Origin of the sequence: Oceanicella actignis, assembly GCF_900111545.1 — a bacterium.
Classification (GTDB): Bacteria; Pseudomonadota; Alphaproteobacteria; order Rhodobacterales; family Rhodobacteraceae; genus Oceanicella; species Oceanicella actignis.
The window spans coordinates 110,348-164,924 of sequence record NZ_FOHL01000001.1 but is presented as its reverse complement, the minus strand read 5'-3'; the positions used below and the strand labels follow the sequence as shown (position 1 = coordinate 164,924).

53 protein-coding genes (1 of these 53 only partly in view) are annotated in these 54,577 nt (G+C 72.8%); 33 read left to right on the top strand and 20 right to left on the bottom strand.

Features of this window, described 5'->3' with window-relative positions; all coding sequences use genetic code 11:
• Positions 1-495: 495 nt before the first annotated feature.
• On the bottom strand, positions 496-1,503 hold the full coding sequence (locus BMW67_RS00790; RefSeq protein WP_072746743.1) for an L-threonylcarbamoyladenylate synthase: 1,008 nt from the start codon (positions 1,501-1,503) through the stop codon (positions 496-498).
• A 166-nt stretch (positions 1,504-1,669) separates the two neighbouring features.
• Between BMW67_RS00790 and BMW67_RS00785 the strand changes: the two genes are divergently transcribed.
• The 4 genes from BMW67_RS00785 (at position 1,670) to BMW67_RS00770 (ending at position 5,605) form a co-directional block, all read left to right on the top strand.
• Complete coding sequence (locus BMW67_RS00785) at positions 1,670-3,376, top strand: acyl-CoA dehydrogenase (protein WP_072746742.1); 1,707 nt, start codon at positions 1,670-1,672, stop codon at positions 3,374-3,376.
• On the top strand, positions 3,373-4,464 hold the full coding sequence (locus BMW67_RS00780) for an MBL fold metallo-hydrolase (RefSeq protein WP_083581203.1): 1,092 nt from the start codon (positions 3,373-3,375) through the stop codon (positions 4,462-4,464). The genes BMW67_RS00785 and BMW67_RS00780 overlap by 4 nt, the downstream gene beginning before the upstream one ends.
• Positions 4,465-4,500: 36 nt before the next feature.
• On the top strand, positions 4,501-5,379 hold the full coding sequence (locus BMW67_RS00775) for an SDR family oxidoreductase (protein WP_072746741.1): 879 nt from the start codon (positions 4,501-4,503) through the stop codon (positions 5,377-5,379).
• 91 nt (positions 5,380-5,470) lie between these two features.
• Positions 5,471-5,605 carry an aa3-type cytochrome c oxidase subunit IV gene (locus tag BMW67_RS00770; protein ID WP_083581202.1) on the top strand — a complete coding sequence of 45 codons (135 nt, stop codon included), beginning with the start codon at positions 5,471-5,473 and terminating at the stop codon, positions 5,603-5,605.
• A 57-nt stretch (positions 5,606-5,662) separates the two neighbouring features.
• Here the strand turns inward: BMW67_RS00770 and BMW67_RS00765 are convergent, their stop codons facing one another.
• Positions 5,663-6,538 (bottom strand): M48 family metalloprotease, encoded by an 876-nt coding sequence (locus BMW67_RS00765; protein WP_072746740.1) that lies wholly within the window; start codon positions 6,536-6,538, stop codon positions 5,663-5,665.
• A 170-nt stretch (positions 6,539-6,708) separates the two neighbouring features.
• Positions 6,709-6,915 carry a 30S ribosomal protein S21 gene (gene rpsU / locus BMW67_RS00760; RefSeq protein WP_072746739.1) on the bottom strand — a complete coding sequence of 69 codons (207 nt, stop codon included), beginning with the start codon at positions 6,913-6,915 and terminating at the stop codon, positions 6,709-6,711.
• A 137-nt stretch (positions 6,916-7,052) separates the two neighbouring features.
• Between rpsU and BMW67_RS00755 the strand changes: the two genes are divergently transcribed.
• Both BMW67_RS00755 and BMW67_RS00750 read left to right on the top strand, forming a co-directional pair.
• Positions 7,053-7,913, top strand: coding sequence for a COQ9 family protein (locus BMW67_RS00755; RefSeq protein ID WP_072746738.1), 861 nt, complete (start codon positions 7,053-7,055; stop codon positions 7,911-7,913).
• Positions 7,910-9,109: a DUF3095 domain-containing protein gene (locus BMW67_RS00750; protein ID WP_072746948.1), complete on the top strand. Its 1,200-nt coding sequence runs from the start codon at positions 7,910-7,912 to the stop codon at positions 9,107-9,109. Before BMW67_RS00755 ends, BMW67_RS00750 begins: the two co-directional genes overlap by 4 nt.
• Here the strand turns inward: BMW67_RS00750 and BMW67_RS00745 are convergent.
• The 3 genes from BMW67_RS00745 to BMW67_RS00735 form a co-directional block, all read right to left on the bottom strand.
• Positions 9,078-10,166: a 5-(carboxyamino)imidazole ribonucleotide synthase gene (locus tag BMW67_RS00745; RefSeq protein ID WP_072746737.1), complete on the bottom strand. Its 1,089-nt coding sequence runs from the start codon at positions 10,164-10,166 to the stop codon at positions 9,078-9,080. The genes BMW67_RS00750 and BMW67_RS00745 overlap by 32 nt on opposite strands.
• The gene (purE, locus tag BMW67_RS00740; protein ID WP_072746736.1) at positions 10,159-10,647 is read right to left on the bottom strand and encodes a 5-(carboxyamino)imidazole ribonucleotide mutase; all 489 of its coding nucleotides are present in this window, start codon (positions 10,645-10,647) and stop codon (positions 10,159-10,161) included. Before purE ends, BMW67_RS00745 begins: the two co-directional genes overlap by 8 nt.
• A 123-nt stretch (positions 10,648-10,770) precedes the next feature.
• A complete protein-coding gene (locus BMW67_RS00735; RefSeq protein WP_072746735.1) occupies positions 10,771-10,971 on the bottom strand; it encodes a YdcH family protein in 201 nt (66 codons plus the stop codon).
• A 963-nt stretch (positions 10,972-11,934) separates the two neighbouring features.
• Here BMW67_RS00735 and BMW67_RS00730 point away from each other — a divergent pair.
• From BMW67_RS00730 to phoB, 12 genes are all read left to right on the top strand, one after another.
• The gene (locus BMW67_RS00730) at positions 11,935-12,771 is read left to right on the top strand and encodes a S49 family peptidase (protein WP_072746947.1); all 837 of its coding nucleotides are present in this window, start codon (positions 11,935-11,937) and stop codon (positions 12,769-12,771) included.
• A gap of 3 nt (positions 12,772-12,774) precedes the next feature.
• The gene (locus tag BMW67_RS00725; protein ID WP_072746734.1) at positions 12,775-12,966 is read left to right on the top strand and encodes a hypothetical protein; all 192 of its coding nucleotides are present in this window, start codon (positions 12,775-12,777) and stop codon (positions 12,964-12,966) included.
• A 34-nt stretch (positions 12,967-13,000) separates the two neighbouring features.
• Positions 13,001-13,963 carry a calcium/sodium antiporter gene (locus BMW67_RS00720; RefSeq protein WP_072746733.1) on the top strand — a complete coding sequence of 321 codons (963 nt, stop codon included), beginning with the start codon at positions 13,001-13,003 and terminating at the stop codon, positions 13,961-13,963.
• Positions 13,964-13,975: 12 nt separating this feature from the next.
• On the top strand, positions 13,976-14,770 hold the full coding sequence (locus tag BMW67_RS00715) for an SDR family oxidoreductase (RefSeq protein WP_072746732.1): 795 nt from the start codon (positions 13,976-13,978) through the stop codon (positions 14,768-14,770).
• Between the two features lie 329 nt (positions 14,771-15,099).
• Positions 15,100-17,139, top strand: a complete 2,040-nt coding sequence (gene uvrC / locus BMW67_RS00710) for an excinuclease ABC subunit UvrC (RefSeq protein WP_083581200.1) — start codon at positions 15,100-15,102, stop codon at positions 17,137-17,139.
• 76 nt (positions 17,140-17,215) lie between these two features.
• Positions 17,216-18,637: a mannose-1-phosphate guanylyltransferase/mannose-6-phosphate isomerase gene (locus tag BMW67_RS00705; RefSeq protein ID WP_072746731.1), complete on the top strand. Its 1,422-nt coding sequence runs from the start codon at positions 17,216-17,218 to the stop codon at positions 18,635-18,637.
• 173 nt (positions 18,638-18,810) lie between these two features.
• Positions 18,811-19,872, top strand: coding sequence for a PstS family phosphate ABC transporter substrate-binding protein (locus BMW67_RS00700; RefSeq protein ID WP_245728418.1), 1,062 nt, complete (start codon positions 18,811-18,813; stop codon positions 19,870-19,872).
• A 96-nt stretch (positions 19,873-19,968) separates the two neighbouring features.
• Entirely contained in the window at positions 19,969-21,345 is a 1,377-nt protein-coding gene (gene pstC, locus BMW67_RS00695; protein WP_072746730.1) for a phosphate ABC transporter permease subunit PstC, read from the top strand.
• On the top strand, positions 21,338-22,624 hold the full coding sequence (pstA, locus tag BMW67_RS00690) for a phosphate ABC transporter permease PstA (protein ID WP_072746729.1): 1,287 nt from the start codon (positions 21,338-21,340) through the stop codon (positions 22,622-22,624). The genes pstC and pstA overlap by 8 nt, the downstream gene beginning before the upstream one ends.
• A 52-nt stretch (positions 22,625-22,676) precedes the next feature.
• Positions 22,677-23,471, top strand: coding sequence for a phosphate ABC transporter ATP-binding protein PstB (pstB, locus tag BMW67_RS00685; protein WP_072746728.1), 795 nt, complete (start codon positions 22,677-22,679; stop codon positions 23,469-23,471).
• A 24-nt stretch (positions 23,472-23,495) separates the two neighbouring features.
• Positions 23,496-24,212, top strand: coding sequence for a phosphate signaling complex protein PhoU (gene phoU / locus BMW67_RS00680; RefSeq protein WP_072746727.1), 717 nt, complete (start codon positions 23,496-23,498; stop codon positions 24,210-24,212).
• Between the two features lie 31 nt (positions 24,213-24,243).
• Positions 24,244-24,939: a phosphate regulon transcriptional regulator PhoB gene (gene phoB / locus BMW67_RS00675; RefSeq protein WP_072746726.1), complete on the top strand. Its 696-nt coding sequence runs from the start codon at positions 24,244-24,246 to the stop codon at positions 24,937-24,939.
• A gap of 561 nt (positions 24,940-25,500) precedes the next feature.
• On the opposite strand, the gene ccmB is transcribed toward phoB, so the two are convergent.
• Positions 25,501-26,166, bottom strand: coding sequence for a heme exporter protein CcmB (gene ccmB, locus BMW67_RS00670; protein ID WP_072746725.1), 666 nt, complete (start codon positions 26,164-26,166; stop codon positions 25,501-25,503).
• Positions 26,163-26,891, bottom strand: coding sequence for a heme ABC exporter ATP-binding protein CcmA (gene ccmA, locus BMW67_RS00665; RefSeq protein WP_072746724.1), 729 nt, complete (start codon positions 26,889-26,891; stop codon positions 26,163-26,165). Before ccmA ends, ccmB begins: the two co-directional genes overlap by 4 nt.
• A gap of 714 nt (positions 26,892-27,605) precedes the next feature.
• Between ccmA and acnA the strand changes: the two genes are divergently transcribed.
• The 3 genes from acnA (at position 27,606) to BMW67_RS00650 (ending at position 31,913) form a co-directional block, all read left to right on the top strand.
• Positions 27,606-30,365 (top strand): aconitate hydratase AcnA, encoded by a 2,760-nt coding sequence (acnA, locus tag BMW67_RS00660; RefSeq protein WP_072746723.1) that lies wholly within the window; start codon positions 27,606-27,608, stop codon positions 30,363-30,365.
• Between the two features lie 226 nt (positions 30,366-30,591).
• The gene (locus tag BMW67_RS00655) at positions 30,592-30,867 is read left to right on the top strand and encodes an usg protein (protein ID WP_072746722.1); all 276 of its coding nucleotides are present in this window, start codon (positions 30,592-30,594) and stop codon (positions 30,865-30,867) included.
• Positions 30,868-31,190: 323 nt separating this feature from the next.
• Entirely contained in the window at positions 31,191-31,913 is a 723-nt protein-coding gene (locus BMW67_RS00650; protein ID WP_072746721.1) for a DUF1223 domain-containing protein, read from the top strand.
• A gap of 4 nt (positions 31,914-31,917) precedes the next feature.
• Here BMW67_RS00650 and BMW67_RS00645 read toward each other — a convergent pair whose 3' ends face one another.
• From BMW67_RS00645 to infC, 6 genes are all read right to left on the bottom strand, one after another.
• Positions 31,918-32,856, bottom strand: a complete 939-nt coding sequence (locus BMW67_RS00645) for a lysophospholipid acyltransferase family protein (protein WP_170258817.1) — start codon at positions 32,854-32,856, stop codon at positions 31,918-31,920.
• Between the two features lie 29 nt (positions 32,857-32,885).
• Complete coding sequence (locus BMW67_RS00640) at positions 32,886-33,764, bottom strand: DMT family transporter (protein WP_245728417.1); 879 nt, start codon at positions 33,762-33,764, stop codon at positions 32,886-32,888.
• Positions 33,761-34,402 carry a nitrile hydratase subunit alpha gene (gene nthA / locus BMW67_RS00635; RefSeq protein WP_072746719.1) on the bottom strand — a complete coding sequence of 214 codons (642 nt, stop codon included), beginning with the start codon at positions 34,400-34,402 and terminating at the stop codon, positions 33,761-33,763. The genes BMW67_RS00640 and nthA overlap by 4 nt, the downstream gene beginning before the upstream one ends.
• Positions 34,392-34,670: an SH3-like domain-containing protein gene (locus tag BMW67_RS16215; RefSeq protein WP_072746718.1), complete on the bottom strand. Its 279-nt coding sequence runs from the start codon at positions 34,668-34,670 to the stop codon at positions 34,392-34,394. Before BMW67_RS16215 ends, nthA begins: the two co-directional genes overlap by 11 nt.
• A complete protein-coding gene (locus BMW67_RS16210; RefSeq protein ID WP_072746943.1) occupies positions 34,663-35,034 on the bottom strand; it encodes an SH3-like domain-containing protein in 372 nt (123 codons plus the stop codon). Before BMW67_RS16210 ends, BMW67_RS16215 begins: the two co-directional genes overlap by 8 nt.
• 97 nt (positions 35,035-35,131) lie before the next feature.
• The gene (gene infC, locus BMW67_RS00620) at positions 35,132-35,626 is read right to left on the bottom strand and encodes a translation initiation factor IF-3 (protein WP_245728416.1); all 495 of its coding nucleotides are present in this window, start codon (positions 35,624-35,626) and stop codon (positions 35,132-35,134) included.
• A gap of 201 nt (positions 35,627-35,827) precedes the next feature.
• Between infC and recJ the strand changes: the two genes are divergently transcribed.
• On the top strand, positions 35,828-37,585 hold the full coding sequence (recJ, locus tag BMW67_RS00615; RefSeq protein WP_072746716.1) for a single-stranded-DNA-specific exonuclease RecJ: 1,758 nt from the start codon (positions 35,828-35,830) through the stop codon (positions 37,583-37,585).
• A gap of 238 nt (positions 37,586-37,823) precedes the next feature.
• Here recJ and BMW67_RS00610 read toward each other — a convergent pair whose 3' ends face one another.
• From BMW67_RS00610 to BMW67_RS00595, 4 genes are all read right to left on the bottom strand, one after another.
• A complete protein-coding gene (locus BMW67_RS00610; RefSeq protein ID WP_072746715.1) occupies positions 37,824-38,825 on the bottom strand; it encodes a YfdX family protein in 1,002 nt (333 codons plus the stop codon).
• 29 nt (positions 38,826-38,854) lie between these two features.
• The gene (locus BMW67_RS00605) at positions 38,855-39,358 is read right to left on the bottom strand and encodes an Hsp20/alpha crystallin family protein (protein ID WP_072746714.1); all 504 of its coding nucleotides are present in this window, start codon (positions 39,356-39,358) and stop codon (positions 38,855-38,857) included.
• Between the two features lie 86 nt (positions 39,359-39,444).
• Positions 39,445-39,837 carry an Hsp20/alpha crystallin family protein gene (locus tag BMW67_RS00600; protein WP_072746713.1) on the bottom strand — a complete coding sequence of 131 codons (393 nt, stop codon included), beginning with the start codon at positions 39,835-39,837 and terminating at the stop codon, positions 39,445-39,447.
• Positions 39,838-39,853: 16 nt separating this feature from the next.
• Positions 39,854-40,288 carry an Hsp20/alpha crystallin family protein gene (locus tag BMW67_RS00595; RefSeq protein ID WP_245728415.1) on the bottom strand — a complete coding sequence of 145 codons (435 nt, stop codon included), beginning with the start codon at positions 40,286-40,288 and terminating at the stop codon, positions 39,854-39,856.
• 418 nt (positions 40,289-40,706) lie between these two features.
• On the opposite strand from BMW67_RS00595, the gene ftsH reads away from it, so the two are divergent.
• The 6 genes from ftsH to BMW67_RS00570 all read left to right on the top strand — a co-directional run bounded on the left by ftsH (position 40,707) and on the right by BMW67_RS00570 (position 49,698).
• Complete coding sequence (gene ftsH / locus BMW67_RS00590; RefSeq protein WP_072746712.1) at positions 40,707-42,551, top strand: ATP-dependent zinc metalloprotease FtsH; 1,845 nt, start codon at positions 40,707-40,709, stop codon at positions 42,549-42,551.
• Positions 42,552-42,717: 166 nt separating this feature from the next.
• A complete protein-coding gene (locus tag BMW67_RS00585) occupies positions 42,718-45,549 on the top strand; it encodes an ATP-dependent Clp protease ATP-binding subunit (protein WP_072746711.1) in 2,832 nt (943 codons plus the stop codon).
• 526 nt (positions 45,550-46,075) lie between these two features.
• Entirely contained in the window at positions 46,076-46,372 is a 297-nt protein-coding gene (locus tag BMW67_RS15310; RefSeq protein ID WP_125458998.1) for an NADH dehydrogenase ubiquinone Fe-S protein 4, read from the top strand.
• Positions 46,373-46,743: 371 nt separating this feature from the next.
• The gene (gene recG / locus BMW67_RS00575; RefSeq protein ID WP_083581198.1) at positions 46,744-48,954 is read left to right on the top strand and encodes an ATP-dependent DNA helicase RecG; all 2,211 of its coding nucleotides are present in this window, start codon (positions 46,744-46,746) and stop codon (positions 48,952-48,954) included.
• Positions 48,955-49,062: 108 nt separating this feature from the next.
• The gene (locus BMW67_RS16120; protein WP_256598367.1) at positions 49,063-49,191 is read left to right on the top strand and encodes a hypothetical protein; all 129 of its coding nucleotides are present in this window, start codon (positions 49,063-49,065) and stop codon (positions 49,189-49,191) included.
• 75 nt (positions 49,192-49,266) lie between these two features.
• Positions 49,267-49,698 carry a DUF1810 domain-containing protein gene (locus BMW67_RS00570; RefSeq protein ID WP_072746709.1) on the top strand — a complete coding sequence of 144 codons (432 nt, stop codon included), beginning with the start codon at positions 49,267-49,269 and terminating at the stop codon, positions 49,696-49,698.
• Between the two features lie 10 nt (positions 49,699-49,708).
• Here the strand turns inward: BMW67_RS00570 and BMW67_RS00565 are convergent, their stop codons facing one another.
• A complete protein-coding gene (locus tag BMW67_RS00565; RefSeq protein ID WP_072746708.1) occupies positions 49,709-50,182 on the bottom strand; it encodes an iron-sulfur cluster assembly scaffold protein in 474 nt (157 codons plus the stop codon).
• A gap of 83 nt (positions 50,183-50,265) precedes the next feature.
• Here BMW67_RS00565 and hisI point away from each other — a divergent pair, with 83 nt between their 5' ends.
• Both hisI and BMW67_RS00555 read left to right on the top strand, forming a co-directional pair.
• Positions 50,266-50,634, top strand: coding sequence for a phosphoribosyl-AMP cyclohydrolase (gene hisI / locus BMW67_RS00560; protein WP_072746707.1), 369 nt, complete (start codon positions 50,266-50,268; stop codon positions 50,632-50,634).
• Entirely contained in the window at positions 50,631-51,800 is a 1,170-nt protein-coding gene (locus BMW67_RS00555) for an AbrB family transcriptional regulator (protein WP_072746706.1), read from the top strand. Before hisI ends, BMW67_RS00555 begins: the two co-directional genes overlap by 4 nt.
• Here BMW67_RS00555 and gluQRS read toward each other — a convergent pair.
• Entirely contained in the window at positions 51,736-52,665 is a 930-nt protein-coding gene (gene gluQRS, locus BMW67_RS00550) for a tRNA glutamyl-Q(34) synthetase GluQRS (RefSeq protein WP_072746705.1), read from the bottom strand. The two genes, BMW67_RS00555 and gluQRS, sit on opposite strands and share 65 nt — an antisense overlap.
• A gap of 137 nt (positions 52,666-52,802) precedes the next feature.
• Between gluQRS and BMW67_RS00545 the strand changes: the two genes are divergently transcribed.
• The 3 genes from BMW67_RS00545 to BMW67_RS00535 form a co-directional block, all read left to right on the top strand.
• Positions 52,803-53,432: a DNA-3-methyladenine glycosylase family protein gene (locus tag BMW67_RS00545; RefSeq protein ID WP_072746704.1), complete on the top strand. Its 630-nt coding sequence runs from the start codon at positions 52,803-52,805 to the stop codon at positions 53,430-53,432.
• A 1-nt stretch (position 53,433) separates the two neighbouring features.
• The gene (locus BMW67_RS00540; RefSeq protein WP_072746703.1) at positions 53,434-54,090 is read left to right on the top strand and encodes an alpha/beta hydrolase; all 657 of its coding nucleotides are present in this window, start codon (positions 53,434-53,436) and stop codon (positions 54,088-54,090) included.
• Positions 54,091-54,315: 225 nt separating this feature from the next.
• Positions 54,316-54,577: the 5' end (the start) of an HNH endonuclease gene (locus BMW67_RS00535; RefSeq protein ID WP_072746702.1), read on the top strand. 326 nt of this gene lie beyond the right edge of the window; only the first 262 of its 588 coding nucleotides appear in the window; the start codon lies at positions 54,316-54,318; its stop codon lies off the right edge, out of view.

Here is a 54,577-nt window from a genome sequence, read left to right as displayed (position 1 = left end):
CGTCCCGTCGGGTTCTTCCGGTCCGTTTCGGTTGTCGCGAGGCAGCCGTGACGCGCGGCCTCTGCCGGCGCCGCCTGCGCCCGTCCGGCGCGGGCGCCGAGCCGCCGTCGAGGCCACCGGCGCCGCGCGCTTCCTGCGCGGCGGTCCGGCGGGTTCTTCCACCCCGCGTCGGCGGCTGCGAGGTCGCCGTGAGGCGCCGCCTCCGCCGGCGCCGCCCGCGCCGGTCGGGCGCCGCAGACGCCATTCCATCGCCGGGCGATCCCGCATCGTTCGGCGCCCTTGCGGCGGCCCGGCGCGTTCTTCCGGCCCGTTTCGGCCGGTGCGGCCCAGCCTTGCGGCGCCGCATCCGCCGGCGCCGCCTGCGCCCGCCCGGCCCGGGCGCCGCGCCCCTGTCGGGGCGGCGCCGCGCGCCTGCCCCGCCTTGGCGGCGGTCCGGGCCGTTCCGGCGCCGCGCGCGGGCCTTCGCGCGGGCGGGCGGGGCGGTCAACGGGCGGGTCAAGGGGCAAGGCGGACGTCTCCTCGCGGGGCGGCGGCGCGGCGCAGGCGGTCGTTGATCGCCATGCCCAACCCGCGCTCGGGCACCGGGGCGACGGCGATGGTCCCGCCGCCGGCCAGTTCGCGATCCAGTGCGCGCAGCATGGCGAAAAGGTTGGCGGCGGCCTCGTCCAGATCGCCCGCGGGCGAAAGGTTGCGCGCCGGGCCGCGCACGCCCTCGGGATCGGGGCCGAAGCCCAGCCACGCTTCGCCGGGCGCGGGGGCGGCGGCGTTCAGCCGCAGCGTTGCGCGCGGCGCGTAGTGCGAGGCCAGCTGACCCGGCGCGTCCGGGCGGCCGGCGCGGGCCTCGCCGGCGGTGCGCGCGCGCGCCAGCGGCCGGCCAAGCGCGGCCTCGAGCGCCTCGAGCGGCACGCCGCCCGGCCGCAGCAGCACCGGCGCGTCGTCCTCGAAGCCGACGATGGCGCTTTCAAGCCCCACGGGGCAGGGGCCGCCGTCGAGGATGGCGTCGATGCGCCCCTCCAGCTCCTGCGCCACATGCGCCGCGGCGGTCGGGCTGACCGCCCCCGAGCGGTTGGCCGAGGGCGCCGCCGTCGGCACGCCCGCGGCGCGCAGCAGCGCCTGCGCCGTCGGATGGGCGGGGCAGCGCAGCGCCACCGTGGGCAGACCGGCCGAGACGGCCGGCGCGATTCCCGCCTCGGGGCGCAGGGGCAGCACCAGCGACAGCGGCCCGGGCCAGAACGCCCGCGCCAGCGCCAGCGCCGCGGCGTTGGGCGCGGCCAGGCGCCAGGCGGCGTCGGGGTCGGCGACATGGACGATCAGCGGGTTGAAGCCCGGCCGCCCCTTGGCCGCAAAGATCGCCTGCGCCGCGCGCTGGTCGCGCGCGTCGGCGCCCAGGCCGTAGACGGTCTCGGTCGGGAAGGCCACCAGCGCGCCCGCGCGCAGCAGCTCGGCCGCGCGCGCGATGCCGGCGGGGTCGGCGGAAAGGATCTGCGTGCGGCGCCCGGTCATGCGTCCTCGCTTGGCGCGCGGGGCGCGCCCTCTTGTTCCTCTTGCGCTGCGGCGCGGCGCAACCTAACGTTCGCGTCAACCGCGGCCGGCCCCGCCGCCGCATCCGACAGATAACCTTTCCGCGCGCGCCGGGAAACCGCCGGCGCCGCCGCATGGGAGACCGAGCATGACCTACACCGCCCCCGTCCGCGAGATCGCCTTCTGCCTCGACCACGTGGTCGGCGCCGGGCGCCTTGCGCGCACCGACCGCTACGCCGACGCCACGGATGACGCGCGCGACGCCATCCTGACCGAGGCCGCGCGGCTGTGCGAGCAGGTGCTGGCGCCGCTCAACATCGTCTCGGACCGCCAGGGCGCGGTGCTGGAGAACGGCGTCGTGCGCACCACGCCCGGCTTTCGCGAGGCCTACAAGGCCATCGCCGAAGGCGGCTGGGTGGGCATCTCGGCCGATCCCGAGTTCGGCGGCATGGGGCTGCCCATGACCTTCACCACCGCGGTGAACGAGATGATGTCCTCGGCCTGCCTGTCGCTGGGGCTGTGCCCGCTGCTGAGCCAGGGGCAGATCGAGGCGCTCGAGAATCACGCCTCGGACGAGATCAAGGCGCTGTATCTGCCGCGGCTGATCTCGGGCGAGTGGACCGGCACCATGAACCTGACCGAGCCCTCGGCCGGCTCGGACGTGGGCGCGCTGCGCTCGCGCGCCGAGCCCGACGGCCAGGGGACCTGGCGCGTCACCGGGCAGAAGATCTTCATCTCGTGGGGCGATCACGACGTGGCCGAGAACGTGGTGCACCTGGTTCTTGCGCGACTGCCCGGCGCGCCGGCGGGGACCAAGGGCATCTCGCTCTTCCTCGTGCCCAAGTTCATCCCCGACGAGAACGGCGCCCCCGGCCAGGCCAATTCGCTGCGCGTGGTCAGCCTCGAGCACAAGATGGGCCTGCACGGCTCGCCCACCGCTGTGATGGAGTTCGACGGCGCGCGCGGCTGGATGATCGGTCCCGAGAACGGCGGCATGGCCTGCATGTTCACCATGATGAACAACGCCCGCCTCGGCGTGGGCGTTCAGGGGCTGGGCGTGGCCGAAGCCGCCTATCAGAAGGCGCTGGCCTATGCGCGCGAGCGGCGCCAGGGCCGCACGCCGATCGGCGACGGCAACGGCGCCATCGTCGACCACGCCGATGTGCGGCGGATGCTGCTGCGCATGAAGACGCTGACCGAGGCGGCGCGCGCCATCTGCCTCGACACCGCCTTCAGCACCGACATGGCGCGCGCGCTGAGCGGCGACGAGGCCGCGGCCTGGAAGGCCCGCGCCGCCTTCCTGACGCCCATCGCCAAGGCCTTCGGCACCGATGTCGGCAACGAGGTCGCCTACGAGGGCGTGCAGGTCCATGGCGGCATGGGCTACATCGAAGAGACCGGCGCCGCCCAGTTCAGCCGCGACGTGCGCGTGACGGCGATCTACGAGGGCACGAACGGCATCCAGGCCATGGACCTGACCGGGCGCAAGATGATGGACGGCGGCGCCGCCGCGCGCGCCCTGCTGGCCGAGCTGCGCGCGGTGGACGAGCCCACCGGGCGCCTTGGCCGCGCTGTCGATGCGCTTGCGCGCGCGACGGACTGGATGCTGGACAACCAGCCCAACGACCGCTTCGCCGGCGCCGTGCCCTATCTGCGCATGTGGGGCCTGACCCTGGGCGCGGCGGCGCTGGTCAAGGGGGCGGCCGCCGCCTCGGGCGACGACGCGCGCCGCCGCGCCGCGCTGGCGGACTGGTTCCTGCGCGCCGAGCTGTCGGCGGTGCCCGGCCTGGCCGAGGCCGCCTGCACCGGGGCCGCGCCGCTTTATGCGCTGTCGGCCGACGATCTCGCGGCATGAGGGACGAAGAGAGCGCCGAACTGGCCGACGCCGGGCTCGAGCCCGAAACGGGCTCGGCCCCGGGCGTGCGCCATCCCTTCGAGACCCCGCCCGCGCCGGGCGAGGTCATCGAGGTCGCGCCGGGCGTGCTGTGGGCGCGCATGCCGCTGCCCATGCGGCTCGACCATGTCAACGTCTATGCGCTGGACGACGGCGACGGCTGGACGGTGGTCGACGCCGGCTTTCGCGGCGCCGTCGCGCGCGAGGCGTGGAGCGCGCTGCTGGACGGCCCCCTGGCCGGGCGTCCGCTGCGGCGCGTGGTCGTCACCCATCACCACCCGGACCACATCGGCATGGCTGGCTGGCTGATGCGCCGCACGGGGGCCGAGCTGTGGACCACGCGCACCGCCTATCTTTACGCGCGGATGCTGCAGCTCGACCATCACGACCTGCCCCCGCCCGAGAACGTGCGCCACATGATCCGCTGCGGCGCGCCGGCCGAGGTGCTCGAGCGTTACCGCAGCGCGCCGCCCTTCAACTTCTCGCGCACGGTCGAGCCGCTGCCCATCGGCTTTCGCCGCATCCAGGACGGCGAGCGCGTGGCCATGGGCGGGCGGCGCTGGATCGTGCGCGTGGGCGCGGGCCATGCGCCCGAGCACGCCACCTTCTGGTCCGAGGACGACGCGCTGGTCCTGACCGGGGATCAGATCATTCCGGGCATTTCCTCGAACCTGTCGGTCTTCGCCATGGAGCCCGACGCCGACCCGGTGGGCGAATGGCTGGAAAGCTGCGAGCGGCTGCGCCGGCACGCGCGCGAAGAGCATTTCGGCCTGCCGGGGCACAAGCTGCCCTTCACCGGCCTGCCGGCGCGGCTGGGGCAGCTGATCGACAACCACCACGCCGCGCTCGAGCGGCTGCGGCCGCATCTGGCGCGCCCGCGCGCGGCGGCCGAATGCTTCATGCCGATCTTCCGGCGCGAGATCGAACCCGAGGTCTACGGCCTGGCGCTGTCCGAGGCGCTGGCCCACCTCAACCACCTCTGGCGCATCGGCGAGGCCGAGCGCGTCGAGGGGGCCGACGGCGTCTGGCGCTATCGGCTGAAAACCTGATCCGCCGCGGGCGGAGCGAAACGAAAGGATGCGACAATGGGCGCGCTGAGCGGAAGAACCGTCTTCATGTCGGGGGGCAGCCGCGGCATCGGTCTGGCCATCGCCAAGGCCTGCGCCGCGCAGGGGGCGAACGTGGCCATCGCCGCCAAGACGGCCGAGCCGAACCCCAAGCTGCCGGGCACGGTCTACACCGCGGCCGAAGAGATCGAGGCCGCCGGCGGCAAGGCGCTGCCGCTGATCTGCGACATCCGCGACGAGGCGCAGGTGCTGGACGCGGTCGAGAAGACCGCCAGCGCCTTCGGCGGCATCGACATCGTGGTCAACAACGCCTCGGCCATCCAGCTGACCAACACCGAGATGACCGAGGTCAAGCGCTATGACCTGATGACCGGCATCAACAGCCGCGGAACCTTCGTGGTCACGCGCAGCTGCCTGCCGCATCTGAAGAAGTCGGATCACGCGCGCATCCTGACCCTGTCGCCGCCGCTGGACTTCAACCCGATCTGGTTCCGCGGCCATGCCGCCTACTCGCTGGCCAAATACGGCATGTCGATCCTGACCATGGCCTGGTCCGAAGAGTTCAAGGGCCGCATCGCCGCCAACTGCCTGTGGCCCCGCACCACCATCGACACCGCCGCGGTGCGCAACCTGCTGGGCGGAGAAAAGATGGCCAGCGAATCGCGCACGCCGCAGATCATGGGCGACGCGGCCGCGGCCATGCTGGCCAAGCCGGTGGACTTCACCGGCTGGTGTTGCCTTGACGATCTGGTGCTGGCCGCCGAGGGCGTGACCGATTTCGACAAATACGCCGTCACGCCGGGCGCCAAGCTGCAGCTGGACTTCTTCTTCCCCCACGATGCGCCCGCCCCGCACGAGGCGAACGGCATGGTCGGCTGGCGCTGGCCGCATCTGTGAGGTCAGAAAACCGTTGCAACCGCCCGCGCCCCGCGGCTAGGCAATGTCACGAGCCTCTGGCGGCCGCGAAATCGAAGAGGGATGAACGCAGATGAGCGAGCAAGACACCGGCATTGTGGACATTCGCGAGCGCGAAGAAACCTTCCAGGCCTTCGTGCGCATGAGCGCGCGGGTCGCGGGGCTGGCGATCCTGGTGCTGATCTTCATCGCGCTCGTCAACGCCTGAACGCCGGGCGAGGATGACGTTCCGACGCGCGCGGCCCCGGCCGCGCGCGTCTTGCGTTCAGCGCATCCGCCGCAGGTTGCGGCGCAGCTGCGCCGCCTCGCGGGCGCGGCCCTTGGCTTCGTAATAGCGCAGAACCTGGCGGCGCAGCTTGGCCGTGCGGCGCAGATACTCGGCCTCGGCCACGCGGCCGCCGGCCGCGCCCATGCGCCGGGCCGCGGCGATCAGCCTGGCTTCGCGCTCGGAGCTGCGCGGGTGCGAGGACAGGAAGAAATTCGCCAGGTCCGATTGCTCGCCATAGATGCGGCGCAGAACCTCGAACGAGCGCGCGCCCTCGACCACGTCATACCCCGCCGCGGCGGCGTAGCGCAGGCCGACCAGGTCGGCGTCCTCTTCCTGCGTGCGCGAGAAAGCGTTGTAGGCGACGCTCTGCACGCCGCCGGCGGCAAGGCGGGTCAGCTCGGCCGGCGCGCCCAGCGCGCCCGCCAGAATCGCGCCGCCCGCCGCGGCCAGCCCGATGGCGGCGCCCGCGCGCTGGCCCGCGATCACATGGCCGCGGTCGATATGGGCGGCCTCGTGCGCCAGAACCATGGCCAGCTGGGCTTCGTTCTCCATCGCCGCGATCATGCCGGCGTTCACGAACACATGCCCGCCGCCGGGGGTGAAGGCGTTCACATCCGCGTCCTTGACGATATGCACCGTCAGCGGAACCGCGCCGGGCGGGCGGACGGCGGCGATGCGCGCGGCGATGGCGCGCACATAGCGGTTCAGCGCCGCGTCCTCGACCAGCTTGCCCTCGCGGCGCAGCTCGGCGGCGAGGCGCTCGGAAACCTCGGCCTGCTGGGCCAGCGCGGCGCGGCTGTTGGGCGCCGTGGGCGCGCAGGCGGCGTTGAATGACATGGCCGCGACAAGCAGGGCGGCGAAAAGGCGGCGCATCGGGCGGCTCCTGCGGCTGATTCGGTTTCGGACGGGCCGTGCGCTCATCCGATCAGGCCCGCGCGGCGAAAAAAAGGGCGCGCGGAAATGAAAACCCCCGACGGCGGCGCCCTCGGGGGTTTGACGAGTCGTCAGATACGGTCGCCGCAATGCGGTCGGGCCGGATCGGGTCAGAGAAGACCTTCGCGCTGCGCCTTCTTGCGCGCGAGCTTGCGAGCGCGCCGAATCGCCTCGGCCTTCTCGCGCGCGCGCTTCACGGAGGGCTTCTCATAGTGCTGCCGGAGCTTCATCTCACGGAACACGCCCTCGCGCTGCAGCTTCTTCTTCAGGGCCCGAAGCGCCTGATCGACATTGTTGTCGCGAACCATCACCTGCACTGACTTCACCACCTTTCAAGCTGTTGGGATCGCAGGAGCGCGCTATATATCAATCTCTGCGCGGCCTGTCCACATGCCGCGCGCGCCCGCCGCGCGCGCTGGGCGGCGGGTCGGCAAGCGATCGATGGGAGGATGCGATGACCGTGCACGACATGCAAGCCGGAGCCGAAGCCGGGCCGAGCCGGGCGGACGAGCATGCCCAGGGCGCCGGTCACGCGCCGGCGGATGCGGCCGCGCAGACCGCCGACGAGGCGCTGCGCGAGCGGCTGGTCGAGGCGATGCTGACCCATGTGCCCTTCGACGGCTGGAGCCGCGCGGCCATCGACGCCGCCGCGGCCGAGCTGGGCGTGGACCCCGCGCAGGCGCGGCGCCTGTTCCCGCGCGGCGGCGTCGATGCGGCGCTGGCCTTTCACCGGCGCGGCGACCGGCTGATGGCCGAGCGCCTGGCCCATGCGCCGCTGGGCTCGATGCGCGTGCGTGATCGCATCGCATTCGCCATCCGCGCCCGCATCGAGGCCGTCGCCCCCCATCGCGAGGCCGTGCGCCGCGCCGCCGCCCTGCTGGCGCTGCCGATTCACGCCCCGGACGCGGCGCGCGCGCTGTGGGGCACGGCGGACGCCATATGGCGCGCGGTGGGCGACGATTCGCAGGATGTGAACTGGTATACCAAGCGCGCCACCCTGGCGGCGGTCTACTCGGCGGCGGTGCTCTACTGGCTGGCGGATGAAAGCCCGGGATGGGTCGAGACCTGGAACTTCATCGACCGGCGCATCGAGGATGTGATGCGCATCGAGCGCGCCAAGGCCGCCTTCCGCGCCAATCCGCTGGGGCGGGCGTTCCTGCGCGGGCCGGGACGGCTGCTCGAGGCGGTGCGCGCGCCCGGCGCCGGCGGGCCGCCGCATGGGGCGCCCGATCCCTCGGGCCCGGCGCCCGCCGGCGCCGATGCGGCCGGGTCTGCGCCCGCCGGCCCCGGACCGCGGCGGGGCTCGGGCGGCTGACCCGCGCGCAGGCCAGCCCGCCCGACCCCGACGGGCCGGGCTTTTACGCCGCGCTGCCCGCGGCCGACCGCTTCGATCGCCTGGCGGACCCGGCCGCCTACCGTCCGCTGCCCGAGGGCTGGGTCGTGGGCGTGGCCGACGTGGTCGGCTCGACCGAGCTGATCGCGCGCGGACGCTACAAGGCCGTCAACATGGTCGGCGCCGCCGTGATCGCGGCCATGAGCAACGCGCTTGGCCGCCGGCCCTTTCCCTATGTCTTCGGCGGCGACGGCGCCGGCTTCGCCGTCTGGCCCGAGGCCGCCGACGCCGCGCGCCGCGCGCTGACCGGGGCGCGGCGCTGGGCGCGCGAGGAATTCGGGATCGAGCTGCGCGTGGCGCTCGTTCCCGCGGCGCAGATCCGCGCCGCCGGGCGCGATGTGCTGGTTGCGCGGCACAGGGCGTCCGAGGCGGTGGACTACGCCATGTTCTCGGGCGGCGGCCTGGCCTGGGCCGAGGCGCAGATGAAGGCGGGCCGCTTTCTCTTGCCCGAGCCGGCCCCGGAGGCGAGCCCCGACGCGCCGCCCGACCTGTCGGGGCTGTCCTGCCGCTGGGCGCATCTGCCCGCGCGCAACGGCGCGGTGGTCTCGCTGGTGCTGGTTCCGCGCCCCGAGGCCGACCCCGCTTCCGTGGCGCGCGTGATGCGCGCCGTGATCGCGCTGGCCCGGAGGCTCGAGAACGGCGGCAACCCGGCGCCGCCCGAGGGGCCCGCCCTGGCCTGGCCGCCGGCGGGGCTGGCGCTTGAGGTGCGGGCGCGCGGGCGGCGGGGCGCCCGGCTGGCCGCCTGGCTCGGCGCCTTGTCCGAGAGCCTGCTGGTGTGGCTGCTGCTGCGCACGGGGCTGACGCTGGGCCGGTTCGACGCCCGCCGCTACCGGCGCGAGATCGCCCGCAACGCCGATTTCCGCAAGATCGACGACGGGTTGAAGATGACCATCGACTGCGATCCGCGCACCGAGGCGCGCCTGACGCGGCTGCTGGAGCGGGCCGAGCGCGCGGGGCTGATCCGCTACGGCCTGTCGCGCCAGAGCGAGGCGATGATCACCTGCATCGTGCCCTCGGCCATGACGGCGGACCATGTGCACTTCATCGACGGCGCCGGGGGCGGCTACGCCAGGGCGGCGTCGCGCATCAAGGCCGCGCGCGCGGGCCCAGACGGGTGACGTGCCCCATCTTGCGCCCCGGCCGCGCCGCGCCCTTGCCGTAAAGGTGCAGCCCGGCGCGCGGATCGGCGGCGATCTCGCGCCATTCGTCGGCTTCCGCGCCGATGAGGTTGCGCATCTCGGCGTCGGAATGGCGCGCGCCGTCGCCGATGGGCCAGCCGCAGATCGCGCGGATGTGCTGCTGGAACTGGTCGATGACGCAGGCCTCGATGGTCCAGTGGCCGGTGTTGTGCACGCGCGGGGCGAATTCGTTGACCACCAGGCCCTGATCGGTCTCGAACAGCTCGACCCCGATCACGCCGACATAGTCCAGCGCGTTCAGCAGCCGCCCCGTCGCCAGCACGGCCTCGGCGCGGGCGGCCGGCGGAATGTCGCCGGGCACGCGGGTGCGGCGCAGGATGCCGTCGCGGTGCTCGTTCTCGCCGGGATCGAAGCAGGCCACCGCCCCGTCCAGCCCGCGCGCGCCGATCACGCTCAGCTCGCGGCGGAAGGGCGCCACGGCTTCGAGGATGGCCGGCGCGCCCTCGAGCGCGGCCAGCGCCGCCTCGGCATCGGCGGGGTCCGAGATGCGCACTTGTCCCTTGCCGTCATAGCCGAAGCGCCGGGTCTTGAGGATGGCGGGCGCGCCGATGCGCGCCAGCGCCTCGTGCAGCTCGGCGGCCGAGGAGACGGCCGCGAAGGGCACGGTGCGCAGGCCGATCTGGTTGAGGAAGCGCTTTTCCTCGAGCCGGTCCTGCGAGACCTCGAGCGCGCGCGCCCCCGGGCGCACCGGCGCGTGCGGCGCGATGGCGCGCAGGGCGGCGGCGGGCACGTTCTCGAACTCGTAGGTGACCACGTCGACCGCGCGCGCGAAGGCGGCCAGGGCCTCGGCGTCGTCATAGGCGGCGCGGGTGCGCTCGGCGGCGACTTCGGCGGCGGGGGCGTGCTCTTCGGGGGCGAAGATGTGCACGCGCATCCCCAGCCGGGCGGCGGCGATGGCCAGCATGCGGCCCAGCTGGCCGCCGCCCAGGATGCCGATGCGCGATCCGGGGGGCAGGGGCGCGGCGGGCTCAGTCATCGGCGGGGTCCTCGGGCACGTCGGCGGCCATGCGCGCGCGCATGGCGTCCAGCCGCGCGGCCAGCTCGGGATCGGTCCCGGCCAGGATGGCCGCGGCCAGCAGCCCCGCATTGCGCGCCCCCGCCTCGCCGATGGCCAGCGTGCCGACGGGGATGCCGGCGGGCATCTGCACGATCGACAACAGGCTGTCCATGCCCGACAGCGCCTGGCTGCGCACGGGCACGCCCAGCACCGGCACGCGGGTCTTGGCCGCCAGCATGCCGGGCAGATGCGCCGCCCCGCCGGCGCCGGCGATGATGACGCGAAGGCCGCGCGCGGCGGCCTCTTCGGCGTAGCGGAACAGGCGGTCGGGGGTGCGATGAGCCGAGACCACGCGCGCCTCGTGCGCAACGCCCAGCTCTTCAAGCGCCTCGACGGCGCGCTTCATGGTGGGCCAGTCGCTTCGGCTGCCCATGACGACGCCCACAAGCGGCTGCGTCATTGCGTCTCCTCCGGCTTTGGGCGGGGCGCGGGGCCCGCCCGAGGCGCGGGGCCGGCGGCTCCGGTCCCGGTCGGCACGCACTATACCGGCGCGGCGCGCGCCGTAAAGGCGCCGCGCGGGCGCTCAGGCGATGATGTCGGGGGTGAGCAGGTCCTCGATGCGGGCGATCTCGTCGCGCAGGGCCAGCTTGCGCTTCTTGAGCCGCCGGATCGCCAGCATGTCGGGCGCGGGGCGCGCGTGCATGGCCTCGATGGCGGCGTCCAGGTCGCGATGCTCGGCGCGCAGATGCGCCAGCTTGAGACGCAGGGTCTCTTCGGGGGTCATCACATGCACGCTTGCGGACCTGCCTTCATGTGGAGCGCGGCCCGCGCGGGACCGCCGTAAGCGAACGGTCCGGGGGCCAGGCCCCGTTCCGCCTTCGATCCTATCCGATCTCGCGCGCCCCGCAACCCCGCCCCTGAACCCCGCCTCTGAACCTCGCCCGCGGTCCCGCCGCGCGGGGCGGCGAATGGCGGGCAGGGCCGGCGCCCCGCGGCGTCCGCCCTGCGCGCGCCCCGAACGCCGCGCCCCGAACGCCGCGCCCCGAACGCCGCGCCCCGAACGCCGCGCGCCGTCCGCGCGGGCATTTTGCCGGCCCCGTCCCGCGCGCGGGGGCATGCTGTGGGGGCGCGGGCTGGTGGCGCGGGCCGACCCCCGTCTCGCGCGCGCGGGGGGGCATGATGACGCGCTCCGACTTTCGGCATGTCGTGCAGCCCCCATTCCCGCGCGCGGGGGCATGATGCGGGCCACGCCGCGACCATCGCGCCCCAATGGCCCGTGCTGCGCGCGCGGGGGGATGATCGCCTCGTTAGCGCCCAGCGCCTCATGCGCAGTTGCCGCCGCTTGCGCGCGGGCGATCGTCCAGCGCCGTCACGCTGTCGATGACAAGCGTCCCCGCCCCCTTGCGCGCGCGGGCGATCGGATGCGGCGCGCGGTCCGGCGGGGGTGCAGGCGCCCGCCCCCTTGCGCGGGCGATCGCCAGCCCGGCGACCATCGCGCGGATCGCATCCCCGCCGCCTCGCGCGCGGCGAAGGCCGCGTCGGCGCGCGCCGCCCGTTGGGGTCCGAGGCCGAACGCGCCCGCGCTCATGCGCCGGGCGGCCGCCCAGCCGTGCAGGCGATCGGCCGCCGGCATGGCCGCCGCGCGCGCCGCCGCCGCGCAGCGCGCGCGCGCAACACCTGGCGGCCTTCTGCGCCGCAAGCGCGGCCGGCGGTTGCCCCCCGGCCCGGCGGCCACTATGTGAGCGCCATGAAACAGGCCCTGACCGACCTTCGCCGCAAGCTGCGCCGCCGCCCGTTGGCGGCGGTTGTGCGTCTGAGCGGGCCCATCGGCCCCTCGGGGCGCCTGGGGCGCGCGCTCAGCGACCAGAGCGTCGCGCCGGCCATCGAGGCTGCCTTCGCCGCCCGTCCCGACGCGGTTGCGCTGGCGATCAACTCGCCCGGCGGCGCGGCGGCGCAGTCGGCCATGATCGCGGCGCGCATCCGCCGGCTCGCCGACCGGCACGAGGTTCCCGTCCTTGCGTTCTGCGAGGACGTCGCCGCCTCGGGCGGATACTGGATCGCCTGCGCCGCCGACGAGATCTACGCCGACGCCGCGTCGATCGTGGGCTCGATCGGCGTCATCTGGGCCGGCTTCGGCCTGCACGAACTGATCGCCCGCCATGGCGTCGAGCGCCGCGTTCATGCGGCGGGCGAGCGCAAGGCGATGCTGGACATGTTCCGCCCCGAGGATCCCGAGGACGTCGCCCGTCTGCGCCGTATGCAGGACGCCATCCACGCCGCCTTCATCGAGCATGTGCGCGCGCGCCGCGGCGCGCGGCTGACCGAGCGCGCGCGCTTCGACGGTTCGGTCTGGGTGGGCGCCGAGGCTATCGGAACCGGTCTGATCGACGGTCTCGGCCATCTTGAGCCGGTGCTGCGCGCGCGCCTGGGCGACAGTGTGCGCTTCGTCGAGTTCGGTGCGCGCAAGGGGCTGGCCGCGCGCCTCATGGGCGCCGGCGCGGGGGCGGCGCTGGGGTCGGATCTGGCGCAGGGCGTGGCCGAGGGCGCCGAGGCGCGCGCGCTCTGGGCGCAATGGGGGATCTAGGCGATGTTGCCCAAGCTGGCGGTTCTTTTCCTGGTGGGCATGGCGATCGCCGCCCTGTTCCTGGCCTCGCCGCGGCGCGGTCGGGGCAAGAAGGGCGGCGGGGACCGGATCAAGGCCGCCGCGCGCTGCCCCGAATGCGGGGCGTGGATCGTCGAGGGCGCCCGCTGCCCCTGCGGCGGCAAGGACAAGGGCTGAGCGTCGGCGCCGGGCGCCGCGCAGGAGGAATTCGATGATCGATCTCGTCTTGGTGTTCGCCGGCTTGGCGCTGCTGATGGGCGCGGGCGACGCGCTGGTGCGGGGCGCGGTGGCGCTGTCGCTGCGGCTGGGGGTGCCGGCGCTGCTGATCGGGCTGACCGTGATCGCCTTCGGCACCTCGGCGCCCGAGCTGCTGGTCTCGATCGAGGCGGCGCTGGCCGGGGCGCCGGGCATCGCGCTGGGCAACGTGGTGGGCTCGAACATCGCCAACGTGCTGCTGGTGCTGGGCGCGCCGGCGTTGATCTCGACGGTGGACGGGCGCGACTGCAAGGGCGGCCGCAGCTACTGGCAGATGATCGCGGCGTCGGTGCTCTTCATCGCGCTGTGCCTGATCGGGCCGCTGGGCTGGGCGCATGGCGCGGCGCTGCTGGCGCTGCTGGGCTACGTTCTGTTCGACGGCTACCGCGCGGCGCGCGCGGCGCGCGCGGGCGATGGGTGCGACCCGTTGCTCGAGGAGCTGGAAGAGCTCGAGGACGTGGACCCCTCGATGGCGGGGTGGAAGATCGCCGCGCTTCTGGCCGTCGGGCTGATCGGGCTGCCCGTGGGCGCGCATCTGCTGATCGACGGCGCGCGCGCGCTGGCGCGCGAGGCGGGCGTGTCCGAGGCGGCCATCGGGCTGACGCTGGTGGCGGCGGGCACCTCGCTGCCCGAACTGGCGACCACCGTCGCCGCCGCGCTGCGCCGGCAGGCGGACGTGGCCATCGGGAACGTGGTCGGCTCGAACATCTTCAACCTGGCGGCCATCATGGGCATCGCCAGCTTCTTCGGGCCGCTCGACGTGCCGGGGCAGATGCTGCGCGTGGATCTGTGGATCATGCTGGGCTGCGCGGCGGCGCTGGCGCCCTTCGTGCTGGGGCCGTTCCGCATGACGCGGCCCGTTGGCGCGGCGCTGCTGGCGGCCTATGTCGCCTATGCGTGGCTGGTCCTGAAGGTGTGAGGGGGGCGAAGCATGGGCGTTGGCGCGGGAGCGGCGCTGGTCACCGGCGCGGCGCGCAGGTTGGGCCGGGCGATGGCGATGGACCTGGCGCGTCAGGGCTGGTCGGTGGCGATCCACTACGCCACGGCCGAGGACGAGGCCCGCGACGCCGTGAACGAGGCGCTGCGCCTGGGCGCCCCGCGCGCCGCCGCGCTGCAGGCCGATCTGTGCGACGAGGCCCAGACCGCCGGTCTTGTCGCCCGCGCCGCGCAGGCGCTGGGCGCGCCGCTGTCGCTGCTGGTCAACAACGCCTCGATCTTCGAATATGACCGCCTCGAGACCGCCGACCGGCGCAGCTGGGATCGGCACATGGAATCGAACCTGCGCGCGCCTTTCCGGCTGACGCAGGACTTCGCCGCCCAGGCCCCGGAACCGGAGCGCGACGAGGAAGGGCGCCCCCGCGCCGCCGCCTACGTGGTCAACATGATCGACCAGCGCGTGTGGAAGCCGACGCCCGAGTTCATCACCTACTCGATCGCCAAGCACGGGCTGTGGGCGGCGACGCGGATGCTGGCGCAGGCGCTGGCGCCGCGGATCCGCGTCAACGCCATAGGACCGGGCCCCACCCTGCGCGGCGCGCGCCAGTCGCAAGAGCATTTCGACCGCCAGCGCGACGCCGTGCCGCTGGGGCGCGGCGCCTCGCCGGGCGAGATCTGCGCCGCCCTGCGCTACATCCTGTCGGCCGACGCGATGACGGGGCAGATGATCGCCCTGGACGGCGGTCAGCACCTGGCCTGGCGCACGCCCGACGTGCTCGGAATCGAGTGACCCGGGATTCGCCCCGCCAACCGCCGATCCGACGCGCTCGTCAAGGGGGGCGCGGCGCCCTTGCGGCAAGGTTTTCCACTTGACTGCGCGTGGCCGCCGATCTGTCACGATTCTGCCAAGGAAACCATTTCTTTACCAACGTGAATAGGAAATAGATTTGAAAACAATGACTTGACCCGTTGCACAATTTTTGTGCAAGGTGATGAAACCCCTTCCAGACAAGGGGGAAATCGCGTTCCTCAGATTTTCTCTACAGACTTATCCACAGGAATCGTGGACAGCTTGAGAAACCCCGCTCCGCAGCTTTCGGCACGCTCTTCGAGGACCCCATGACCCCCCCGCAGGACAAGGGCCGCGACGCCCCCGAAACGACGCCCGAGTCGATCCCCGGGACGATCCCCGAGACGGCGCCCGAAGCGCGCGAAACCTGCGGCGACGCGCCCCCCGACGCATCCCCCGAAGCGCCCCCCGAAGCGCCCGCAGGCGCCTTGCCCGAGGCCTTCGAGGAAGAGGGCGCCGCCCCGGCCCCCGCGCGCGGCGCCGAGGTCATCCGCAGCTATCTGAGCCGCCTGCCGCGCCGGCCCGGCGTCTACCGGATGCTCGACGCCAAGGGGCAGGTGCTTTACGTCGGCAAGGCGCGCGATCTGCGCCGGCGCGTGTCGAGCTATGCGCGCGCCTCGGGGCATACGGCGCGCATCGGGCGCATGGTGGCGGCCACCGCCTCGATGATGTTCCTGACCACCGAGACCGAGGCCGAGGCGCTGCTGCTGGAGCAGAACCTCATCAAGCAGCTCAAGCCGCGCTACAACGTGCTGCTGCGCGACGACAAGAGCTTTCCGCACATCCTCGTCACCGACCATCCCTTCGCGCAGATCCGCAAGCATCGCGGCGCGCGGCGCGCCGGCGGGCGCTATTTCGGCCCCTTCGCGGCGGCCTCGGCGGTGGACCGCACGCTCAAGCAGCTGCAGCGCGTGTTCCAGCTGCGCACCTGCGAGGATTCGGTGTTCGAGAACCGCACCCGCCCGTGCCTGCTGCACCAGATCAAGCGCTGCTCGGCGCCGTGCGTGGGGCGCATCTCGGAACGCGACTACGCCGCCTCGGTCGAGGATGCGGTGCGCTTCCTGTCGGGCCGCAGCACCCAGGTGCAGGAGGAGCTGGCCGCGCAGATGGCCCAGGCCTCGGCGGCGCTGGAGTTCGAGCGCGCCGCCGCGCTGCGCGACCGCATCCTGGCGCTGACCCAGGTCCAGGCGACGCAGGGGGTGAACCCCGAAACGGTCGAGGAAGCCGACGTCGTCGCCCTGCATGAAGAGGCCGGGCAGGCCTGCGTGCAGGTGTTCTTCTTTCGCGCGCATCAGAACTGGGGCAACCGCGCCTATTTTCCGCGCACGGGGGCGGGCGCCTCGGCCGAAGAGATCATGGAGGCCTTCCTGGCCCAGTTCTACGCCGACAAGACGCCCGCGCGGCTGGTGCTGACCTCGCACGCGCCGGCCAACGCCGACCTTCTGCGCGAGGCCCTGCGCGCGCGCCGCGGCGGGGCGGTCGAGCTGTCGGTCCCGCGCCGGGGCGAGAAGCGCGCGCTGGTCGATCAGGCGCTGCGCAACGCGCGCGAAAGCCTGGCCCGCCGGCTGGCCGAGGGGGCGGCGCAGGAGCGCCTGCTCGAAGCCCTGGCCGAGGCGTTCGGCCTGCCCCGGCCGCCGCGCCGCATCGAGGTCTACGACAACTCGCACATCCAGGGATCGGACGCGATCGGGGCGATGATCGTGGCCGGTCCCGAGGGGTTCGAGAAGTCGCGCTACCGCAAGTTCAACATCAAGCCCGGCGAGCTGACCCCCGGCGACGATTTCGCCATGATGCGCCAGGTGCTCGAGCGGCGCTTCGCCCGCCTGGTCCGCGAGGATCCCGCGCGCGGCAAGGACATGTGGCCCGACCTGGTGCTGATCGACGGCGGGGCGGGGCAGGTCTCGGCCGCGGCCGAGACGCTGGCGGCGCTGGGCGCGGGCGATCTGCCCGTCTTCGGCGTCGCCAAGGGCGAGGACCGCGACGCCGGCAAGGAGGTGTTCCACGCGCCGGGCCGGCGGCCCTTCGCGCTGCCGCACCGCTCGCCGGTGCTCTACTTCGTCCAGCGCCTGCGCGACGAGGCGCACCGCTTCGCCATCGGCACGCACCGCGCGCGGCGCGCGAAGTCGGCCATGGCCAACCCGCTCGACCAGATTCCCGGCGTGGGGCCCGCGCGCAAGCGCGCGCTGCTGGCGCATTTCGGCTCGGCCAAGGCGGTGACGCGCGCGGGGCTCAAGGATCTGAAGGCGGTCAAGGGCGTGTCCGAGGCGCTGGCCGAGACGATCTACGCCCATTTCCACCCCGAAGGCTGAGCGCGCCTGTTCCCCGGCCCCCTGCCGCGCTATCGTGGGCGGGCGCCGCGCCCGGCGCTCGGACGGCGGAGGGGCCATGACCACGAAGATTCACCCGGTGATCCTGTGCGGCGGTTCGGGCACGCGCCTCTGGCCGCTGTCGCGCAAGAGCTATCCCAAGCAGTTCGGCCGCGTCTTCGGCGAGCTGAGCCTGTTTCAGCGCACCGCCGCGCGGCTGTCGGGGCCGGACTTCGCGCCGCCCATGCTGCTGACCACCTCGGATTTCCGCTTCATCGTCGGCCAGCAGCTGACCGAAATGGGCATGGAGCCCGGCCGCATCCTGATCGAGCCGGCGGGCCGCAACACCGGCCCGGCCATCCTGGCGGCGGCGCTGGCGCTGCGCGACACGCCGCAGGCGCTGATGCTGGTCGCGCCCTCGGATCACCTCATCGCCGACGAAGAGGCCTTCCGCGCCGCGGTGCGCGCGGGCGCGGCGGCGGCGGCCGAGGGGCGGCTGGTGACCTTCGGCGTCGCGCCCGACCGCCCGGAAACCGGCTATGGCTATCTGGAGCTGGACGAGGCGGACGCCGACGGCCCCGTGCGCCCGCTGCGCCGCTTCGTCGAGAAGCCCGACGCCGAGACCGCCGCGCAGATGCTGGCCTCGGGGCGCTTCCTGTGGAACGCGGGCATCTTCCTGTTCTCGGTCGGCGCGGCGCTCGAGGCCTATCGCGCCCATGCGCCCGATCTGATCGCGCCGGTGCGCCGCGCGCTGGAGGAGGGGCGCGAGGATCTGGACTTCTTCCGCCTGGCCGAAGAGCCCTGGCTGGCCGCGCGCGACGTGTCGGTGGACTACGCCATCATGGAAAAGGCGGGCAACCTGGCCGTGGCGCCGCTGGGCGGCGGGTGGAACGATCTGGGCAGCTGGACCACCGTCTGGCGCGAGACCGGCCCCGACGCCGACGGCGTCGCGCTGAGCGGCGAGGCGACGGCCATCGACTGCCGCGACACGCTGCTGCGCTCGGAGAACGAGGGGGTGCGGCTGGTCGGCATCGGGCTTGAGAACATCGTCGCCGTCGCCACGCGCGACGCCGTTCTGGTGGCCGACATGGCCCAGTCCCAGCGCGTGCGCGAGGCGGTGGCCGCGCTCAAGGCCCAGGGCGCCGCGCAGGCCGAGGAGTTCCCCCGCTTTCACCGCCCCTGGGGCTGGTACGAGACCCTGGCCATGGGCGAGCGCTTCCAGGTCAAGGTGATCCAGGTGCGCCCGGGCGGCAAGCTGTCGCTGCAGTCGCACATGCACCGCTCCGAGCACTGGGTGGTGGTCGAGGGCACGGCGCGCGTGACCGTCGGCGCCGAAGAGCGCCTGCTGACCGAGAACGAGTCGGTCTACATCCCGCTCGGCGCCACGCACCGGCTCGAGAATCCGGGCAAGGTGCCGCTGCGTCTGATCGAGGTGCAATCGGGCCCCTATCTGGGCGAAGATGACATCATCCGTTACGAGGACATCTACGCCCGCGGCTGATTCGTTCCGGCGTTTGAAGAAAACCAAGCGCTTTCATCGCGTTGAGGTGTCATCAAAGGGTCATGGAAATGTGATCCAAGCGTCGCCGCCGGCAGTCAGGTTGCGCCTGAGCGGCGGAATCGGCCCAGGGGCCGCTCGCGCCGCCGGCAACCTTGGAAAGATGGAGCGATCCAGTGAAAGCCAACAGCACCCGCATCCTCGCCATGGCCGCGCTCGTCGCGGCGACGGCCGGCGCCGCCCAGGCCCGCGACCAGATCCGCGTCGTCGGCTCCTCGACGGTGTTCCCCTACAGCCAGGCCGTGGCCGAGGAATTCGCCAACGCCACCGGCGCCACGCCGCCCGTGGTGGAATCGACCGGCACCGGCGGCGGCTTCAAGATCTTCTGCCAGGGCGTGGGCGACGCCCATCCCGACGTGACCGGCGCCTCGCGCGCCATGAAGGCGTCGGAATACAAGCTGTGCCAGGAGCATGGCGTCACCGACGTCACCGAGGCGATGATCGGCTATGACGGACTGTCCATCGCCGTCTCGCGCGCCAACAAGGCCGACTGGGACCTGACCGAGACGCAGATCTTCCTGGCGCTGGCCGCGCAGGTTCCGGTGAACGGCGCCTGGGCCGACAACCCCTATCGCCGCTGGTCCGAGATCGACCCCTCGCTGCCGGACGTCGAGATCCTGGTCTACGGCCCGCCGCCGACCTCGGGCACGCGCGACGCCTTCGTCGAGCTGGCCATGCATGACGGCTGCAAGGCGCTGCCCTATGTGCAGGACCTCAAGGCCAAGATGGACGGCAAGGCGTTCAAGTCGTGGGTGAAGGAGAACTGCTCGCGCATGCGTCAGGACGGCCCCTTCATCGAGGCGGGCGAGAACGACAACCTCATCGTCCAGCGGCTCGAGGCCGATCCCGATGCGCTGGGCATCTTCGGCTACTCGTTCCTTTACGAGAACAACGATCGCCTCAAGGCCGTGAAGGTGGACGGCATCGAGCCGAACGAGCAGACCATCGCCGATTTCTCCTACGACATCGCGCGGCCGCTGTTCATCTACGTCAAGAACGCCCATCGCGGCGTGATCCCCGGCCTTGACGAGTTCCTGGCCGAATACGTCTCGGACAACGCCCTGGCCCCCGGCGGCTATCTGGAGGAGCGCGGCCTGACCCCGCTGCCCGACGATCTGCGCGCCAAGGTGCAGGAGGACGTGCTCAACGCCGTTCCCATGGCCGAGCCGCGCTCGTAACGCGCGCCGCAGGATCGGGCGCGGCGGCCCTGCGCCGCCGCGCCCCGCATGTTCAAGAGGCGCCCGCGGGCCGGGCGCGAAACGGGTGAATGTCGCATGGCCGGCTTGCTGCTGCTTCTGATCGTGATCGCCGCGACGGCGGGTTTCGTCGTCAACCGCCGCGCCGCGCGGCGGCTGCGCGCGCAGGCCGGGCGGCTGCACTCGCTCGAGGGTTTTCACGGCGGCTGGGCGGCGGCGCTGATCGCGCTGCCGGCGCTGGCGGCGATGCTGGCGGTCGTGGTTCTGCGCGAGCCGGTGATCGACGAGCTGACCCTGCGCGCCATGCCCGCCGAGGCCGTCGAGGGGCTGGACGCGGGCGAGCGCGCGCTGCTGCTGACCGAGCTGCGCTCGCTGGCCGATGGGCGGGTGTTCGGCCAGCCCTCGGCCGAAAAGCTGGCCGCCGCGCGCCGCATGGCCGAGCTGCGCCGGGGCGCCGACCTGCTGATGCTGGTCCTGGCCGCGACGGCGGGCGCGCTGGGCTTTCTGGCGGCGCGGCGCAGCCTGTCGCCGGGCTTTCGCGCGCGCCAGGCGGTCGAGCGCGTGCTGACCGGGCTGATGCTGGGCTGCGCGGCGCTGGCGGTGCTGACGACGGCGGGCATCTTCGCGTCGCTGGTGGTCGAGGCGGCGCGGTTCTTCGCGCGCGTGCCGATCCACGAGTTCCTGTTCGGCCTGAACTGGGAGCCGCAGATCCCCTTGCGCGCCGATCAGGTCGCCGCCGAGGGCGCCTTCGGCTGGATCCCGGTGCTTGTGGGCACGCTGGTCATCACCGTGATCGCCTGCGCGGTGGCCATTCCGGTGGGCATCTTCACGGCGATCTATCTGCACGAATTCGCCGCGCCCCGGGTGCGCGCGGTCGCCAAGCCCGCGCTCGAGATCCTGGCGGGCGTGCCGACGGTGGTCTACGGCTTTTTCGCCGTGCTGACGGTGGCGCCGGCGCTGCGCGCGGCCGGGGCCTGGGCGGGGCTTGACGTGTCGCCCAACACGGCGCTGGCGGCGGGCGGCGTGATGGGGGTGATGCTGATCCCGTTCATCTCGTCCTTCGCCGACGACGCGCTGTCGGCCGTGCCGCGCAGCCTGCGCGACGGCTCGCTGGCGCTGGGCGCGACCCAGGGCGAGACGGTGATGAAGGTGCTGTTCCCCGCCGCCATTCCGGGCATCGTCGGCGGCGTTCTGCTGGCCGTCAGCCGCGCCATCGGCGAGACGATGATCGTCGTCATGGCCGCGGGTCTGATGGCGAAGCTGACGATCAACCCGCTCGACAGCGTGACCACGGTCACGGTCCAGATCGTGACGCTGCTGATCGGCGACACCTCGTTCGACAACCCCAAGACGCTGGCCGCCTTCGCGCTGGGGCTGATGCTGTTCCTGCTGACGCTCGGGCTCAACGTCATCGCCCTGCGGGTGGTGCGCAAATACAGGGAAATCTATGACTGACGCCGCCGCCGCCGACCGACCCGCCCGCGACGCGGCCGCCGCCGCCGCCCGGCTGCGCCGCCGCCGCCGGCTGGACGCGCGCCTGCGCGCCGCGGGCATCGCCAGCCTGCTTTTCGCCGCGGGGATGCTGGCGATCCTCGTCGGCTCGCTGATCTCGACGGGCGCGCCGGCCTTCACCCAGACCCATGTGACGCTCGAGTTCGACGTCTCGGCCAAGCGGGTCAAGCCCGAGGACCCGGCGCGCGGCGCCTATCGCGCCATCGTGGCCGACGGCATCGGCGCGCTGTTCCCCGAGGTGACCGACCGGCGCGAGAAGCGCGAGCTGGTCAAGATCGTCAGCAACGGCGCGCAATACATGCTGCGCGACGCGGTGGTGGCGGATCCGTCGCTGATCGGAACCCGGGTGCGCATGGCCGTGCCCGTTTCCGATCCCTACGACCAGCTGGCCAAGGGCCTTGTGCGGCGCGACGATCCCGAGGACCGGCGCCGGCTCAGCGACGCCGAGATCGCCCGCTTCGACAAGCTGGTCGAGCTGGGGCTGATCTCGCGCCCGTTCAACAAGGCGCTGTTCCTGAACGCCGACAGCCGCTTTCCCGAACTGGCGGGTCTGAACGGGGCGCTGTGGGGCTCGTTCTACGCGCTGCTGGTCTGCTTTCTGGTCAGCTTTCCGGCCGGCATCGCCGCCGGCGTGTATCTGGAAGAGTTCGCGCCGCGCAACCGCCTGACCGACCTGATCGAGGTGAACATCAACAACCTGGCGGCGGTGCCCTCGGTGGTGTTCGGCCTGCTGGCGCTGGCGGTGTTCCTGGGCTGGTTCGGCATGCCGCGCTCGGCGCCCTATGTGGGCGGCCTGACGCTGGCGCTGATGACGCTGCCGACCATCATCATCGCCACGCGCGCCGCGCTCAAGGCGGTGCCGCCCTCGATCCGCGAGGCGGCGCTGGGCATCGGCGCCTCGCGCCATCAGGTGGTGTTCGATCATGTGCTGCCGCTGGCCATGCCGGGCATCCTGACGGGCACGATCATCGGCCTGGCGCAGGCGCTGGGCGAGACGGCGCCGCTGCTGCTGATCGGCATGAACGCCTTCATCACGGCCGCGCCGGACGGAATTTCGGACCCGGCCACCGCGCTGCCCACGCAGATCTTTATCTGGGCCGACAGCCCCGAGCGCGGCTTCGTCTCGCGCACCTCGGCGGCGATCCTGGTGCTGCTGGGCTTTCTGCTGACGATGAACGCCGCCGCGATCTATCTTCGCAAGCGGTTCGAGAGAAAATGGTGACCCCCGCCCGCGCCCGCCCGGCGCGCGCCGCATGGAAAAGGAGCGTCAGCGCATGATCCTTCCGCGCCTTCAGGACGCCGCAGACAACGCCGAGGTCAAGGTCAGCGCCCGGAACGTCAACGTGTTCTACGGCCAGACCCACGCCATCAAGGACGTGTCGCTCGACATCGCCGACAAGTCCGTGACCGCCTTCATCGGGCCGTCGGGCTGCGGCAAGTCGACCTTCCTGCGCTGCATCAACCGCATGAACGACACGATCGAGGGCTGCCGCGTGACCGGCACGCTGCTGCTCGACGGCGAGGACATCTACGCCCCCGCGGTCGATCCGGTGCAGCTGCGCGCGCGGGTGGGGATGGTGTTCCAGAAGCCCAACCCCTTTCCCAAGTCGATCTACGACAACGTCGCCTACGGCCCCCGCATCCACGGGCTGGCGGCGGGCAAGGCCGAGCTGGACGCCATCGTCGAGGAGGCGCTGCGCAAGGCGGCGCTGTGGAACGAGGTCAAGGACCGCCTCGACGCCCCCGGCACGGGCCTGTCGGGCGGCCAGCAGCAGCGTCTGTGCATCGCCCGCGCCATCGCCACGCAGCCCGAGGTGCTGCTGATGGACGAGCCGTGCTCGGCGCTCGATCCCATCGCCACCGCCCAGATCGAGGAGCTGATCGAAGAGCTGCGCGAGGGCTTCTCGGTGGTGATCGTCACCCACTCGATGCAGCAGGCCGCGCGCGTCAGCCAGAAGACCGCCTTCTTCCACATGGGAACCATGGTGGAATACGACGACACCACGCGCATCTTCACCAACCCGTCCGACCAGCGCACGCAGGACTACATCACCGGGCGGTTCGGCTGAGCCCCCGCGCAAGGAGCGCAAGACATGACCGGTTCCGATCCCAAGAGCGCGCACATCGTCTCCTCCTACGACGAGGACCTGGCCGCCCTTCAGGCCCGCGTCGCCGAGATGGGCGGCCTGGCCGAGGCCATGCTGGCCGACGCGATCGAGGCCCTGCGCAAGCGCGACGTCGAGCGGTGCCGCGAGGTGGTGGCGCGCGACAAGCGGCTTGACGAGCTCGAGGCCGAGATCGAGGCGCGGGCCATCCGCATCATCGCCCTGCGCGCCCCCGTGGCCTTCGACCTGCGGCTGGTGGTGGCGTGCATGCGCATGTCCTCGACGCTCGAGCGGGTGGGCGATCTGGCCAAGAACGTGGCCAAGCGCGGCATCGACCTGGCGGCGGCGGGGCCGCTGCCGATGATGGGCTCGATCGCGCGCATGGGCGAGGCGGCGCGCCGCCAGCTGTCCGAGGCGCTCGACGCCTTCGTCTCGCGCGATTCCGAGCTGGCGCTGAGCGTGTGGCGCCGCGACGTCGAGATCGACGAGCTTTACGAGTCGCTCTTTCGCGAGGTGGTCACCTACATGATGGAGGACCCGCGCACCATCACGCTTGGCTCGCACTGCATGTTCATCGCCAAGAACCTCGAGCGCGTGGGCGATCACGCCACCCATGTCGCCGAGCTGGCCTATTACGTCGTCGAGGGCGAGCCGCTGGACGGCGAGCGTCCGCGCGGCCCGGCCTCGGACGCGCCAACCGGCTGACCGCCCCGCGCCTTGCAAGACAGGAGCCGCCATGTCCGCCCGGATCATGCTGGTCGAGGATGAAGAGGCGCTTTGCGCCCTGCTCGAATACAACCTGCGCAAGGAGGGGTTCGCGGTCTCGGTCGTCTCGGACGGCGACGAGGCCCTGCCCGCCATCGAGGACGAGCGCCCCGATCTGGTCCTGCTCGACTGGATGCTGCCCAACGTCTCGGGCGTCGAGATCTGCCGCGCCATCCGCGCCCGGGCGCAGCTGCGCGACATGCCCGTGATCATGCTGACCGCCCGCGGCGAGGAAGAGGACCGCGTGCGCGGGCTCGAGCTGGGGGCGGACGACTACATGACCAAGCCCTTCTCGATGACCGAGCTCGTCGCGCGCATCCGCGCCGTGCTGCGGCGCGCGCGCCCGGCGGTGGCCGGATCGGCGGCGCGCTTCGGCGACATCGAGCTGGACCGCGACACCCGCCGCGTGCGCCGCGCCGGGCGCGAGGTGCGGCTTGGGCCGACCGAGTTCCGTCTGCTGGACGTGCTGTTGCAGCGCCCGGGGCGTGTCTTCTCGCGCGAGCAGCTTCTGGACCTGGTGTGGGGGCGCGACGTGTATGTCGAGCCGCGCACCGTCGACGTGCATGTGGGCCGCCTGCGCAAGGCGCTGAACCGGCGGGGCGAGCGCGACCCGATCCGCACGGTGCGCTCGGCCGGCTACGCGCTGGACGAAACCTACGCCCCCTGACGCGGCGAGGGGGCGAAGCGGGCGGGGTTCCGCGCCGCCGCCCGGCGACGCCCGCAGGCCGTCGAGGGCATGGCCCCAGTCGATCCGCCGGCCATGGCGGCCCCCGTCATCGGCGCGAATGCTCCGAAGCGCGCCGCCGTTCTCCGCTCGCACCCATCGCCGCCTTGGCCCCGCGTCCGCTTGGCCCGGCGTCCGCTTGGCCCGGCGTCCGTTCGGTCCGTGTCCGCTTGGCGCGGCGTCCGTTTGGCCGGGCGCCCCCTTGACTGCGTCTTGGCCCCCGTGTCCGCTTCTCCCCATGCCCGCTTGACCCCGTGGCCCTTTGCCTTGGCGGCCGCTTCGGCCCGACTCGGTTTCGCCCGACTCGGTTTCGCCCATCTCGGTTTCGCCCGTGTCCGCTTCACCCCGCGTCCGTTTGGCCCCATGTCCGCTTCGCGCTGCACGCGCGGTGGAGGGCTGGCAGGGCCGCGGCGCCCGCCCATCTCGCCGCCCGCGGAACGGCGCCCCGACGGCCCATGGCGCGGCGCAGGCGCATCGGGCGCGCGCGCCGGTCGATCGGGGCCGCTAGCGCAGGTTGACCCGGATCGCGGCGGCGGCGGCGAAGGGCGAGATCGCCAGCGCCAGCAGCGTCACCGCGCCCAGGAACAGCAGGGACGGGCCCGCAGGCAGGCCGTGCGCCGCCTGATCGGCCGCCCGCGCGCCGAAGATCAGCGTGGGAACGTAAAGCGGCAGCACCAGCACCGACAGCAGCAGGCCGCCGCGCCGCACCCCCACCGTCAGCGCCGCGCCCACCGCCCCGATCAGGCTGAGCGCGGGCGTGCCGATGACCAGCCCCGCGATCAGCGCGCCATAGGCCGGCGCGGGCAGGTTCAGCGTCAGCGCAAGCGCCGGCGCGACCGCGATCAGCGGCGTCGCGGTGGTCAGCCAATGCGCCGTCGCCTTGGCCAGAACGGCCGCCTCCAGCGGCAGCGGCGCCAGCGCCAGCTGATCGAGCGATCCGTCCTCGTGATCGGCTTGCAGCAGTCGGTCGAGCGACAGCAGGCAGGCCAGCAGCGCCGCCGCCCACAGCACCCCCGGCGCGATTCGCGCCAGCCCCGCCGGGTCGGGGCCGACGCCCAGCGGCATCAGAAGCACCACGATCAGGAAGAAGGTCGCCCCCAGCAGCCCGCCGCCGCCGATGCGCAGCGCCAGGGTCACGTCGCGCCGGATCAACGCCAGGAAAACGCTCATTCCCATGCTCCGGTCAGAAACGGATCGTCGCCCGCCGCGCCCGCGTCGGGCCCCTCGCCGCCGCCGGGGGCATGCGGGGCGATCACCGCCACGGGGCCGTCGGGCAGCCCCATCTCGACATGCGTGGCGGCCACGGCCAGCCCGCCGGCGGCGCAATGCTCGGCCACGGCGCGGGCGAATTCTGCGGCGCTTCGCGCATCGAGCGAGACCGTCGGCTCGTCCAGCAGCCAGAGCGGGCGGCGCGCCACCAGAAGCCGCGCCAGCCCCAGCCGCCGCTTCTGCCCGGCCGAGCAGTAATGCGCCGGCTCGTCGGCCAGCCGCGCCAGGTCGAAACGCTCGAGCGCGCCGTCGGCCGCCGCGCGCGCCGCCGCTCCGCGCAGGCCGAACAGGCGCGCCCATGTCAGCAGGTTCTGGCGCACGCTCAGCGCCGGCTTGACCGCGTCCAGATGCCCCGCCAGCGCCACGCGCGCGCGCCAGCCCTCGGGGTCGGCGCGCAGCGACAGCGCGCCCATGCGCGCATCGCCCGCCGCCGGCGGCAGCAGCCCCGCCAGGATGCGGATGAGCGAGGACTTGCCCGCCCCGTTCGGCCCGCGCAGCACCGCCGCCTGACCCGGCGCGACGCGCAGGCTGACGTCTTTGAACACCAGCCGCCCGGCGCGGCGGCAGGCCAGGCCGTGCAGCTCGAGCGGAGCGTCGACGGGCGGAAAGGGAGGCGGGACGGGCATGGCGAACTCCTTGTTCCCCGGTCATAGCCGCCCGCCGCCGCCGAGCAAAGGGCGCGGCGCGTCGCGGGCGCGCCGGGTGCGCATTGGGGGGCGGCGGCCCGAGGGGGGCGGCGCTGGGCCGCCCCGGGGACGCGCGGGCGATCGCGTCGCCGGGAGGCGGGTGCGGGACGACGGCGCCCCGGGCGCCTGGCGGCCCGGCGCTGGCCCGGGGATGCGGCCGGGGATGCGGACTGGGCGGTGCGGGCGATCGCGCTGCCGGGCGGCAGGTGCGCGACAAGGGAGCCCCGGGCGCGTTGCGCGGGCGGCGCCCGGCGGGGACGCGGCCGGGGGCGAGGCGGGGGCGGCGCCGGACGGTGCGGGCGATCGCGCCGCCAGGGGCGGGTGCGCGACCAAGGGAGCTTCCGGGCGCGTTGGGCGGGCTGCGCCTGGCGGGGACGCGGCCGGGGGCGACGCTGGGGCGACGGGGAGCGATGCGGGGGGCGGCGCCGGGACCGAGCGGGCGCCGCGCCGCCGGGCGCGTTGGGGGAGCGAGGGCGCGCGGCGGGTGCGCATACGTTTGCATACACTTGCACACATCGCCGCGCGGGCGTATTGAGGCGCCAGGGGATTGCCTGTAGAACAGGCCCCGACCTTCCGCCCGCGGCAAGGGCCTTGCGCCCCGCCCCGAGCCCCCGCAGCCGGCGCGCCGCGCCATGACGTCAAGGGGAGACTGACGTGACGATTCAAGTCGGACAAGACACCGCCCGGACCCGCCGCGAGATCGCCTCCGGCGGCAAGACCCTGGCCTACTACTCGATCCCGGCCGCGCAGGAGGCGGGGCTGGGCGACTTCTCCAGGCTGCCGGCCTCGCTCAAGGTCGTGCTCGAGAACATGCTGCGCTTCGAGGATGGCGGGCGCACCGTCTCGGTGGACGACATCAAGGCCTTCGCCGAGTGGGCGACCAATGGCGGCCGCAACCCGCGCGAGATCGCCTACCGCCCCGCGCGCGTGCTGATGCAGGACTTCACCGGCGTTCCGGCCGTGGTCGACCTGGCCGCCATGCGCGACGGCATCGTGGCGCTCGGCGGCGATCCCAAGAAGATCAACCCGCTCAACCCGGTCGATCTGGTCATCGACCACTCGGTCATGATCGACGAGTTCGGCAACCCCCGCGCCTTCCGCGTGAACGTCGAGCGCGAATACGAGCGCAACATCGAGCGCTACACCTTCCTCAAATGGGGCCAGAAGGCGTTCGACAACTTCCGCGTCGTGCCGCCGGGCACCGGCATCTGCCACCAGGTGAACCTCGAATACCTGGCCCAGACCGTGTGGACCGACACCGACCAGAACGGCGTCGAGGTGGCCTATCCCGACACGCTGGTCGGCACCGACAGCCACACCACCATGATCAACGGCCTTGCCGTTCTGGGCTGGGGCGTGGGCGGCATCGAGGCCGAGGCGGCCATGCTGGGCCAGCCCATCTCGATGCTGATCCCCGAGGTCGTCGGCTTCGAGCTGACCGGCGAGATGGTCGAGGGCGCCACCGCCACCGACCTGGTGCTCAAGGTCGTCAAGATGCTGCGCGACAAGGGCGTGGTGGGCAAGTTCGTCGAGTTCTTCGGCGAGGGGCTCGATCGCCTGCCGCTGGCCGACCGCGCCACCATCGCCAACATGGCTCCCGAATACGGCGCCACCTGCGGCTTCTTCCCCATCGACGACGAGACGCTGCGCTATCTGCGCGTGACCGGCCGTTCGGAAGAGCGCATCGCCCTGGTCGAGGCCTACGCCAAGGAAAACGGCCTGTGGCGCGGCCCCGACTACCGCCCGGTCTACACCGACACGCTGCATCTGGACATGTCCGAGATCGTGCCCGCCATCTCGGGTCCCAAGCGCCCGCAGGACTACGTCCCGCTCGACCGCGCGGCCGAAGAGTTCCTGCAGGTCGTCGCCGACTATCGCGGCGTGGACATGTCGCTTCCGGCCAAGGACATGGCCGCCGAGGGGCCGGCCGGCGGCGCGCCCGCGGTCATCGACCCGCGCAAGTCCCAGCCGGTCAAGGGGCAGGACTATGCGCTGCGCGACGGCTCGATCGTGATCGCCTCGATCACCTCGTGCACCAACACCTCGAACCCCTATGTGATGATCGGCGCCGGCCTCGTCGCGCGCAAGGCGCGCGAGCGGGGGCTGACGCGCAAGCCCTGGGTCAAGACCTCGCTGGCGCCGGGCAGTCAGGTGGTGTCCGAGTATCTCGAGGCCGCCGGCCTGCAGCAGGATCTGGACGCGCTGGGCTTCAACCTGGTCGGCTATGGCTGCACCACCTGCATCGGCAACTCGGGCCCCATCGCGCCCGAGCTGAGCGAGGCCATCGCCGAGGGCGAGCTGATGGCGGTGTCGGTGCTGTCGGGCAACCGCAACTTCGAGGGCCGCATCAGCCCCGACGTGCGCGCCAACTACCTGGCCTCGCCGCCGCTGGTGGTGGCCTACGCCATCGCCGGCGACATGAACGTGGACCTGACCCGCGATCCCATCGGCCATGATCCCGAGGGCAAGCCCGTCTACCTCAAGGACATCTGGCCCAGCACGCAGGAGATCGCCGAGCTGGTCGAGAAGACCGTCACCCGCGAGGCGTTCCAGAAGAAATACGCCGACGTCTTCAAGGGCGACGAGAAGTGGCAGAGCGTCCAGACCACCGACAGCCTGACCTATGACTGGCCGCCCGAGTCGACCTACATCCGCAATCCTCCCTACTTCCAGGGCATGAGCCCCGAGCCGGGCGTGATCTCGGACGTCGAGGGCGCGCGCATCCTGGCGATCCTGGGCGACATGGTCACCACCGACCACATCTCGCCCGCCGGCTCGTTCAAGCCCGACACCCCCGCCGGCAAGTATCTGCTCGAGCGGGGCGTGCAGCCGCGCGACTTCAACTCCTACGGCTCGCGCCGCGGCAATCACGAGGTGATGATGCGCGGCACCTTCGCCAACATCCGCATCCGCAACGAGATGCTGACGGGCGTCGAGGGCGGCTTCACCAAGGGGCCGGACGGGCAGGTCGTGCCGATCTTCGACGCCGCCATGGCGTGGAAGGAGCGCGGCGTGCCGCTGGTCGTGATCGCCGGCGAGCAGTATGGCGCGGGGTCGTCGCGCGACTGGGCGGCCAAGGGCACGGCGCTTCTGGGCGTCAAGGCGGTCATCGCCGAAAGCTTCGAGCGCATCCACCGTTCGAACCTGGTGGGGATGGGCGTCATTCCCTTCGAGTTCATGAACGGCCAGAACCGCAAGTCGCTGGGCCTGACGGGCGACGAGACCATCTCGATCCGCGGCCTGGCGGGCGATCTGCGCCCGCAGCAGACGGTCAAGGGCGTGATCGGCCGGCCCGACGGCTCGACCGAGGAGTTCGACCTGCGCTGCCGCATCGACACCGAAGTCGAGATCGACTACGTGCGCAACGGCGGCGTGCTGCACTACGTGCTGCGCGGGCTGGCCAGGGCCTCCTGACCGCTGCGGCGCAACCGACGTCCGGCGCGGCCGCCCCTTCGGGGGCGGCCGTTCGCGTTTGCGGGCGTTGCGGGGCGATCACATCCTCAGGAACGGCGCAATTTGGGTATGGATTGGTTAACCAAGACGTGGCTCAATGATCCTACCGCCGCGACGCGGGTCCGTGCCGGAACGCACGCCGCGCCGCCGCGCAAACGAGCAGGAGAATCGACCACGGAACACAGCCATGACCCGAATCGACGCGGACTTCCGCAAGCAGCTTGAGGGATACTCCCTGGCCACGGCGGAGATCACCTATCACCTTCCCGACGCGCACGGAATTCTGCAGACCTATCTCTGGCAGGACTATGACGAGGCGCCGCGCTTCCCGCGCCTGCGCAAGTTCCTGGAATTCTGGCAGCGCGAGCTCGAAGGTCCGCTTCATTCGGTGCGCGTGTGCCATTGCCGCCTGCTTGGCGCGCGCGAGGTGCGGCTGGTGGGGACCGAGCTGACGCTCCACTGAACGCCGCCGGGCCGGGCGGCGCGCCGCCGCCCGGCGCATCCGCGGGGCGCAGGGCAGGGCGGGCTTTCGCGCCCCCGAGCCGCGCCGTTTCGCAGGGCCGCGCCGCGGCTCCTCGCCCCCCGCGCCCTTGCCCGCCCTTCGTTTCGGCTCCGTCCTGACGCTTGCGCGCAGGGGTCCGCCCACGCCCGTGCGATCACCGGCCGCGCTTTCGCCCGCGCAAGGCCGTCCTCGCGCAAGGGTGACTCGCCCGCGCCGCGCCGCCGCGCTAGGCTTTGGGCCAAAGCATGCAACCGGCCCGGCGCGCGGGCCTCGCAGGACGCCCCATGACCGGACCTTTTCTTCGCCGCCTTCTTCTGCTGGCCCTTTCCTTCGCCGCGGCGCCGGGCGCGGCGCCGCTGCGCGCCCAGACGCCGGTGGTGGTCGAGCTGTTCACCAGCCAGGGCTGCGCCTCGTGTCCGCCGGCCGACGCGCTTCTGGCCGAGCTGGCCGAGCGGCCGGACGTGATCGCGCTTTCGCTGCATGTCGATTACTGGGACTATCTGGGCTGGCGCGACCAGTTCGCCCGCCCCGAGCATACGCTCCGTCAGAAGGCCTATCGCGACGTCGCCGGCGCGCGCTCGCTGTTCACGCCGCAGATGGTGGTTCAGGGGCGCGAGCAGCTGGTCGGCAGCCGGCGCGACAAGGTGCTGGCCGCCGTCGCGGCCGAAAGCCGCCGCCCGCCCGGCGCGCGGGTGACGCTGCGCGCGGCCGACGGCGCGCTCGAGGTCGCCGTGGCGCCGCCCGAGGGGGGCGGCCCGCGCGCCTGCGTCATCTGGGCCGCGGCCTATGACAACCCGCCGCCGGTGGCCATCGGGGCGGGCGAGAACGCCGGGCGCGTCGCCGTCTATCGCAACGTGGTCCGCAGCTGGATGCGCCTTGGCTCGTGGAACGGCGCGGAGCCGCGCGTTTTCCGCGCGCCCGTGCCCATGGGCGCCGAGGGCGTCGCGGTCCTGGTGCAGGAGGGCGAGGCCGGCCCGATCCTGGGCGCGGCGAAGCTGGACTTCTGAGCGCTCAGCCGCCCGCGCCGCCGCCCCGGCGCGCCGCGGCGCGCAGCGCCTCGCCGCGCGGGCGCAGCTTCCAGCGCCGGTGAAGCCAGAACCATTGCCCCGGATCGCGCAGGATCCAGTCCGAGATGCGGGCGTTGACCTCGGCCATCATCGCCTCGGGGGCGCCATGGGGGACGGGCTCTTCGAAGGCGACGTCGAAGCCGAGCCCGTCGGCTCGCCGGCGCCCGCGCGCAGGGATCAGCGCGGCGCCGAAGCGGCGCGCCAGCTCGGCGGCGGCCAGCGCGGTTTCCGCCTCGCGCCCCAGAAAGGGCAGAAGCGGCGCGCCCGTCTGGCGCTGGTCCACCAGGATCAGCGCCGCCCCGCCTTGCGCCACATGGCGCAGAAGCGCGCGCGAGCCCGCCCGCCCCTTGTGCAGGACCGGCTCGCCGGCCTCGCGGACCATGCCTTGCACGATCCTGTCGACCGAGGGATTGTTGAACGCCCGGTAGATCAGCGCCGAGGGCGCGCCAAGGCGGCGGGCCGCGAGGCGGATCGCCTCCCAATTGCCGAAATGCGCGCTGACCAGAACCACGCCGCGCCCCGCCCGGGCGGCGCGCGTCAGATGCTCGGCGCCCGAGACCTCGAACAGCTCGGGGCGGGCGGCCAGCTCGGCCATGCGCAGGTGCTCGACGCTCAGCCGCGCCAGGTTGTCGCCCATGGCGCGCAGCACCTCGCGCCGGCGGGCCTCGTCCCAATCGGGCCGGACAAGGGCCATGTTGGCGTAGGCGCGCTTGCGCGCCGGCGCCAGCAGCGGGATCAGCGCCGCGCCCGCGCGCCCGGCCGCGTTGCGCGTGGCGTCGAGCGGCCCCGGCCGCGTCAACGCCTGCAAGAGCCGCACGCCGGCGGTCTCGAGCGCGAATGCCGCGCGTCGCGCAGGCGGAATGTCGCGGGTCTGGGCGGGCACGGCCTGCTCTCCGGGTCGGGCCGAGCGGGTCAGGCGCCGGCGCGCCGCCGCTCGCGCCACCACACATAGAGGCCGGCGCCGACGATCACAAGCGCGCCGACCACGGTCCACAGGTCGGGGATCTCGGCGTAGAAGGCGAAGCCCCACAGCGTGTTGAACACCAGCCCGCAATAGCTGAGCGGCGCGATGACCGAGGCCTCGGCCCGGCGCAGCGCGTGGATGATGGCCAGGTGGCCGGCGCCGCCCAACAGGCCGAAGGCGGACATGACGAGCGCGTCCGCCAGGCTTGGCGTCGTCCACGCGAACGGCATGGCCAGCGACGAGACCAGCGCGCCGAACAGGCCGGTGTAAAGGAACGCGGTCCACGGGCTTTCGTCGTCGCTCAGCCAGCGCGTGGCGATCGAGTAGCCCGCAAAGCACAGCGCCGCCGCCATGGGCAGAAGCGCCGCGGGCGAGAACACCTCGAGCCCCGGGCGGATGATGATGAGCGCGCCGCAGAACCCCGCCGCCACGCCCGCCCAGCGCCGCGGGCCGACATGCTCGCGCAGGATGAAGAAGGCCAGCGCGGTGATGAGCAGCGGCGCGATCTCGAAGATCGCCGTCGCCTCGGCAAGCTGCATGTGCGCAAAGGCGGCGAAGAAGCAGGCCGTGGCGCCGAACAGCAGCACCGAGCGCAGCGCATGCAGCATGGGCCGGCGCGTGGGCAGAAGCTGCGGCAGCCGCGGGGCCAGCAGGACGAAGGCCCATACGGTCTGGCTGGCGTAGCGCGCCCAGACCACCTGAAGCGGGTCGTAGCGCTGCGCCAGCCCCTTGGCCACCGCGTCCATGCAGCTGAACGCGAACACCGCAGCGACCATCAGCAGCATGCCCAGCGCCTCGGGGCGCATGGCGGGGCGCGGGTGGGTCATTTCTGCGCCTGGGGGACGGCGACGCCGATCATGCAGTCGCGCGTGACCAGGGCGGCCAGGCGCTCTTCGTCCCAGCCCTCGGTTCCGGCGGGGCGGGCGGGCAGCACGAAATAGCGCATGTCGGCGGTCGAATCGTGGACGCGGATGCGGACATGCGCCGGCAGCTCGAGGCCGAACTCGGCCAGCACCTTGCGCGGCTCGGCCACCACGCGCGAGCGGTAGGCGCGCTGCTTGTACCAGTCGGGCGGCAGGCCGAGCAGGTTGCGCGGATAGCACGAGCACAGCGTGCAGACGACGACGTTGTGGGTGGTCTCGTCGTTCTCGACCGCGATCAGGCGCAGCGCGTCGATGTCGCAGCCCATCTCGCGCGCAGCGGCCGAGGCGTCGGCCAGAAGCCGCGCCTTGAAGGCCGGATCGGTCCAGGCGCGCGCCACCACGCGCGCCCCCGCCGCGGGCGAGCGCGCGTCCATGCGGGCGATGGCGTCGGCGATCTCGCGCGCGGTCAGCACGCCCTTTTCGATCAGCAGCTCGCGCACCGCGATCTCGAGCGCCTGCGCCGCCGTCAGCGGGCCGTCCTGATCGGGGCGATAGGGGTGCCCCGAGGGGCTCAGATGCTCGTGCGGGTGGTCATGAGGCATCGTCAAGCGGCTCCAGCCAGTGTTCGAAGATCTCGGCCTCGAGCACGTCGTCGGGGCGTTCGGCGCGCGGCCCCCACAGCTCGGCCATGGTGAAGCGCACGCGATAAAGGCGCAGCTTGCGCGCCGGCAGGCCGTAGGCCAGCTGCTCGGGATTGGCGAACAGGCCCAGCTCGCGCTCGATCTCGCCCACGCGGCCGCGCAGATACCAGGGCGTGCGCACATGCAGGCCCGGCGGCGCCCAGGCGCGCACCCGCACCCGCTCAGCCATCGCCGCGATCCAGCGAGCAGGCGCCGTAGTCCTCGCCGCGCGCGCGCACCTCGGCAAGCTTGCGCGCAAGCTCTTCGGTCGTGTAGGCGCCGGCTTCGATCAGGTTGCGGTTCACCGCGTGGATCCAGCGCTCGTAATAGGTCATGGCCGCGAAGGATTCCTCGCCCATGTCCTCGAGCACGCGGCGCAGGCCGTCGACGGTGAACAGCCCCTTGCCGGTGGTCAGGACCATGAGCGCGTCCACGCGCTTTTCCCAAAGGGCGTAGTCATGCTCGGCCGGGTCCACGGGGCCGGCGGGCAGGCCGCCCATGTCGTGCCATTGGCGCAGTGCGGGATCGAGGGAAGATTCGGGCGCGTCGGTCATGGCGCCGAGCATAGGCCGCGCGCGCGGCGCTTGCCAACCCGCGGCGGCCGCGCGGCGCAAAAGGCGACGCCCCGTCCGGCGGGACGGGGCGCGCGGGTCAGTGCTTGAGCGGTCCGATGACCATGATCATCTGACGCCCTTCCATCTTGGGCATCGATTCGACCTTGCCCAGCTCCTCCACATCCTTGGCGATGCGTTCGAGCAGGGCGCGGCCAAGCTCCTGATGTGCCATCTCGCGTCCGCGGAAGCGCAGGGTGACCTTCACCTTGTCGCCTTCCTCGAGAAAACGGCGCACGTTCCGCATCTTCACGTCATAGTCATGCGTGTCGATGTTCGGGCGGAACTTGACCTCCTTGATCTCGATGATCTTCTGCTTCTTGCGGGCTTCGGCGGCCTTTTTCTGCTGTTCATACTTGAACTTGCCGAAGTCCATGATCTTGCACACGGGCGGCGAGGCGTTCGGGGAGATCTCGACCAGGTCGAGCCCCACCTCCTGCGCCATGCGGATCGCCTCTTCGGGCGTCACGACGCCGCGGTTCTCGCCTTCGTGGTCGATGAGGCGAATCTCGGGGACCCGGATCTTGTGATTCACGCGGGGTCCCGTCTCGCGGGTCGGAGGGGCGTTGTGCGGTCTGCGCGCTATGGCTTTCGCGTCCTCTGCTGTTCATGCAAAAAAGCGCCGCCGCCCCAGCGCGGGGCCGCGACCTTGGCGCGCAGAATACATTCCCGCGCGCGAAGATCAAGATGCAAGGCGCGGGTCGCATCGCGCGCGCGGGCGCGTTAACAGGGGCGCATGAACAAGGCGTTTCTTTCCGTCGAATCCTCGATCACGGGGCGGCGCTGGGTCGGGCCCGGTCCCGAGGTCGAGCGCATGAGCGAAGCCATCTCGCAGCGCGCGGGGCTGCCCGACGCGGTGGCGCGCGTGCTGGCCGCGCGCGGCGTGCCGCCCGAAGAGGCCGCCGCATGGCTCGAGCCGCGGCTGCGCGACCTGACGCCCGATCCCTCGACGCTGCGCGACATGGACCTGGCGGCCGAGCGCCTGGCCGATGCGGTCGAACGGCGCGAGCGCGTGGCCCTGTTCGGCGATTACGACGTGGACGGGGCGGCCTCTTCGGCCATGGTGGCGCGCTGGCTGCGGGCGCTGGGGGTCGAGTCGACCGTCTACATTCCCGACCGCATCGACGAGGGATACGGCCCGAACGTTCCGGCCATGACGCAGTTGGCCGAGCGCCATTCGCTGATCGTCTGCCTCGATTGCGGCACCCTTTCGCACGAGCCCATCGCCGCCGCCGTCGCGAAGGGCGCGCAGGTGATGGTGGTCGATCACCACCTGGCCGCCGAGACGCTGCCCCCCGCGCTGGCCGTGGTCAATCCCAACCGCCAGGACGAGGACGGGGCGCTGGGCCATCTGTGCGCGGCGGGGGTGGCCTTTCTGCTGCTGATCGCGGCCAACCGGGCGCTGCGCGGGCGCGGGGCGAAGAAGCTGCCCGATCTGATGCAGCTGGTGGACCTGGCGGCGCTGGCCACGGTGGCCGACGTGGCCCCGCTGATCGGCTGGAACCGCGCGCTGGTGCGCCAGGGGCTGGCGGTGATGGCCCGGCGCGGCAAGCCGGGCCTGGCGGCGCTGGCCGATGCGGCGCGGCTGAACGCGCCGCCCGGCGCCTATCATCTGGGCTATGTGCTGGGGCCGCGCATCAATGCGGGCGGGCGCATCGGGGCCTCGGATCTGGGCGCGCGGCTGCTGAGCACCGACGATCCGCACGAGGCCGAGGCGCTGGCCGCCCGGCTCGAGGCGCTGAACGCCGAGCGGCGCGCGATCGAGGCGCAGGTGCTCGAAGCCGCGGCCGAGCAGGCCGAGGCGCGCGGGGTCGACGGGCCGCTTGCCTGGGCGGCCGGGCAGGGCTGGCATCCGGGCGTTCTGGGCATCGTCGCCGCCCGGCTCAAGGAGCGCTACAACCGCCCCGCCGTGGTGATCGGCCTGGCCGAGGGCGTCGGCGCCGGGTCGGGGCGGTCGGTCGCGGGGGTGGATCTGGGCTCGGCGGTGGCGGCGCTGGCGCGCGAGGGGCTGCTGGTCAAGGGCGGCGGTCACCGCATGGCCGCGGGCCTGACGGTGCGCGAAGAGCGGCTGGACGAGGCGATGGCGCGCCTGTCGGAAAAGCTGGCCCGCCAGGGCGCGGGCGCGCAGGGGCCGCGCGATCTGCGGCTGGACGGCGCCCTGACGCCCGGCGGCGCGACGGTCGAGCTGATCGAGACGCTCGAGCGCGCCGGGCCCTTTGGTCAGGGCGCGCCGGCGCCGCGCTTCGCCTTTCCGGCGGTCGAGGCCGCCTTCGTCAAGACGGTGGGCGAGGGGCATTTGCGCGCGACCTTGCGCGGGCCCGGCGGCGCGCGGCTGGACGCGATCGCCTTTCGCGCCTTCGACGGGCCGCTGGGGCCGTTCCTGTCCGGGCTGTCGGGGGCGCCGGCGCATGTCGCCGGCCGGCTCGAGATCGACGACTGGGGCGGCCGCCGCAAGCCCAAGCTGCGGATCGAGGACGCCGCGCCGGTGCGCTGACGCGGCGCGGGCGGGGGGTGGCGCGGCGCGTTCCGCGCGCCTGGGCCGGATCGGCGGGCCGCCCGAGCGCGGAGAGGGGCCGAGGCCGGCAAGATCGCCATCGGGCGCGGATTTCGCCCGGGCGCGGGCCGCGGGAACCGGCCGGGGCCGCATGAGGGGTCGGCGCGCGAAAGGGGCCGGGCGCAGCGCCCGGCCACCGTCAAAGGCCCCCGTCATTGCGCGCCATGACGGCGCGCCCTCACTCGGCCTTGTCGCCCTTGTCCGGCTCGGGGCGCGCCTCGTCCCGCGCCGCGCCCAGAAGGCGGTCGCGCAGGGCGGCGAACTTGTCGGCCATGGCCTTGAACAGCCCGCCGGCATCCTCATGCGCGGCGACCTTTTCCTCGAGCTCGTCGAGCGCTTCGTGCAGCTCCTTGTAGTCGCTCTTGCGCCCGTAGCCGAAGGCCTGCGCCAGCTTCAGCTCGCGCCGCGCCGCGGCCAGATATTCGGCCGCCGTGGGCGCCTTGGCGGCCGCGTCCCGATCGCCCTGCGCCGCCTTGCCGTCGCCCTGCTCGAGCAGCTTCTGGGCCTGGCGGATCATCAGCTCGGCGCGCAGGGGCGGCAGCGGGATGGCCTGGTCGACGATCACCTGCGCGCTCAGCGCGCCTTCCAGCGCGGCCAGGGCCTCCTTGTCCTTGCCCTCATGGATCAGGCGCGCGGCTTCGAGCAGCGCGTCGGGATAGGTCGCCAGCGGCAGGTTGACCGTGCGCACCACCAGCTCGGAGCCGAAATCGCGGATCAGGGCGCGGGCCTCCTGATAGCGGCCCTCGTCGGTCAGGTCGTCGATCTGTTCGCCATAGGCTTCGACGGTTTCGGCGTCGCCGGGGAACTCGATGCGCAGAAGCTGCACGTCCACCGGCGCCAGCGCCAGCTTGGGATCGCGGGCGATGACGGTCTCGAGCTTGCCGGTCGCCGCGGCCAGCGCGTCGAGCGCGGCCTGACGCTCGCCCTTCTCGAGCGCGTCGAGCGCGGCCTGCGTGCGCTCGAGCGCATCGACCGCTTCCCGGATCAGGGTTTCGGAGGCGGCGTCGACGCGCCCCTGCGCGGCGTCGTTCACGCCCTGCCGGACCGCGCCGGCGCGCGGGTCGGCGGCGGGCGCCTCATCGGCCATGGCGGCCAGGCCGAAGCCCAGCGCCAGCGCCGCCACGCCGCCGGCAAGGGCGCGGCGCAGGCGCGCCGCGGGTCGTTTCGCGTTGTCGGTCATGGTCTGCTCTCCTTTTGCGCCCCGTGGGCTCAGCCTTCCTTGACCTCGATGCGGCGGGCCTTGCTGCGCGCCTCGGCGTCGACGGGAATGCGGATGGTCAGAACGCCGTTGCGGAAGGTCGCCTCGGCCTTGTCGCCCTGCACGCCCGGAGGCAGCGGGATGGTGCGGTAGATGGCGCCGTAGGTGCGCTCGGACAGGAAGTAGCCCTTCTTCTCTTCCTGGCGCTCGATGCGCTTCTCGCCCTTGACGGTCAGCACGTCGTCCGAGATGGAGACCTCGACGTCCTTCATCTCCATGCCCGGCAGCTCGATCGAGACCTCGATGGCGTTCTCGACCTCGACCATGTCCGAGCGCGGGCCGCCCCAGGGCAGGTGGATGCCGTCGGTCATGGATTCGAGCCGCGACCAGAAGTTCTGGAAGGCCTTCTCGACCTCGTGCTGAAGCTTGGCGACGGGGTGTTCGGCGCGCGCGTCGCCGGCGTCTTCGGGGGCGCCGTCCTTGCGCGCCCAGGGGATGATGTCCTTGATCTGCATGGCGCTCCTCCTTCGGGTTGGTCGGTTGGTCGGTTGGTCGGTCGGGGCCGCGCCCCGGGGCGGGGCGCGGGCGGTTCAGGCGCGCGTCACTCGGGCTTGACCTCGATGCGGCGCGGCAGGGCCGCCTTGGCGCGCGGGATGGTCAGCGTCAGCACGCCGGCGCGCATGCGGGCCTCGATGCCGTCGGGGTCGAGATCCTCGGAGAGCGAGAAGGCGCGCTCGTAGTCGCCTTCGGCGTATTCGGACCAGGCCAGCGCAAAGTTCTCGGGCTGGGCCGGGCGGTTGCGTCCGCGCACCACCAGCACGCCGCGATCGACCGAGATCTCGACATCCTCGGGCGCGACGCCGGGCATCTCCATCATCAGGGTCAGCCCGCCCTCGGCCTCGACGATGTCGGTCAGCGGGCGGTAGACGATGGCGCCGCGGGCGGTCTGGCCGCTTTCGACGGGCGCGACGTTGGCGTTGATCTCGTTGGTCATGGCGCGTCCTCCTCGCTCAGGAAGCCTTGATCTCGATGCGGCGGGGCTTGTCGGCCTCGGGGCGCTGGATCGCGATGCGCAGCACGCCGTCCTTGAAGCGCGCCTCGACCTTGTCGGGATCGGCGCGGAAGGGCAGGCGGATCGCGCGCGCGAACTGGCCGAAGCCGCGCTCGCGCAGGCGCCAGACGGCGCCTTCGGCGGCTTCGGGCGCCTTGCGCTCGCCGCGCAGGGTCAGAACGTTGTCCTTGACGGTGATCTCGATGTCGCCGGGTTCGACGCCCGGAAGCTCGGCCGTCACCACCGCGGCGTCGGCGTTCTGCCAGACGTTCACCGGCGGGAAGGCGGCGGGGGCGACGCGGCGCATGACGTCGTCCATGTCGCGCGCGACGCGGCGCATCAGGGCGAAGGGATCGATCGTCATCAAGCCGGATGCGGGATGCAGCATGGTCATCTCCTCCTTGTTCCCATACGCTCGTCCGAGGGCGGAGAGCCTGGCGGCCCGAGGGGAGACGTCGGCTGCGTCCTACGGCGCGGCGCGCCGTTGCGCCGGCACAACGCGCGGCGCGTGGAAACGACCGTTCGGGCGGCCTCCATTGCCTGGCCGGCCGCCGCCGATCCGCGCCCTGCGCCGGATCAGCCGTCTGCTGTCGAACCCCGTTCGGGCGTTCTGAGGCAGATAAAGGAACGCTTCGCGCCCCGTTCAAGGGGCGCCGCGTGCCAGAGGCGAACGCTGCGCCGGCCCTCGGCGCCGCGCGATTTCGGGACGGGCGTCTGCGTGGCGAAACATCGCTCGGAGGTCTTGTGTATGTTACTGAGAAGCCTCGGATAGGTGAGGCCGCGCGAGGGGCGCGTGCAGGAGGGGTTCGCTGATGGACAGGAAGACGGCGCTCAACATCTGGTATTTCGCCTTCGCCTTCCTGGCGGTGGCGTTCATCCAGGACTTCATCGCCGGCGCGCGCGAGGTCGCGCCCATTCCCTACAGCAAGTTCGAGGAATACGTCGATCAGGGGCTGATCAAGCGCGCGGTCATCGGCTCGCAGACCATCACGGGCGAGTTCGCGCACCCCGTCGAGGGGCGCTCGCGCTTCGTGACGACGCTGGTCGATCCGGCCATCGTCGCTCGTCTCGAGGGCAAGGGCGTCGAGTTCACCGGCCGGCCCGAGAACACCTTCCTGACCACGCTGCTGTCATGGGTCGTGCCGGCGCTGGTCTTCTTCGGCCTGTGGATGGTCTTCTTCCGCAAGATCGCCGAGAAGCAGGGCCTTGGCGGCTTCATGTCGGTCGGGCGTTCGCGCGCGAAGGTCTATGTCGAGAAACAGACCGGCGTCACCTTCGACGACGTCGCCGGCGTGGACGAGGCCAAGCAGGAGCTGCAGGAGGTCGTCGAATTCCTGCGCAATCCCGCCGAATACGGCCGCCTTGGCGCGCGCATCCCCAAGGGGGTGCTGCTGGTCGGCCCGCCCGGCACCGGCAAGACGCTGCTGGCGCGCGCCGTCGCCGGCGAGGCGGGGGTGACGTTCTTCTCGATCTCGGGCTCGGAGTTCGTCGAGATGTTCGTCGGCGTGGGCGCGGCGCGCGTGCGCGACCTGTTCGAGCAGGCGCGCAAGAACGCCCCGGCGATCATCTTCATCGACGAGCTGGACGCGCTGGGCCGCGCGCGCAACGCGCCCGGTCTGCCCGGCGGCAATGACGAGCGCGAGCAGACGCTCAACCAGCTGCTGACCGAGATGGACGGCTTCGACCCCTCGGCGGGCATCGTGCTGCTGGCCGCGACCAACCGCCCCGAGATCCTCGACCCCGCGCTGCTGCGCGCGGGCCGGTTCGACCGCCAGGTTCTGGTCGACAAGCCCGACAAGGCCGGCCGCGTGGCGATCCTGAAGGTGCACATGAAGAAGGTGCGCCTGGCGCCCGACGCCGACCCCGAGAAGATCGCCGCGCTGACGCCCGGCTTCTCGGGCGCCGATCTGGCGAACCTGGTGAACGAGGCCGCGCTGCTGGCCACGCGCCGCAAGGCCGAGGCCGTGACGATGGAGGATTTCACCAACGCGGTCGAGCGCATCGTCGCCGGGCTTGAAAAGCGCAACCGCCTGCTCAACGAGACCGAGCGCCGCGTCGTCGCCCATCACGAGATGGGTCACGCCCTGGTCGCCATGGCCACGCCCGGCGCCGATCCGGTGCACAAGGTCTCGATCATTCCGCGCGGCGTGGGCGCGCTGGGCTACACCATCCAGCGCCCGACCGAGGACCGCTTCCTGATGACCCGCGAAGAGCTCGAGGGCAAGATCGCCGTTCTTCTGGGCGGGCGCGCGGCCGAGGCGATCGTGTTCGGGCACCTGTCCACCGGCGCGGCCGACGATCTGGCCAAGGCCACCGACGTGGCTCGCGCCATGGCCGCGCGCTACGGCATGATCCCCGAGCTGGGTCATGTCAGCTACGACAGCGAGAAGCAGGGCTTTCTCGGCCCCTCGGGCGAGGGCTGGATGACCCGCCGCTACTCCGAGGAGACCGCGCGGCGCATCGACCAGGCCGTGCGCGAGGTGATCGACGCGGCCTATGCGCGCGCGCGCGCCGTGCTCGAAGCCAACCGCGATCTGCTCCTGCGCTCGGCCGCCGAGCTGCTCGAGCGCGAGACGCTGGCGGGCGAGGCGCTCGAGCGGATCGCCCGGCAGGTGCGCCCCGCGGCGCCGGCCCCGAGCGTCGCCGCCGGGGGTTGATGCAGGTCAATGGCGCGCCCGGCGCATGGTGTCATGCATGGGGCGCGCCGCAAGAAGACGCCCGCGCGGGGGGTTCCCTTCGCGCCGGGAAGGAAACGCCGGTTCGGGCCAGCGCCCGCGCCGGAGGACGGAACGAAAGAGAAGAAAGAAGGAAGAGGAGTAGAAGATGGCGAAAGGCATTTGCGACGTTTGCGGCGTCCGACCGGCGACGGTCCGCGCCCGCATCACCACCAACGGACAGACCCAGGTCATGGAGCTGTGCGACGAGGATTACCGCCGGCTTGCGCGCCGGCAGGGCCGCAGCAGCTCGCCGCTCGAGTCGCTGTTCGGGCGCCATGGCAGCCTGTTCGACGAATTCTTCGGCGACAGCCTGTTCTCGGATGACCTGCTGGGCGGCGCGCTGGGCCGCGGCGCCGGTCTTGGCGGCGGCCTGCCGGGCGCCGATGAGGGTGAGGCCGAGGCGCCCCGCGTCGCGCCGCGCGCCGGCCGCGCCCCGCGCCGCGGCGGCGGCATCGCCGACCGGCTCAGCTCGCAGGGCGAGAAGCTGCTGCAGGAAGCCGCGCGCACGGCGCAGGAATTCGGCCGCTCCGAGGTCGACACCGAGCACCTTCTGCACGCGCTGACGAATTCGGACGTGGTGCGCACGATCTTCGACCAGTTCAAGATCTCGGCCGACGACCTGCGCCGCCAGATCGAAAGCGAAGCGCCCAAGGGCGAGGGCGCCAAGGGCGCCGAGGGCGAGATCGGCGTGTCGCCGCGCCTGAAGGACGCGCTTTCGCGCGCGCTCAACGCCTCGACCGAGCTTGGCCACAGCTATGTCGGCCCCGAGCACCTGCTCATCGGCCTGGCCGAAGAGGGCGAGGGCCTGGCGGCGACCATGCTCAAGCGCTACGGCCTGACGCCGCAGGCTCTGCGCCAGAAGATCACCAAGGTCGTGGGCCGCGGCGCCGAAGAGGGCCGCGTCGAGCCGCCCTCCAACACGCCCGAGCTGGACAAGTTCTCGCGCGATCTGACCAAGATGGCGCGCGAGGGCAAGCTTGACCCCGTCATCGGCCGCGCCCGCGAGATCGAGACCACGATCGAGGTCCTGGCCCGCCGCAAGAAGAACAACCCCGTTCTGATCGGCGAGCCCGGCGTGGGCAAGACGGCCATCGTCGAGGGCCTGGCGCAGCGCATCGTCGCCGGCGAGGTGCCCGAGTCGCTGCTGAACAAGCGGCTGGTCGAGCTGAACATCAACTCGATGGTCGCCGGCTCGAAATACCGCGGCGAGTTCGAGGAGCGCGTGCAGAGCATCCTCAAGGAGATCACCGAGAACCAGGACGACATGATCCTGTTCATCGACGAGATCCACACCATCGTCGGCGCCGGCCAGGGCGGCGGCGAGGGCGGCCTCGACATCGCCAACACCTTCAAGCCGGCGCTGGCGCGCGGCGAGCTGAACCTGATCGGCGCGACGACGCTCAACGAGTATCAGAAATACATCGAGAAGGACGCCGCGCTCGAACGCCGCTTCCAGCCGGTCTTCGTGCCCGAGCCGACGGTGGCGCAGACCATCATGATCCTGCGCGGCCTGCGCGACTCGCTCGAGGCGCACCACAAGGTGACGATCACCGACGAGGCGATCATCGCCGCGGCCGAGCTGTCGGACCGCTACATCACCGCGCGCTTCCTGCCCGACAAGGCGATCGACCTGATCGACCAGGCGGCGGCGCGGGTGAAGATCAGCGCCACCGCGCGCCCGGTCGAGGTGCAGGAGCTGGAGGCCGAGGTCGAGCAGCTCAAGCGCGAGCAGGACTACGCCGCCTCGCGCAAGCAGTTCGACAAGGCCGCCGAGCTCAAGAAGCAGCTCGAAGAGCGTCAGGCCGAGCTTGAAGAGCTGACCGAAAGCTGGAAGCGCGACCGCGCGTCGGGCGCCGTCGAGGTGCGCGCCGAGCATGTGGCGCAGGTGGTCTCGAAGCTGACGGGCATTCCCGTGGCCGAGCTGACCGCCGAAGAGCGCGAGAAGCTGCTCAAGATGGAAGAGCGCCTGCACCAGCGCGTCATCGGTCAGGAGGAGGCCATCCGCGCCGTCTCCGACGCCGTGCGCCTGTCGCGCGCCGGCCTGCGCGAGGGCAACCGCCCCGTGGCCACCTTCCTGTTCCTGGGCCCGACCGGCGTCGGCAAGACCGAGCTGGCCAAGGCCCTGGCCGAGGTGGTCTATGGCGACGAGGACGCGCTGCTGCGCATCGACATGTCCGAATATGGCGAGCGCCACGCCGTCGCGCGGCTGGTGGGCGCGCCTCCGGGCTATGTCGGCTACGAGGAGGGCGGCCAGCTGACCGAGAAGGTCCGCCGCCGGCCCTACTCGGTGGTCCTGCTTGACGAGATCGAGAAGGCCCACCCGGACGTCTACAACATCCTTCTGCAGGTGTTCGACGACGGCCGGCTGACCGACGGCAAGGGGCGCGTGGTGGACTTCACCAACACCATCATCATCGCGACCTCGAACCTGGGCGCCGACATCATCCAGCGGAACCTGACGGCCCGCGGGACCAAGGACGAGGACCCGGCCAAGCTCAAGGCCGACCTGATGCAGGTGCTGCGCGGCCACTTCCGGCCCGAGTTCATCAACCGGATCGACGAGATCATCGTCTTCCAGTCGCTGAGCAAGGCCGAGATCCGCGCCATCGTCGAGCTGCAGCTCGAGCGGGTGCGGCGCACCGCGCACGGGCAGGGGGTGGATCTGCATTTCGATCCCTCGGTGCTCGAGCACTTCGCCGCCGTGGGCTACCGGCCCGAATTCGGCGCGCGCGAGCTGCGGCGCCTGATCCGCACCGAGCTCGAAACGGCGCTGGCGCGCGAGATGCTCGGCGGCGCGATCGGCGAGGGAGACGCGGTGAACGTGCGCTGGGACGGCGAGGCGCAGAAGATCGTCTTCGAGAAGCGCCCCGCCGAGGCGGCCGAGCCCAAGGCCGACGACGCCGGCAAGGGCGACGCGGCCGAGCCGGCGGCCGAGTGAGCCACGCGCCGGCCGCCCTGGCGCGGCCGGCGTTCCGCATGCCTTGCGCCCCGATGGGGCGCCGATCCCGCGCCCGCCGGCCCCGCGCCGGCGGGCGCTTGCGTTCAAGGAAAGTCGGCCAAGGGAAACTCGGCCAAGGGAGAACGCCATGACCGCATCACGCAACGAAACGCCGCCGCGGGGCGGCGGCCCCGGCCCCGGTCCGGGCCCCGGCGGGGGCGCCGGCGGGGACGCCGGCCGGGCCGCGCAGGGCCCTGCGCGCAAGGGGGCGATCGGGAGCGCCGAAGCGGGCGCGAAAGGCGGCGCGCAATGGGTTCGCGACCCGGCCTTCGCATCGCCCGCAAGCTCGCCCGCCGCCCCCGTCTTCGCGCCCTTGCCCTCGCCCGGCGGCGGCCGGACGCAGGCGACAAGGTCCGCTCCGCCCGGCAGCCTCTCCGCCAGCTCGCCGGCGCGCCCGGCCGCCAATCCTCGCGCCAACCCGGCCGGCGATCGCGGCGCCAACAGCGGCCGCGCGCCCCGGGCGCTGATGCCCGGCGCGAACCTGCCGCTGGCCGGCCCGCCGCCGCGGGTTCTGATCGGCCGCGCGCCCTTGCGCGCCGATTCCGTCGGGCGCGCCGCGGCCCGGCGGGCGGGTTGGCGCATGGTCTTCGAACCGACCCGCGCGCCGCGGCGCGAGCCCTTGATGGGCTGGCTGAGTTCGGACGACCCGCTGGCGGGGCTCGAGCTGCGCTTCGACCACCTCGACGCGGCCATCGACTTCGCCGAGCGCCGGGGCTGGGAATGGACCGTGCTCGAGCCGCCGCCGCGCGCGCCGCGGCGCTGACGCATGCGGGGGGCGCATCGCCGGGCGCGACGCGCCGCGAGCGATGCGCGCCGGGCGCTCGGCCGCGCGCCGCCGCCGCGCCGGTTGGCCGCGGTTCCTCGCGTCGCCCGGGGCGGCGCGCCCCGGACCAGGCGCGCGGCGTCGATCCCCGGGGCCGATGCGCAGCGCCGGCGCGCCGCGGCGGACCAATGGGGCAAGGCGCGCCGCCGCGCCGGACGGCCGCGCTCCGTCGAATCGCCCGGGGCGGCGCGGCCCGGACCAGGCGCGCGGCGTCGATCCCCTGGACCGACGCGCAGCGCCGATGCGCGGCGGCAGGCGCAGGGCGCGTCGCGGCGCTTCAAAATCCCGCCGCGCTGGCGCACAGTGCGGCCATGAGCGACGCGCCACCCCCCGAATCCCCACCCCCCGAATCCCCACCCCCCGAGTCCCCGCCGCCCGACGCCTCGGGGCCGGCCGCGCCCCCGCCCGGGGCCGCGAAGCCCGTCCGCGCTCGCGGCCGGCCCGAGATCCTGTTCCCGCTCTTCTCCGAGGTCACGCGGCTCGACGGCGTCGGACCCAAGACCGCCAAGGCCCTGGCGCGGGCGGGACTCACGCGTCCGCGCGACATGCTCTTCACCTTGCCGCACGGCGTCGTCGACCGCCGCCGGCGCCCCGAGCTGGGCGCCCCGGACGAAGGCGAGGTTGTCACGCTCGAGGCGACGGTCGTGGCGCACCTGCCGCCGGCCTCGCGCGGGCGCCCGCACCGCGTGCGCATGCGCGACGCGGCGGGGCGCGGCTTCGAGCTGGTCTATTTCCACGCGCGCCGCGACTGGCTGGAAAAGCTGCTGCCCGAAGGGGCGCGGCGGCTGGTCTCGGGCCGCGTCGAGCGCTTCGGCGAGCGCATCCAGATGCCCCATCCCGACCACGTCCTGCCCCCGGACGAGGCGGACGCGCTGCCGACCTTCGAGCCGGTCTATCCGCTGACCGAGGGCGTGGGGCAAAGGCTGATGCGCCGCGCGGCGCAGGCGGCGCTGGCGCTGGCGCCCGAGCTGCCCGAATGGCTCGACCCGGCGGCGATGCGCGCGCGCGGCTGGCCCGCATGGCGCCAGGCCCTGGCCGACGCTCATGCCCCGGGGCCGCCCGGAACCGACCGTGCCCGCGCCGCCGCCCGCGCGCGCGAGCGCCTTGCCTATGACGAGCTGCTCTCGCACCAGCTGACCCTGGCGCTGGCCCGCGCCGCGCGCCGCAAGCGCAAGGGCAGGCCGACCCGCGGCGATGGGCGGCTGCGCGAAAAGGCGCTTGCGGCGCTGCCCTTCGCCCTGACCGGCGCGCAGCGGCGCGCGATCGACGAGATCGCCGCCGACATGGCCTCGGATCGGCGCATGAACCGCCTCTTGCAGGGCGACGTGGGGGCGGGCAAGACGCTGGTCGCGCTCATGGCCATGCTGATCGCGGCCGAGGCGGGGGGGCAGGCCGCGCTCATGGCGCCGACCGAGATCCTGGCCCGCCAGCACCTGGCCAGCATCGCGCCCCTGGCGCGCGCGGCGGGGATCGAGCCGGTTCTGCTGACCGGCCGCGACGGCGCCGCCGAGCGCCGGCGCAAGCTGGCCGCCATCGCACAGGGCGCGCCGATCGTTCTGGGCACGCATGCGCTGTTCCAGAAGGACGTGGCCTTCGCCGATCTGCGCCTTGCGATCGTGGACGAGCAGCACCGCTTCGGCGTGCGCCAGCGCATGGAGCTGGGCGAGAAGGGCCGCCGCGCCGACGTGCTGGTCATGACCGCAACGCCCATTCCGCGCTCGCTGGCGCTGGTGGGCTATGGCGACATGGACGTCTCGGTGCTGGACGAGAAGCCGCCCGGGCGCAAGCCCGTGCGCACCGCGCTGGTCAGCGCCGCCCGGCTGGACGAGGTGGTCGCGCATCTGCGCCAGGCCGTCGCGGGCGGGCGGCGCGCCTACTGGGTCTGTCCGCTGGTCGAGGAAAGCGACGCGGTCGCGCTGACCGCCGCCGAAAGCCGCTGGCGCGCCCTGCGCGAGGAGATCGGCCCGGGCGTGGCGCTGGTCCACGGCCAGATGCCGCCCGAAGAGCGCGACGCAGCCATGGCCGATTTCGCCGCCGGCCGCGCCCAGGTGCTGGTCGCGACCACGGTGATCGAGGTGGGGGTGGATGTGCCCGAGGCCTCGATCATGATCATCGAGCAGGCCGAGCGCTTCGGCCTTGCGCAGCTGCACCAGCTGCGCGGGCGGGTGGGGCGCGGGGCCGAGGAATCGACCTGCGTGCTGCTTTACGATCCGCCGCTGAGCGGGGCGGCGCGCGCGCGGCTCGAGATCATGCGCCAGACCGAGGACGGCTTTCGCATCGCCGAAGAGGATCTGCGCCTGCGCGGCGCGGGCGACGTGCTGGGCGTGCAGCAGTCGGGTCTGCCCAGGTTCCGCATCGCCGACCTTGAAACGCATGCCGACCTGCTCAAGGCCGCGCAGGACGAGGCGCGGCTGGCGGTGCATGTCGATCCGGCACTCGAAGGCCCCCGCGGCGAGGCGCTGCGCACGCTGCTCTATCTGATGGAGCGGGACGAGGCGATCCGCCTTCTGTCGGTGGGCTGACCGGGCGCGATCGGGCGGGCGGATTTACGTTCCCTTAATGTTCTTGACCGCGCACGAACGTTGCGCGAACATCAAGGTGGGAACAAACAGGGAATCGGAGAAACCGCCATGGCCGCCATCATCCGCATCGTCTCGGCCGCCGAGCGCGCGCCGCAGGGCGCCGTGCAGGACGCCGCCGCGCTGGCGCTCCTGTGCCTGTTCGCGCTGGCGGGATTCACGCTGAGCGGCCTTGCGTGAAACGCGCCCGGCGCCCTTGACTTCGCCTTGCGGCCGCGCAGGGATGGAGGAAAGGAAACCGGCAGGGCGGCTCAGATGGACGCAACGCACGATCCCCATGGGCTAGAACGTTTTCTCGAGGCGCAGGAAGGCGTGATCGAGCAGGCGATGGACGAGCTCGCGCGCGGGGCCAAGACCGGGTGCTGGATGTGGTTCGTCTTTCCCCAGCTTTCGGGGCTGGGCCGTTCCGAGACGGCGCGCCTCTATGCCATCCGCTCGCGCGACGAGGCGCGCGCCTATCTCGAACATCCGGTGCTGGGGCCGCGCCTGCGCCGATGCGTCGCGCTGGCCATGTCGCACCCGCGCCTGACGGCGCATGACATTTTCGGCTCGCCCGACGACATCAAGCTGCGCTCGTGCCTGACCCTGTTCGCCGAGGTCGCCGCCCCCGAGGACGACATCTTTCGGCGCGCGCTCGACCGGCTGTTCGCCGGGCGGCCCGATCCGCGCACGCTCACCCTTTTGTGACGCGGGGCGCTCAGCCCTGCGCGCCGGCGCCCGCGGCGATCTGGTCGAGCGCGGCCAGCGTGGCCTCGACGCACAGCATGATCGAGGCGTGGCGGTTCTTGAAGTCGCGCGCGGGCAGCAGGGCCTCGTAATCCTCGAACGGGGCCGAGGGGACGGGGCCGCCTTCCTTGAGCATGGCGCGCAGCTCGTCGCGCAGGCGCGCGATCTCGTCCCGGCTGCGGCCCAGCGCATGCGCCCCCAGGATGGCGGCCGAGGCCTGACCCAGCGCGCACGCCTTCACATCCTGCCCGAAGCGCGCGATGCGCCCATCCTCGGCGTCGAGGTCCACCGTCACCGTCGATCCGCACAGCGGCGAGCGCTTCATCACGCTGGCCTGCGGCGAGTCGAGCCGGCCCAGATGCGGAATGTCGGCCGCAAGCGCCAGGATGCGCCGCGAATACAGGCTGATCAGGTCCTCGCCCGCGTCGGTGGTCTGGTCGGTCATGGCGTCCTCCGCTCGTCTCTTCCCTAGATAGACCGGCGCGCGCAGGTGTAAAAGGCGCAGGTCGCCGCAACGGAGCAAGCCGCATGTCGCAAACCTTCGACCCCGCCAGCCTGAAATTCGACTCGCGCGGGCTGATACCCGCCATCGCGCAGGACCACGAGACCGGCGAGGTGCTGATGATGGCCTGGATGAACGCCGAGGCCGTGGCGCGCACCCTGCGCGAGGGGCGCGTGACCTACTGGTCGCGCTCGCGCCAGGCGTTCTGGCGCAAGGGCGACGAATCGGGCCATGTCCAGCGCCTGGTCGAGATGCGCATCGACTGCGACCGCGACTGCCTGCTGCTGCGGGTCGCGCAGACCGGCCCGGCCTGTCACACCAACCGGCGCAGCTGCTTCTTCACCGTGCTGCGCGACGGCGTCGAGGTGATCGACTCGGCGCCGCTCGACTCGTGAGCGCGCCGCCGCCATCCGCAGGGCGCGGCGCGCAATGGGCCGAGCGCCTTGCCCCGCCCGCCCTCGGGCGCCTGGCGCTGGGGCTGGCCGTGGGCGCGGCGGGGGGCGCGGCGGCGCATGCGGCGGGCGCGCCGCTGGCCTGGATGCTGGGGGCGCTGTTCGCCTGCATGTTCGCCAGCCTGGCGGGCGCGCCGGTCATGGTGCCGATCTGGTTCCGCACGCTGTTTCTGGGCGTGGTGGGGCTGTTCCTTGGCGAAAGCTTCGCCGATCTGCGCGTCGAGGCTCTGGCGCGCTGGCCCGTCAGCCTGGCGGCGGCGGCGCTTTATCCGGCGGCGGGGGGCGCGGCGTGCTATGCGCTGTTCCGCGCCGCGGCGCGGATGCCGCGGGCGACGGCGCTGCTTTGCGCGGTTCCGGGCGGGTTGACGGCGGTGTCGCTTTTCGCGGCCGAGGTCGGCGGCGACGAGCGGCGCGTGGCGCTGGCGCAGTCGCTGCGGGTGGCGCTGGTGGTGCTGGCCGCGCCGGTGGTCGCCTTCGGCTGGCTGGGGCTGCCGCGCCCGGCCGCCGCGGGCGCGCATCCGGCGGCGCTGATGTCGGCCCCCGACGCGGCGCTGCTGACGGGCGCGGCGCTGGCGGCGACGTTGCTTGCGGGGCGTTTGCGCGTGCCCTTGCCCTATCTGGTCGGACCGCTGGCGGTCAGCGCCGCGCTGCGGCCCGCGGGGGTCGTCTCGGGCGCCTTGCCCGGCTGGCTGGTCGAGGCGGCGCTGACGGTGTGCGGCGCCTCGATCGGCACGCGCTTCGCGGGGTTCGGGCTGCGGCAGCTTGCGGTCGGCGCGGCGTGGACCCTGGCCGGCACGATCGTTCTGATGGCGGTCAGCTGGGGGTTCGCGGCGGCGGTGGCGGCCCTGACGGGCATCGGGCTGTTCGCCGCGCTGTTGGCCTATGCGCCGGGGGGCGTGGCCGAGATGAGCCTGATCGCGCTGGCCATCGGCGCCGATCCGGCCTTCGTCGCCACGCACCACATGGCCCGCATCCTGACCATCCTGATCGCGCTGCCGGCGCTGGGCGGTCCGCTGCGGCGGTTCCTGGCGGCCGAGGCGGCGCCTAGCGGGGCGAGGCCTGGCGGGCCGGGGGCAGATCCAGCATCCGGCGGATCTGCCCGGGGGTGACGCCCGCGGCGCGCAGCTCGCGCAAGCCCGCGTCGCGGTCGCGCTTGGCCAGCCTGCGCCCGGCCGCGTCGCGGATCAGCCGGTGATGACGCCAGACGGGAACCGGCAGGCCGAACAGCGCCTGCAGCAGCCGGTGCAGCGGCGCGGCGGCGAACAGGTCCTGCCCGCGCGTCACATGAGTCACCCCTTGCGCGGCGTCGTCCAGCACCACCGCCAGGTGATAGCTGGCGGCGACGTCCTTGCGCGCCAGGACCACGTCGCCGCAGCGGGCGATCAGCCAGTCGGGGTCAAGGCGCAAGAGCCCCGTTTCGCCGCCGGGGCCGGCGCCCAGCTCGCGCATGCTCAGCCGGCCGACGGCCGACGCGCCACCCAGCGCCGCGATGGCCGCGCGCATGTCCAGCCGCCAGGCGACCGGCGCGCCCGGCGCCGGGAGCATGCGGCGGCAGGTTCCCGGATAGGGCGGGCCGTCGGGGCCGCGCCCGTCGGGCAGGGCGGGCATGGCGCCGCCGACCTCCTGCGGGGCGGCCAGGGCCTGGGCGATGTCCTTGCGCGTGCAGGCGCAGGGGTAAAGCAGCCCGCGCGCGCGCAGATCGTCCAGCGCGCGGGCGTAGACCGCCATGCGCTGCGACTGGCGCATGGGCGGCGCGTCCCAGCGCAGGCCGAGCCAGCGCAGATCCTCGATGATCGCCTGCTCGTATTCGGGACGCGCGCGGCCCTGGTCGATGTCCTCGATCCGCAGCAGGAACCGCCCCCCCGCCGCCCGCGCCGCGTCATGGGCCAGGATCGCCGAAAATGCGTGCCCAAGGTGCAGGAACCCGTTGGGCGAGGGGGCGAAGCGTTCGACATGCTCGGCGGGGCGGCTCATGGCCGGGATCTAGGCCCGAGCGGCCGGCGGCGCAAGCGCGCCGGCGCGTCCTCATGCGCCGAGGGCCGAGACGCCGGCGCGCGCGGGCGGGGCATCGCGCTCTTGACCCCGGCTGCGCGCGCGTATCGGATGCAGGCATGAGCGTGCGCGTCATCAAGGGCGAGGATTGCATCCGCGAGGGGGCCGAGTGGCTGGCCGCGCGCGAGCCGCGCTTTGCGCATGCGCTCGAGGTCGCCGGCCTGCCGCCGACCCGCCTGCGACCCGACGGCTTTCCCGCGCTGGTCTCGGCCATCGTCTCGCAACAGCTTTCGGTGGCGGCGGCGAACGGCATTCTGGGGCGGCTGCGGGCCATCGGCGCCGACACGCCCGAGGGGCTGATGGCGCTGGACGACGAGGCGTTGCGCGCCTGCGGGCTTTCGCGCCCCAAGATCCGCTATCTGCGCGGCGCGGCCGAGGCGGGGCTGGACTTCGCCGCCTTGCGCGCCATGCCCGACGAAGAGGCCGCCGCCGCGCTCGTCGCGCTCAAGGGCGTGGGGCGCTGGACGGCCGAGATCTACCTGATGTTCAGCCTTGGCCGCGCCGACGTCTTCGCCCCGGCCGATCTGGCGCTGCAGGAGGCGTCGCGCGCGCTGTTCGATCTGCCCGCCCGTCCGGCGCCGCCCCAGCTGGCCGCGATGGCCGAAGCCTGGTCGCCCTGGCGGGCGGTGGCGGCGCGGCTGCTTTGGGCGTATTACCGGGCCGTCAGGAACAGGGAAGGGATCACCTGAAATGTCTTACCTAGCAGGGCCTTCGCGCCAGCCGCGCTCGGGCGTGGCCGAGTCGGTCGTCATCTTGCTTCACGGCTACGGCGCCGATGGCGAGGATCTGATCGGCATCGGCGATGCGCTGGCCGACCACATGCCCAACACGCTGTTCATGGCGCCCGACGCCCCCGAGCCCTGCTCGATCAATCCCATGGGGCGGCAGTGGTTTCCGATCCCGTGGATGGACGGCTCGACCGAGGCGCAGATGGCCGAATCGTTCGACCGTTCGGTGCGGCTGTTGCACGCCTATCTCGACTCGGTGGCCGAGGAGACGGGCGTGCCTGCGGCGCAGACGGCGTTGATCGGCTTCAGTCAGGGCACGATGATGGCGCTGCATGTGGGCCTGCGTCGGCCCGAGCAGCTGGCCGGGATCGTCGGCTTCTCGGGGCGGCTTCTGGCGCCCGAGCGCCTGCCCGCCGAGCTGGCCTCGCGCCCGCCGGTGCTGCTGGTCCATGGCGACATGGACGAGGTGGTGCCGCCCTCGAGCCTTGACGAGGCCCGCGAGGCGCTGGCCGACGCCGGCGTTCCGGTGGCCACGCATGTGTCGCGCGGGATGGGGCATGGCATCGCGCCCGACGGGCTGGGGCTTGCGCTGCGCTTCCTGCAAGAGCGGCTGGGCTGAGGCGCCCCCCCAACGCACGCACCGCCGATCCCCGCCGCCCCTCCGGCACGCGCGGGCGCCGCGCGCGGAACCGGTTTCCGGCCGCGCGCCGGGCCCCTGTCGCCGGACCGTCATCATTTCGACGCTTGTCCGTCGCCGATGCGCATATATAGTTTTCCTGCATCGGGACGGGCGGGTCCCGTCTCGAACGTGGCCAGGGGCGCTTCGGGATGGGAGGGAATTCGCGTGCGGCACGATCCATATCTTGAGGGCTTCGTCCGAAGTCCCGCGCGGCTCCGGGATCATCCGGCGCTCGTGCTCAACGCCGATTACAGGCCGCTTTCATACTTCCCGCTGTCGCTCTGGCCATGGCAGGAAGCCGTGAAGGCGGCCTTTCTCGATCGCGTGACCGTGGTGGCCGAGTATGACGAGGTCGCGCGCAGCCCCTCGACCGAGTTCCGCCTGCCCTCGGTGGTGGTGCTGCGCGAATACGTCAAGCCCGGCCGCA

Excerpts from the sequence above, each read along its gene's own strand:
- uvrC (WP_083581200.1), top strand. The coding sequence starts at position 15,100 with ATGACCCCCCCGCAGGACAAGGGCCGCGACGCCCCCGAAACGACGCCC.
- BMW67_RS00655 (WP_072746722.1), top strand. The coding sequence starts at position 30,592 with ATGACCCGAATCGACGCGGACTTCCGCAAGCAGCTTGAGGGATACTCC.
- BMW67_RS00735 (WP_072746735.1), bottom strand. The coding sequence starts at position 10,971 with ATGACCCCCGAAGAGACCCTGCGTCTCAAGCTGGCGCATCTGCGCGCC.
- recJ (WP_072746716.1), top strand. The coding sequence starts at position 35,828 with ATGAACAAGGCGTTTCTTTCCGTCGAATCCTCGATCACGGGGCGGCGC.
- BMW67_RS00790 (WP_072746743.1), bottom strand. The coding sequence starts at position 1,503 with ATGACCGGGCGCCGCACGCAGATCCTTTCCGCCGACCCCGCCGGCATC.
- BMW67_RS00775 (WP_072746741.1), top strand. The coding sequence starts at position 4,501 with ATGGGCGCGCTGAGCGGAAGAACCGTCTTCATGTCGGGGGGCAGCCGC.
- BMW67_RS00570 (WP_072746709.1), top strand. The coding sequence starts at position 49,267 with ATGGACGCAACGCACGATCCCCATGGGCTAGAACGTTTTCTCGAGGCG.
- BMW67_RS00785 (WP_072746742.1), top strand. The coding sequence starts at position 1,670 with ATGACCTACACCGCCCCCGTCCGCGAGATCGCCTTCTGCCTCGACCAC.
- BMW67_RS16120 (WP_256598367.1), top strand. The coding sequence starts at position 49,063 with ATGGCCGCCATCATCCGCATCGTCTCGGCCGCCGAGCGCGCGCCGCAG.
- phoB (WP_072746726.1), top strand. The coding sequence starts at position 24,244 with ATGTCCGCCCGGATCATGCTGGTCGAGGATGAAGAGGCGCTTTGCGCC.
- recG (WP_083581198.1), top strand. The coding sequence starts at position 46,744 with ATGAGCGACGCGCCACCCCCCGAATCCCCACCCCCCGAATCCCCACCC.
- BMW67_RS00610 (WP_072746715.1), bottom strand. The coding sequence starts at position 38,825 with ATGACCGACAACGCGAAACGACCCGCGGCGCGCCTGCGCCGCGCCCTT.
- BMW67_RS00755 (WP_072746738.1), top strand. The coding sequence starts at position 7,053 with ATGACCGTGCACGACATGCAAGCCGGAGCCGAAGCCGGGCCGAGCCGG.
- BMW67_RS00650 (WP_072746721.1), top strand. The coding sequence starts at position 31,191 with ATGACCGGACCTTTTCTTCGCCGCCTTCTTCTGCTGGCCCTTTCCTTC.
- BMW67_RS16210 (WP_072746943.1), bottom strand. The coding sequence starts at position 35,034 with ATGACCGACGCGCCCGAATCTTCCCTCGATCCCGCACTGCGCCAATGG.
- BMW67_RS00725 (WP_072746734.1), top strand. The coding sequence starts at position 12,775 with ATGTTGCCCAAGCTGGCGGTTCTTTTCCTGGTGGGCATGGCGATCGCC.
- gluQRS (WP_072746705.1), bottom strand. The coding sequence starts at position 52,665 with ATGAGCCGCCCCGCCGAGCATGTCGAACGCTTCGCCCCCTCGCCCAAC.
- BMW67_RS00640 (WP_245728417.1), bottom strand. The coding sequence starts at position 33,764 with ATGACCCACCCGCGCCCCGCCATGCGCCCCGAGGCGCTGGGCATGCTG.
- BMW67_RS00780 (WP_083581203.1), top strand. The coding sequence starts at position 3,373 with ATGAGGGACGAAGAGAGCGCCGAACTGGCCGACGCCGGGCTCGAGCCC.
- BMW67_RS00600 (WP_072746713.1), bottom strand. The coding sequence starts at position 39,837 with ATGACCAACGAGATCAACGCCAACGTCGCGCCCGTCGAAAGCGGCCAG.
- BMW67_RS00605 (WP_072746714.1), bottom strand. The coding sequence starts at position 39,358 with ATGCAGATCAAGGACATCATCCCCTGGGCGCGCAAGGACGGCGCCCCC.
- BMW67_RS00730 (WP_072746947.1), top strand. The coding sequence starts at position 11,935 with ATGAAACAGGCCCTGACCGACCTTCGCCGCAAGCTGCGCCGCCGCCCG.
- BMW67_RS00705 (WP_072746731.1), top strand. The coding sequence starts at position 17,216 with ATGACCACGAAGATTCACCCGGTGATCCTGTGCGGCGGTTCGGGCACG.
- hisI (WP_072746707.1), top strand. The coding sequence starts at position 50,266 with ATGTCGCAAACCTTCGACCCCGCCAGCCTGAAATTCGACTCGCGCGGG.
- BMW67_RS00720 (WP_072746733.1), top strand. The coding sequence starts at position 13,001 with ATGATCGATCTCGTCTTGGTGTTCGCCGGCTTGGCGCTGCTGATGGGC.
- BMW67_RS15310 (WP_125458998.1), top strand. The coding sequence starts at position 46,076 with ATGCCCGGCGCGAACCTGCCGCTGGCCGGCCCGCCGCCGCGGGTTCTG.
- BMW67_RS00540 (WP_072746703.1), top strand. The coding sequence starts at position 53,434 with ATGTCTTACCTAGCAGGGCCTTCGCGCCAGCCGCGCTCGGGCGTGGCC.
- BMW67_RS00585 (WP_072746711.1), top strand. The coding sequence starts at position 42,718 with ATGGCGAAAGGCATTTGCGACGTTTGCGGCGTCCGACCGGCGACGGTC.
- ftsH (WP_072746712.1), top strand. The coding sequence starts at position 40,707 with ATGGACAGGAAGACGGCGCTCAACATCTGGTATTTCGCCTTCGCCTTC.
- purE (WP_072746736.1), bottom strand. The coding sequence starts at position 10,647 with ATGACGCAGCCGCTTGTGGGCGTCGTCATGGGCAGCCGAAGCGACTGG.
- pstA (WP_072746729.1), top strand. The coding sequence starts at position 21,338 with ATGACTGACGCCGCCGCCGCCGACCGACCCGCCCGCGACGCGGCCGCC.
- pstC (WP_072746730.1), top strand. The coding sequence starts at position 19,969 with ATGGCCGGCTTGCTGCTGCTTCTGATCGTGATCGCCGCGACGGCGGGT.
- BMW67_RS00765 (WP_072746740.1), bottom strand. The coding sequence starts at position 6,538 with ATGCGCCGCCTTTTCGCCGCCCTGCTTGTCGCGGCCATGTCATTCAAC.
- pstB (WP_072746728.1), top strand. The coding sequence starts at position 22,677 with ATGATCCTTCCGCGCCTTCAGGACGCCGCAGACAACGCCGAGGTCAAG.
- ccmB (WP_072746725.1), bottom strand. The coding sequence starts at position 26,166 with ATGAGCGTTTTCCTGGCGTTGATCCGGCGCGACGTGACCCTGGCGCTG.
- BMW67_RS00745 (WP_072746737.1), bottom strand. The coding sequence starts at position 10,166 with ATGACTGAGCCCGCCGCGCCCCTGCCCCCCGGATCGCGCATCGGCATC.
- BMW67_RS00715 (WP_072746732.1), top strand. The coding sequence starts at position 13,976 with ATGGGCGTTGGCGCGGGAGCGGCGCTGGTCACCGGCGCGGCGCGCAGG.
- BMW67_RS00595 (WP_245728415.1), bottom strand. The coding sequence starts at position 40,288 with ATGACCATGCTGCATCCCGCATCCGGCTTGATGACGATCGATCCCTTC.
- phoU (WP_072746727.1), top strand. The coding sequence starts at position 23,496 with ATGACCGGTTCCGATCCCAAGAGCGCGCACATCGTCTCCTCCTACGAC.
- BMW67_RS00545 (WP_072746704.1), top strand. The coding sequence starts at position 52,803 with ATGAGCGTGCGCGTCATCAAGGGCGAGGATTGCATCCGCGAGGGGGCC.
- BMW67_RS00565 (WP_072746708.1), bottom strand. The coding sequence starts at position 50,182 with ATGACCGACCAGACCACCGACGCGGGCGAGGACCTGATCAGCCTGTAT.
- BMW67_RS00770 (WP_083581202.1), top strand. The coding sequence starts at position 5,471 with ATGAGCGAGCAAGACACCGGCATTGTGGACATTCGCGAGCGCGAAGAA.
- BMW67_RS16215 (WP_072746718.1), bottom strand. The coding sequence starts at position 34,670 with ATGGCTGAGCGGGTGCGGGTGCGCGCCTGGGCGCCGCCGGGCCTGCAT.
- ccmA (WP_072746724.1), bottom strand. The coding sequence starts at position 26,891 with ATGCCCGTCCCGCCTCCCTTTCCGCCCGTCGACGCTCCGCTCGAGCTG.
- nthA (WP_072746719.1), bottom strand. The coding sequence starts at position 34,402 with ATGCCTCATGACCACCCGCACGAGCATCTGAGCCCCTCGGGGCACCCC.